General features: G+C 53.9%; 47 protein-coding genes and 1 pseudogene (1 of these 48 running past the window's edge). 31 read left to right on the forward strand and 17 right to left on the reverse strand.

Annotated elements, in window-relative coordinates:
- Positions 1–393: 393 nt before the first annotated feature.
- The 5 genes and pseudogenes from Q3A88_RS15130 to Q3A88_RS15150 all read left to right on the forward strand — a co-directional run.
- Positions 394–561, forward strand: a pseudogene (locus tag Q3A88_RS15130) (efflux RND transporter permease subunit); the annotation flags it as partial.
- A gap of 94 nt (positions 562–655) precedes the next feature.
- Entirely contained in the window at positions 656–2,401 is a 1,746-nt protein-coding gene (locus tag Q3A88_RS15135) for an alkaline phosphatase (protein ID WP_010277828.1), read from the forward strand.
- Positions 2,402–2,413: 12 nt separating this feature from the next.
- Complete coding sequence (locus Q3A88_RS15140) at positions 2,414–2,893, forward strand: hypothetical protein (protein WP_014916887.1); 480 nt, start codon at positions 2,414–2,416, stop codon at positions 2,891–2,893.
- 8 nt (positions 2,894–2,901) lie between these two features.
- Positions 2,902–3,594 carry an ABC transporter ATP-binding protein gene (locus Q3A88_RS15145; protein ID WP_317178209.1) on the forward strand — a complete coding sequence of 231 codons (693 nt, stop codon included), beginning with the start codon at positions 2,902–2,904 and terminating at the stop codon, positions 3,592–3,594.
- Positions 3,591–5,024, forward strand: coding sequence for an FtsX-like permease family protein (locus Q3A88_RS15150; RefSeq protein WP_317178210.1), 1,434 nt, complete (start codon positions 3,591–3,593; stop codon positions 5,022–5,024). The genes Q3A88_RS15145 and Q3A88_RS15150 overlap by 4 nt, the downstream gene beginning before the upstream one ends.
- A 139-nt stretch (positions 5,025–5,163) precedes the next feature.
- Here the strand turns inward: Q3A88_RS15150 and Q3A88_RS15155 are convergent, their stop codons facing one another.
- The 5 genes from Q3A88_RS15155 to Q3A88_RS15175 form a co-directional block, all read right to left on the reverse strand.
- Entirely contained in the window at positions 5,164–6,213 is a 1,050-nt protein-coding gene (locus Q3A88_RS15155) for an asparaginase (RefSeq protein ID WP_317178211.1), read from the reverse strand.
- Between the two features lie 302 nt (positions 6,214–6,515).
- A complete protein-coding gene (gene kduI / locus Q3A88_RS15160; RefSeq protein ID WP_010299379.1) occupies positions 6,516–7,352 on the reverse strand; it encodes a 5-dehydro-4-deoxy-D-glucuronate isomerase in 837 nt (278 codons plus the stop codon).
- A gap of 12 nt (positions 7,353–7,364) precedes the next feature.
- Positions 7,365–8,321 (reverse strand): 2-keto-3-deoxygluconate transporter, encoded by a 957-nt coding sequence (kdgT, locus tag Q3A88_RS15165; protein WP_039277169.1) that lies wholly within the window; start codon positions 8,319–8,321, stop codon positions 7,365–7,367.
- Positions 8,322–8,673: 352 nt separating this feature from the next.
- Complete coding sequence (locus Q3A88_RS15170; RefSeq protein ID WP_010308986.1) at positions 8,674–9,462, reverse strand: IclR family transcriptional regulator; 789 nt, start codon at positions 9,460–9,462, stop codon at positions 8,674–8,676.
- Between the two features lie 222 nt (positions 9,463–9,684).
- Complete coding sequence (locus Q3A88_RS15175; RefSeq protein ID WP_039498104.1) at positions 9,685–12,018, reverse strand: Tex family protein; 2,334 nt, start codon at positions 12,016–12,018, stop codon at positions 9,685–9,687.
- A gap of 345 nt (positions 12,019–12,363) precedes the next feature.
- On the opposite strand from Q3A88_RS15175, the gene Q3A88_RS15180 reads away from it, so the two are divergent.
- Positions 12,364–13,650, forward strand: coding sequence for a citrate synthase (locus tag Q3A88_RS15180; RefSeq protein ID WP_010277750.1), 1,287 nt, complete (start codon positions 12,364–12,366; stop codon positions 13,648–13,650).
- 59 nt (positions 13,651–13,709) lie between these two features.
- Here the strand turns inward: Q3A88_RS15180 and Q3A88_RS15185 are convergent, their stop codons facing one another.
- Both Q3A88_RS15185 and Q3A88_RS15190 read right to left on the reverse strand, forming a co-directional pair.
- Positions 13,710–15,377 (reverse strand): methyl-accepting chemotaxis protein, encoded by a 1,668-nt coding sequence (locus Q3A88_RS15185; protein ID WP_317178212.1) that lies wholly within the window; start codon positions 15,375–15,377, stop codon positions 13,710–13,712.
- 542 nt (positions 15,378–15,919) lie between these two features.
- A complete protein-coding gene (locus tag Q3A88_RS15190) occupies positions 15,920–17,623 on the reverse strand; it encodes a lysophospholipid acyltransferase family protein (protein WP_317178213.1) in 1,704 nt (567 codons plus the stop codon).
- A gap of 349 nt (positions 17,624–17,972) precedes the next feature.
- Between Q3A88_RS15190 and Q3A88_RS15195 the strand changes: the two genes are divergently transcribed.
- Genes Q3A88_RS15195 through greB form a run of 3 tightly spaced genes read left to right on the forward strand, consistent with a single transcriptional unit; the run spans position 17,973 to position 20,072 of the window.
- The gene (locus Q3A88_RS15195; RefSeq protein WP_039466253.1) at positions 17,973–18,311 is read left to right on the forward strand and encodes a helix-turn-helix transcriptional regulator; all 339 of its coding nucleotides are present in this window, start codon (positions 17,973–17,975) and stop codon (positions 18,309–18,311) included.
- A complete protein-coding gene (locus Q3A88_RS15200; protein ID WP_317178227.1) occupies positions 18,301–19,596 on the forward strand; it encodes a HipA domain-containing protein in 1,296 nt (431 codons plus the stop codon). Before Q3A88_RS15195 ends, Q3A88_RS15200 begins: the two co-directional genes overlap by 11 nt.
- Complete coding sequence (gene greB / locus Q3A88_RS15205; RefSeq protein WP_039288614.1) at positions 19,593–20,072, forward strand: transcription elongation factor GreB; 480 nt, start codon at positions 19,593–19,595, stop codon at positions 20,070–20,072. The genes Q3A88_RS15200 and greB overlap by 4 nt, the downstream gene beginning before the upstream one ends.
- A gap of 83 nt (positions 20,073–20,155) precedes the next feature.
- On the opposite strand, the gene Q3A88_RS15210 is transcribed toward greB, so the two are convergent.
- The gene (locus tag Q3A88_RS15210; protein ID WP_317178214.1) at positions 20,156–21,037 is read right to left on the reverse strand and encodes a CoA ester lyase; all 882 of its coding nucleotides are present in this window, start codon (positions 21,035–21,037) and stop codon (positions 20,156–20,158) included.
- A gap of 250 nt (positions 21,038–21,287) precedes the next feature.
- Between Q3A88_RS15210 and Q3A88_RS15215 the strand changes: the two genes are divergently transcribed.
- From Q3A88_RS15215 to envZ, 9 genes are all read left to right on the forward strand, one after another.
- Positions 21,288–23,189 (forward strand): IucA/IucC family protein, encoded by a 1,902-nt coding sequence (locus Q3A88_RS15215; protein WP_317178215.1) that lies wholly within the window; start codon positions 21,288–21,290, stop codon positions 23,187–23,189.
- An 81-nt stretch (positions 23,190–23,270) separates the two neighbouring features.
- Positions 23,271–25,475, forward strand: a complete 2,205-nt coding sequence (locus Q3A88_RS15220; protein WP_317178216.1) for a TonB-dependent siderophore receptor — start codon at positions 23,271–23,273, stop codon at positions 25,473–25,475.
- A gap of 41 nt (positions 25,476–25,516) precedes the next feature.
- The gene (locus Q3A88_RS15225) at positions 25,517–26,920 is read left to right on the forward strand and encodes a Y4yA family PLP-dependent enzyme (protein ID WP_317178217.1); all 1,404 of its coding nucleotides are present in this window, start codon (positions 25,517–25,519) and stop codon (positions 26,918–26,920) included.
- 13 nt (positions 26,921–26,933) lie between these two features.
- The gene (locus Q3A88_RS15230; RefSeq protein ID WP_010277727.1) at positions 26,934–27,950 is read left to right on the forward strand and encodes a PLP-dependent cysteine synthase family protein; all 1,017 of its coding nucleotides are present in this window, start codon (positions 26,934–26,936) and stop codon (positions 27,948–27,950) included.
- A gap of 10 nt (positions 27,951–27,960) precedes the next feature.
- Complete coding sequence (locus Q3A88_RS15235; RefSeq protein WP_317178218.1) at positions 27,961–29,130, forward strand: NAD/NADP-dependent octopine/nopaline dehydrogenase family protein; 1,170 nt, start codon at positions 27,961–27,963, stop codon at positions 29,128–29,130.
- A 60-nt stretch (positions 29,131–29,190) separates the two neighbouring features.
- On the forward strand, positions 29,191–30,441 hold the full coding sequence (locus Q3A88_RS15240; RefSeq protein ID WP_317178219.1) for an MFS transporter: 1,251 nt from the start codon (positions 29,191–29,193) through the stop codon (positions 30,439–30,441).
- Positions 30,434–31,594 (forward strand): ABC transporter substrate-binding protein, encoded by a 1,161-nt coding sequence (locus tag Q3A88_RS15245; RefSeq protein WP_317178220.1) that lies wholly within the window; start codon positions 30,434–30,436, stop codon positions 31,592–31,594. Before Q3A88_RS15240 ends, Q3A88_RS15245 begins: the two co-directional genes overlap by 8 nt.
- A 447-nt stretch (positions 31,595–32,041) precedes the next feature.
- The gene (gene ompR, locus Q3A88_RS15250) at positions 32,042–32,761 is read left to right on the forward strand and encodes a two-component system response regulator OmpR (RefSeq protein WP_005969424.1); all 720 of its coding nucleotides are present in this window, start codon (positions 32,042–32,044) and stop codon (positions 32,759–32,761) included.
- The gene (gene envZ / locus Q3A88_RS15255; protein ID WP_039277203.1) at positions 32,758–34,119 is read left to right on the forward strand and encodes a two-component system sensor histidine kinase EnvZ; all 1,362 of its coding nucleotides are present in this window, start codon (positions 32,758–32,760) and stop codon (positions 34,117–34,119) included. The genes ompR and envZ overlap by 4 nt, the downstream gene beginning before the upstream one ends.
- Before the next feature lie 263 nt (positions 34,120–34,382).
- Here the strand turns inward: envZ and pckA are convergent, their stop codons facing one another.
- The 5 genes from pckA to Q3A88_RS15280 all read right to left on the reverse strand — a co-directional run bounded on the left by pckA (position 34,383) and on the right by Q3A88_RS15280 (position 40,665).
- Entirely contained in the window at positions 34,383–36,002 is a 1,620-nt protein-coding gene (gene pckA, locus Q3A88_RS15260; RefSeq protein WP_317178221.1) for a phosphoenolpyruvate carboxykinase (ATP), read from the reverse strand.
- 197 nt (positions 36,003–36,199) lie between these two features.
- A complete protein-coding gene (gene hslO, locus Q3A88_RS15265; protein WP_110163345.1) occupies positions 36,200–37,069 on the reverse strand; it encodes an Hsp33 family molecular chaperone HslO in 870 nt (289 codons plus the stop codon).
- 115 nt (positions 37,070–37,184) lie between these two features.
- The gene (gene hslR, locus Q3A88_RS15270) at positions 37,185–37,595 is read right to left on the reverse strand and encodes a ribosome-associated heat shock protein Hsp15 (RefSeq protein WP_010277707.1); all 411 of its coding nucleotides are present in this window, start codon (positions 37,593–37,595) and stop codon (positions 37,185–37,187) included.
- Positions 37,596–37,713: 118 nt separating this feature from the next.
- Entirely contained in the window at positions 37,714–38,400 is a 687-nt protein-coding gene (yrfG, locus tag Q3A88_RS15275; RefSeq protein WP_317178222.1) for a GMP/IMP nucleotidase, read from the reverse strand.
- Positions 38,401–38,517: 117 nt separating this feature from the next.
- Positions 38,518–40,665 carry an intracellular growth attenuator family protein gene (locus Q3A88_RS15280; protein ID WP_110163344.1) on the reverse strand — a complete coding sequence of 716 codons (2,148 nt, stop codon included), beginning with the start codon at positions 40,663–40,665 and terminating at the stop codon, positions 38,518–38,520.
- 437 nt (positions 40,666–41,102) lie between these two features.
- Between Q3A88_RS15280 and nudE the strand changes: the two genes are divergently transcribed.
- Positions 41,103–41,660 carry an ADP compounds hydrolase NudE gene (gene nudE / locus Q3A88_RS15285; protein ID WP_014916864.1) on the forward strand — a complete coding sequence of 186 codons (558 nt, stop codon included), beginning with the start codon at positions 41,103–41,105 and terminating at the stop codon, positions 41,658–41,660.
- Between the two features lie 79 nt (positions 41,661–41,739).
- Here the strand turns inward: nudE and mrcA are convergent, their stop codons facing one another.
- Entirely contained in the window at positions 41,740–44,295 is a 2,556-nt protein-coding gene (mrcA, locus tag Q3A88_RS15290) for a peptidoglycan glycosyltransferase/peptidoglycan DD-transpeptidase MrcA (protein WP_317178223.1), read from the reverse strand.
- Positions 44,296–44,406: 111 nt separating this feature from the next.
- On the opposite strand from mrcA, the gene pilM reads away from it, so the two are divergent.
- The 12 genes from pilM to trpS all read left to right on the forward strand — a co-directional run bounded on the left by pilM (position 44,407) and on the right by trpS (position 54,711).
- The gene (gene pilM, locus Q3A88_RS15295; protein ID WP_233989568.1) at positions 44,407–45,258 is read left to right on the forward strand and encodes a type IV pilus biogenesis protein PilM; all 852 of its coding nucleotides are present in this window, start codon (positions 44,407–44,409) and stop codon (positions 45,256–45,258) included.
- A gap of 2 nt (positions 45,259–45,260) precedes the next feature.
- Positions 45,261–45,830, forward strand: coding sequence for a PilN domain-containing protein (locus tag Q3A88_RS15300; protein WP_233989569.1), 570 nt, complete (start codon positions 45,261–45,263; stop codon positions 45,828–45,830).
- Positions 45,823–46,407 carry a hypothetical protein gene (locus tag Q3A88_RS15305; protein WP_233989576.1) on the forward strand — a complete coding sequence of 195 codons (585 nt, stop codon included), beginning with the start codon at positions 45,823–45,825 and terminating at the stop codon, positions 46,405–46,407. The genes Q3A88_RS15300 and Q3A88_RS15305 overlap by 8 nt, the downstream gene beginning before the upstream one ends.
- Complete coding sequence (locus Q3A88_RS15310; RefSeq protein ID WP_180784873.1) at positions 46,404–46,781, forward strand: HofP DNA utilization family protein; 378 nt, start codon at positions 46,404–46,406, stop codon at positions 46,779–46,781. The genes Q3A88_RS15305 and Q3A88_RS15310 overlap by 4 nt, the downstream gene beginning before the upstream one ends.
- A 99-nt stretch (positions 46,782–46,880) precedes the next feature.
- The gene (hofQ, locus tag Q3A88_RS15315) at positions 46,881–48,155 is read left to right on the forward strand and encodes a DNA uptake porin HofQ (protein WP_233989570.1); all 1,275 of its coding nucleotides are present in this window, start codon (positions 46,881–46,883) and stop codon (positions 48,153–48,155) included.
- Between the two features lie 351 nt (positions 48,156–48,506).
- Positions 48,507–49,028, forward strand: a complete 522-nt coding sequence (gene aroK, locus Q3A88_RS15320; RefSeq protein ID WP_005969451.1) for a shikimate kinase AroK — start codon at positions 48,507–48,509, stop codon at positions 49,026–49,028.
- A gap of 51 nt (positions 49,029–49,079) precedes the next feature.
- On the forward strand, positions 49,080–50,165 hold the full coding sequence (aroB, locus tag Q3A88_RS15325) for a 3-dehydroquinate synthase (protein WP_010277670.1): 1,086 nt from the start codon (positions 49,080–49,082) through the stop codon (positions 50,163–50,165).
- 149 nt (positions 50,166–50,314) lie between these two features.
- Complete coding sequence (locus Q3A88_RS15330; RefSeq protein ID WP_317178224.1) at positions 50,315–51,331, forward strand: SPOR domain-containing protein; 1,017 nt, start codon at positions 50,315–50,317, stop codon at positions 51,329–51,331.
- A 79-nt stretch (positions 51,332–51,410) separates the two neighbouring features.
- Positions 51,411–52,223, forward strand: a complete 813-nt coding sequence (gene dam / locus Q3A88_RS15335) for an adenine-specific DNA-methyltransferase (protein WP_014916855.1) — start codon at positions 51,411–51,413, stop codon at positions 52,221–52,223.
- Between the two features lie 112 nt (positions 52,224–52,335).
- Positions 52,336–53,013, forward strand: coding sequence for a ribulose-phosphate 3-epimerase (rpe, locus tag Q3A88_RS15340; RefSeq protein ID WP_010297113.1), 678 nt, complete (start codon positions 52,336–52,338; stop codon positions 53,011–53,013).
- Entirely contained in the window at positions 53,006–53,710 is a 705-nt protein-coding gene (locus Q3A88_RS15345) for a phosphoglycolate phosphatase (RefSeq protein WP_014916854.1), read from the forward strand. Before rpe ends, Q3A88_RS15345 begins: the two co-directional genes overlap by 8 nt.
- Positions 53,707–54,711, forward strand: a complete 1,005-nt coding sequence (gene trpS / locus Q3A88_RS15350; RefSeq protein ID WP_119873304.1) for a tryptophan--tRNA ligase — start codon at positions 53,707–53,709, stop codon at positions 54,709–54,711. The genes Q3A88_RS15345 and trpS overlap by 4 nt, the downstream gene beginning before the upstream one ends.
- A gap of 75 nt (positions 54,712–54,786) precedes the next feature.
- Here the strand turns inward: trpS and Q3A88_RS15355 are convergent, their stop codons facing one another.
- From Q3A88_RS15355 to Q3A88_RS15365, 3 genes are all read right to left on the reverse strand, one after another.
- Positions 54,787–56,244, reverse strand: coding sequence for a M20 family metallopeptidase (locus Q3A88_RS15355; protein ID WP_039288667.1), 1,458 nt, complete (start codon positions 56,242–56,244; stop codon positions 54,787–54,789).
- 94 nt (positions 56,245–56,338) lie between these two features.
- The gene (locus tag Q3A88_RS15360) at positions 56,339–57,208 is read right to left on the reverse strand and encodes a transporter substrate-binding domain-containing protein (RefSeq protein WP_317178225.1); all 870 of its coding nucleotides are present in this window, start codon (positions 57,206–57,208) and stop codon (positions 56,339–56,341) included.
- Positions 57,209–57,287: 79 nt separating this feature from the next.
- Positions 57,288–57,671 carry the 3' portion of an ABC transporter ATP-binding protein gene (locus Q3A88_RS15365; protein WP_010277637.1) on the reverse strand. It continues 381 nt past the right edge of the window, so only the last 384 of its 765 coding nucleotides appear in the window; the start codon falls outside the window, past its right edge — the gene reads right to left on this strand; it ends in the stop codon at positions 57,288–57,290.

Below are 57,671 nucleotides of genomic sequence, written 5' to 3' on the forward strand. Positions count from 1 at the left end.
GGGTCTGTTTGCTCACAAAACGGGCATTTTACCTCAACCGTTGCCATCAGGCTCTTCTTCTAAATATTTAGGAAAACAGATGAACATTCTACCTGACGATCACCGAGTTGAATACGTGACCCAAAATTGGAAAGATATTTAATAGCTAAAGGGTTTATTCCTGAAAATATTGATGCTAATACTATCCACTGGCGTTCGCTGTCTTATAGTGAATATGACGTTTATCTGAGTGTCTACCCTGATAAAAATGAAATTATTATGGCGGCAATCACTCTTGATTAGGGGGAATATAACGACAGTGCTGGTTTTTGCTTTTATCTCCGTCATACTTGGAGTTGTAGGTTCTCTGAGTTTTCCTGCTTACCCTATATTCTAAATAATTTAAGTTGTGCGATGGCGACCAGCAGCGGCGCGGGCTCAGCCAGTCAGCATGCGGTGGGAACGGGCGTGATAGGCGGGATGCTGGCTGCCACCTTCCTTGCCATCTTCTTCGTGCCGCTGTTCTTTGTTGTCGTGCGCCGTCGCTTCCCGTTAAAGGAGAAGGCACCGCAACAGGATTAGATGTAGATGCAATAATTTATGGGGAAATTCATCAAATTGTAAAAAAAGGTAACTACGTTATGTCCTGCTAAACTACGCAACCAAGGACATAACAATGAAAGCTCGCTGGTTACTGCCTTTACTGATTTCTGCTGCGCTGCCAGGAATGGTGCAGGCTCAGGCCATTTATCCCATTGACCGCGCCACCATGTTGGCGGGCGGGAAATTCGATTTTAAAGTCGAGTTTGATGAAGTACTTAAGCCGGAAGATATTCGCATTCTGATCAATGGCAAGGATTACCAGCAGGTGCTGGGTAAAACGGCATCGTTTGTTGAGCGTGAAGACGGCGGCAACGCGTCCACGATCTGGCTGCGAGACGTGAATTTGCCGGAAGCAGGCAAGTATGTGGTAGAGGCGGAAGCCAAAGGCAAAAAGACGCAGGTGAACTGGGACGTTTATTCCGCGTCCGGCACGCGTAAAGCCAAAAACGTGATTCTGTTCATCGGCGATGGCCTGTCCGTTGCGCACCGTACTGGCGCGCGCATCCTGTCCAAAGGGGTGACGGAAGGGAAAGCGGACGGTCGTCTGGCGATTGATGACCTGCAATATATGGCGTTTGCCGGTACATCCAGTACCGACTCTATCGCGGCCGATAGCGCCAACACCATGAGCGCCTACATGACCGGTCACAAATCCGGTGTGAACGCGCTGGGTGTGTACGTCAGCCGTAGCAAAAATTCACTGGATCACCCGAAGCAGGAAACGCTGGGTGAGCTGTTAACCCGTTCTACCAAAATGTCTGTCGGCGTCGTCAGCGATGCTGAACTTCAGGATGCTACGCCAGCGGCGGTCGTCTCTCACACGCGTCGTCGTGCGGATAAAGCCGAAATCGTTGAGATGTTCTACAACGTGCAGCCTACGGTCATGCTGGGCGGTGGTTCTGCCTACTTCCTGCCGAAAAGCACGCCGGGTTCTAAGCGTAAAGACGAAACCAACTACGTTGAGAAATTCCAGCAGGCGGGCTATTCGCTGGTTACCGATGCGGATTCACTGAAGAAAAATGCTGCGCAGGCCACCAAGCTGCTGGGGCTGTTCCACACCGGTAACATGGATGGCGTGATGGATCGTCGCTTCCTGAAAAATGATGTCGCCAAGAAATTCCCGAACCAGCCAGACCTGACCGACATGACGCAGGCGGCGCTGGATGTGTTGTCCAAAAACCAGGATGGCTTCTTCCTGATGGTGGAATCCGCGCTGATCGACAAAGCGTCCCACCCACTGGATTGGGAACGTGCTTTCACGAACACCATCATGCTGGATCAGTCTGTCGCCATCGCCAAGAAATTTGCCGAGAAAAACCCAGATACGATGATTATCGTGACGGGTGACCATACGCATGGCCTGTCTATCATCGGTACTGTGGACGACAGCAAGCCGGGCACCGAAATGCGTGAGAAGGTTGGCGTGTATGAAGATGCGGGCTATCCGAACTATAAGGATGCCAACAAAGACGGCTACCCGGATGACCTGAACGTTTCTAAACGTCTGGCGGTATTCTTCAACAACTTCCCAGACTATTACGAGACGTTCCGTCCGAAGCTGGATAACCAGTTCGTTCCTGCTATCAAGAACGAAAAAGATGAATATGTCGCCAACAAAGCCTACGAGAAAGTGCCGGGCGCGGTATTCCGTGAAGGGATCCTGCCACGCTCTTCCGATACGGGTGTTCATGCCGTTGACGACATGGTGATTCAGGCGAGCGGCCCAGGTGCAGAACGTATCCGTGGTTACATGGAAAACACCGATCTGTTCCGGGTGATTGTTGATGCACTGGCGGTAAAACCGCAGGACAAAAAGTAATCCTACGACGCTATGAATAATGCGAAATGCAGCAAAGCGGGGGCGACCCCGCTTTTATTCTCTTGGCTGCGCGCGGTGCTGGTGATCTTCCTCCTCGGTGGTATCGCCCCGGTGAAAGCCGCGCAGTCTGAACTCTCCTTCGACAAGCTGTACGCCTCTTACGGCGTGCTGGGTCTGGAATTCTCCAATGACGTCAAAGCGCTCTCCGGTAAACGGGTGAAGATGCGCGGCTTCATGGCACCGCCCCTCAAGGCGGAGTCACAATTCTTTGTCTTAACCAAAATGCCGATGGCGCTGTGCCCCTTCTGTTCGTCTGATGCGGACTGGCCTGAAGACATCCTCGTTGTTTACCTCGCCAAACGTCAGACCTTCGTACAGAACAACACCATGATTGAGGTGGAAGGCGTGCTGGAACACGGATCGTGGACCGACCCTGAAACGGGTTTTGTCAGCCTGCTGCGACTGCGTGAAGCCACGTTCGATACCCTTTAGGAGCGCTGATGGCGGAGTTATTGATTCAACACCTGAGTGTGACCTTCCCCGATACGTCCGAGGCTGTGCTGGCTATTCCCACATTGTCGATTCGTTCTGGCGAGCGGGTCGCGGTGATGGGGCCTTCCGGCTCCGGTAAGACCACGCTGGTGAATGCTATTACCGGGATGGATCACAGCGGAACGGGCTGTGTGCAGTGGGAAAAGCAGGATATCTGGCAGATGAATGAAGCGGAACGCGACCGCTGGCGGGCGCAGCATATCGGGCTGGTGATGCAGGATTTCCACCTGTTCCCCGGCCTGAGTGCGATAGAGAACGTCTTACTGCCTGCGCAGTTTCACCACTGGCGGATCCCTGCGGCGCTCAGGCAGCGGGCGGCGGATTTGCTGGCACAGGTCGGGCTGGATACCGCGAAACGTCCGATTGAAGTGCTATCACGCGGCGAGAAGCAGCGGGTAGCGGTCGCAAGAGCGTTGCTCAGCAAGCCTGACATCATCATCGCCGATGAGCCCACGGCCAGTTTGGATGTACACAGCGGCGAGCAGATCGCCGACCTGCTGGTGACGCTGGCGCGCGAGAGTCGCGCGACGCTTATCGCGATTACGCACGATGCACGTCTGGCTTCACAGATGTCGCGCTGTATTCAACTGGAAAAAGGACGCCTCGTGGTGGACACGCTGTATCAGGAGGATCGCGCATGATTCCTTGGCGTCTTATCTGGGTTGACTGGCGTCGGCTCTGGCCGGGTGTGCTGGTCGTAGTGTTGCTGATCGCCGTGGCGACGGCGTTAAGTATTTCGGTGAGTTTGCAGGAAAGAGCGCTACGTATGGGCAGCGCCAAAGCGGCTGACCGTTTCGATCTGGTGATCGGCGCGCCGGGGAGCGAAACCCAACTGGTGCTGTCATCCGTGTTCCTGCAACCGTCGGCGCTGACGCTGGTTCCTGCGCAGGTGCTGACCGATCTGGAGAAGAACCCACTGGTCGCCTGGGCGGCACCGGTCGCGTTTGGTGATTTCTATCAGGGGATGCCGATTGTTGGCACCACGCCGCCGCTGGTCACCGATAACGGTAAGCGGCAGCTCACCGCCGGACGCGTGTTCAACGACGGCTTTGAGGCCGTGGTAGGGGCGCAAACGGGGCTGACGGTGGGGAGTACCTTTAGCCCGATTCATGGTCAGGTGGGAACGGAAGGGGCGCACGCGCACGATGACGTCACCTACACCGTTGTTGGTGTTTTACCTGCTGACGGCAGCGCGTGGGATAAAGCGATTCTGGTGCCGGTGAACGCGGTGTGGCGGGTACACGGCATCCATCCACCGCATGCTGCGGACGATGAACACCACGATGATCACGATCATAACGAGCATGCCGATCATGATCATGGCGCACATGAGCACGAAGGTGAACATGACGGTCATTCTCATGATGAAACCACGCAGGCGGCAGGTGAGCCGCATGCCGATGAGCATCACAACGAAGCCCATCCTGCGGAAGGTGCTGCAAGTGATGATCATCATGCGGATGCCGCTCAACCGGTAACAACGCCACATGATGACGAGCACGGCGAGGAAGAAGCGCACGGCCATGCGCATCAGGCGGGGTTGCCCGCTATTGTCGTTAAACCAAAAACGATCGCGGGTGCTTATCAACTGCGTTCGCTGTATCGCAGCAACACGACGCTGGCGGTGTTCCCCGGCGAAGTGCTGGTGAAGCTCTACTCGATGCTGGGCGACATTCGTGAACTGCTGACCTATATCTCGCTGGGAACGCAGGGATTAGTCGGCATCGCGGTGGCGATGGTGGCGGTTATCCACCTGCGGCAGCGGCAGAAACAGATCGGCGCACTGCGTGCCTTTGGCGCGCCGCGCTACGGCATTTTCACGCTGATTTGGAGCGGGTTGATGTCGCTGGTGAGTGTCGGCGTGTTGTTGGGGGTCGGTCTGGGCTACCTTGCCGCCCGCGCGATTGCTGTGGTCATGAGCGAGAAAAGCGGCTTCGTCTTGCCGGTGACGCTGGAATGGGAAGACATCCACTTCGTCCTGCTCCTGTTGCTGGTCGCCGCCGTGGTGCTCACCATTCCCGCGATGTTGTCTTACCGCCAATCTCCTGCTACGGCGCTGCGTGGGGAATAAATGCGGTGAATAACGGTGTGCGCCGTCGGAAATGACGGCACACATTGACATCCATAGTGGAAATAATTCGTTGTTTTGAAAAGGTATCCCGGCAGATTCACACTGCGGGATACCTCATTATTACCGTCTAGCCCTGTGATTACTGCTCGAAATAGCTGCGGATTTTCTCGATATCGTCGCCGTTAGACAGCGCCAGAGAGAGCAGAATGCGGGCTTTCTGCGGGTTGTAGAATCCACTGCCTATCGCACCGTCTTTCTTCTTATCCGTTACATAACCGCTGCCAGTACGTGTGCTGATCACCACCGGAATGCCTTTCGCTACCGCTTTTTTGATGTCTTCTTTGATTCGCGTAGGCGTCGCGCCGTTGCCGCTACCCGCGATGATAATGCCTTTTGCGCCCTGTTCAATGGCGGCATTCAGCAGACCACTGTCTTGATCCTGATAGCCGTAGAGAATGTCGACCTTCGCCAGCGTGTCCTTATTGCTTACGTCAAAGAACGGTTTGTTTTCGGGGGCAGCAGGCTGGTAAAAGAAGCGCGGAACGCCGCCGTAGAAGGCGCCCAGATAGCCTTGTTCATTGGCTTTGAACGTGTCCAGCGCCGTGGCATTGGTTTTTGTGGTGTAGAAGGCGGAGCCGATGCGATCGTTCAGCAACACCAGTGCGCCGCGTTTTTCCGCGTTCTTGCTGGTTGCCAGCGTGACGGCTTCCAGCAGGTTCATAGGGCCATCTGCACTGATGGCAGTGGCGGGACGCATCGCGCCAACGATAACCACCGGTTTCTCACTTTTTACCGTCAGATCCAAAAAGAACGCTGTCTCTTCCAACGTATCGGTGCCGTGAGTCACAACGACGCCGTGCGTGTTTGCATCGCTTAACTGTTTGTTAATCGCTTTGGATAGCTTTAACAGAATCGCTTGATCGATATTTCCGCTGGCGGTATTGGCGATCTGCTCGCCTGTCACCGTAGCGACATCGCCAATAGCTGGTACAGCGTTCAATAATTCCTGGATGCCGATAGCGCCTGCTTTATAACCTGTCGTCGCTGTATTGGATTCTGCCTTCCCGGCAATGGTGCCACCGGTAGCGTAGATAGTGACGCCAGGTTTGACGTCATCGGCCAGCAGCGCATGAGATGACAGCATCAGACAAGCGGCAGTGATGGTGCGGGCGATAAATGAGAGTTGCATTGGCAGGTCCTTGTTTTTTGGTATGGGAATACAAGAACAAAAGCAACTTCTGTACCAATGCTTATTTATCTATTACCCTGCTAATTAATCACGGAGAGTCTTTGCTTTGGTGCACGGCGTGGGGCGCTGGCGGCTGTATTGCACTGCAATGGTGAGCACGGTGGCAGTGAATGGGATGAGGGATACCTGTGCCGATAATCTTGAATGACGCCATTCGAGGTCTTACCGACTCGGTATAAAAAACAGGGTGAACGTGGTTCACCCTGCTGTATTTTACTGTCTTGGCATGACGCCAGAGGGAATTAGCGTAAATCCAGCATTGCGATATGATCCATATCGTCAAACGTCAGGTTTTCGCCGATCATGCCCCAGATAAAGGCGTAGTTTTTGGTGCCGACACCGGTGTGAATCGACCAACTCGGGGAGATCACGGCCTGCTCGTTATGCATCACCAGATGGCGCGTTTCATGCGGTTCACCCATCATATGGAAAATAATGGTGTCTTCCGCCATATCAAAATAGAAGTACACTTCCATTCTGCGCTCATGGGTATGCGTCGGCATTGAATTCCAGTTGCTGCCTTCTGCCAGACGCGTTAACCCCATGCTCAGCTGGCAAGTTTCCACCACTTCCGGCACCAGATATTTGCAAATCGTCCGCTTGTTGCAGGTTTTGACGTCGCCCAGTGGTGCTTTGATCGCGTCATCCTGTGTAATGATGCGTGTCGGGAAAACGGCATGTGCTGGTGCGCTGTTGTAATACAGTTTCGCAGGCTTGGCGCTGTCCAGGCTGCTGAACGCTAAGGCTTTCGCCCCCTTGCCGACATAGAGCGCTTCCTCATTGCCAACTTCATAGCTTGTGCCGTCGATGACGATTTTTGCCGGGCCGCCAATATTGATCAGCCCCAGCTCGCGACGCTCAAGAAAATAGTTCACGCCAAATTGTTTGCCGATGCCGTCATCAAACGTTATCTCGCCATCCACCGGCATGATCCCGCCTACCACGATACGGTCGATGTGGCTGTAGGTCATGGTGTATTGGTTTGGCGTAAATATCTGCTCAATAAGAAATTTCTTTCTCAGCTCAGTGGTATCAAGCGTTTTCGCATGTTCACTGTGTACACTTTGTCGTACGTCCATTTTGCTACCTTCTTATGCGTGTTTAGGTGAAAAGCGTTTTGCCCATAATGCCGTGATGATGGGCACCAATACTGATGTCACGATCACACTGGTGGCGACTAACGCTGTTGCCTGTTGAGCGACCGGAGCGAATTCCGGAGCCATATTCGCGATCAACAGAGGAGTGGCGACGGCGGCACCCGCGCTGCTGGATGCGGCCACGCCTGCGGTTCCATTACCACCGCCGATAAATTTATCCGCCAGAATCAATGGGATACCTGTAACAACAATCACGAGCAGGCCGAGGAAGATACCGGCGAAGCCCGTCTGGAGGATCACTGATAAATTAATGGTGTTACCTAACGCAAAGGCAAAGAAAGGAATCAGCGTTTGTACTGAATTACCGAACAACTTTCTCAAGTCCGGGTCCAGGTTGCCCAATGCAAAACCAATCAGGAAAGGCAGAACGGCACCGACAAATAACTGAGGTTCAAAGGTAGCGATACCGCTAGCACCCAAAATGACCATGGTCATCAACGGGCCGGATTCCAGAGACATCAGTACGAAGGCACCCGCTTCTTCTTTCGAACCGTATTGGTTCATCAGTGCAGCGTACAAACCGCCGTTAGTCATGTCCATTGCCGCGACCAGCGCCAGCACGGAGATCCCAGCCAGCATGCCATTTTGGATGCCGTCACCCGGCAGGAACGTGCCCGCGATCAGCGCCACAACCCAGGCGGTGGCGATTTTGGTGACCACCAGAACGCCTGATTTTCTCAGCATCGTTCCCGTTGCTTTAAATTCAATGGACGCGCCCATGCAGAAAAACCATACCGCCAGAATAGGGATTGTGCCAGTAATCAGGCCGTTACTGAAAGAACCTAAGTATTTCCCCGCGCCTGGCGTAAAGGTATTACAGAGTGCGCCCAAAAAGAGCGGCACCAGCATTAATCCCCCAGGGATTTTATCAATAGCTTGTTTGATTTTCATAAAAGACCTCATTAAAAGATAAAAGCATGTTCAGCCCGCTTTCAGTGAAAGCAGATGGAGTATTGGTATAAAGTCATAAATAGGGTGGAATAAAACCCAGGGGGTTATTACCCGATTTCATTAATTAGTGAAGATGGTTGTCCCCATTATAAAATTGATAATTAATATTTTTCGTCATCATTAATAATGACTTATGTCATGTTTTTTTAGTTATAGATGGCCTTCCCGTAATGCGTATTAGCATTTACAGGTAATTATGTCATACGTGTCCGTCACGCTTTTTGCGTGTCATTATTTCTGGGTTGTTTTAATAAGCCAGAATTTTTAATTATGTAAAGCGACGGTAAATGTTTTATCTACTATCAATATTCCGGCTGTTAATATGAGCGGTAATTGCTTTGCTGGTTTTAATCAGGCTTGCCAGATGCTTTTCTTTTTTTCCATTCGCATATTGCGACTGCATACCGTTAACGCCAATGGCGGCGATGACTTCACCATTTTGGTTAAAGATTGGCGCGGCCATACAGCAGATCTCTTCTATATCTTCGCCGTCGTCTATGGCCCAGCCCTGTTCCTTGACGATTTTCAGGTGCTGCAGGAAATCTTCTTTATTGGTAATCGTCCGGGGCGTCAAATACTCAAAGGTGCAATCGGCAATCAGTGATTCAATTCTTTCCTGTGGTAGCCAGGCGACGAGTACTTTCCCCAGAGACATGCGGTTAAATACAATTTTCTTACCTTCCCAGGATGTTTTTACAATAGCCTTGGGGGATTCGACTTTACTCAGGAAGAAACCATTATCGCCATCCATAATACCAAGATGGCAGGTCAGTTCTGTCTCTTTGACTAATTCATGCATAAAGTTAATCGTGTCTTTACGCAGATCAATATTCTTTATTACCAAACCACCAAGCTCAAACAGTCTTAATCCCAAAACATAACGACCGTCAGCACGTTGACGTAACAATTGCGTCACCACCAGCACTTCCAGTAGATGATGTACGCTGCTTTTGGGTATAGACAAATCAGTGCAAATCTCAGTGAAGCTGGCTTCGTCATGTTTGGCGATGTAGTCAATAATCATCACTAAACGGACGGCTGCTGGCGCTTTACTGTGTTCGAGCTGTTGGAATATATTCATTTTGTTCTATATATAAAACTATGGTTTCCTATATAGAACAATAATAACGCAACGGTAATTTATTTACCTAGATGCAGATCACAAAATAATCGCGAAGTGGTTGAATATTTCAATATAAATGAAACGTAGTTTTATTAGGGAAACAAAATGGCGGTATTTTGGCAGGAAAGATGCCTGACCCCGTAAATAAGGTCAGGCATGATTTAAATGACAGAACGGCGGTTAGCGCTTTTTAAAGGCGGCGGCCAGAGCATCGCCCATCGCGCTGTTGCCAGCGACAGGGGCGCTAGCGGGGCGAGGACGTGATTTACCGGCTGGCTGACGCGATGAAGTATTACTATCGCCACGCGCATTGCCACCGCCACGGCGTGATGCGGTGTCGCCCGGCTGTTCATCAAGGCGCATGGTCAGCGCGATACGCTTACGTTGCAGATCCACTTCCATCACTTTCACTTTGACGATATCGCCAGCTTTCACGACCTTGTGCGGATCGTCGACGAAATGGTCGGCCAGTGATGAAATGTGTACCAAACCGTCCTGATGGACGCCGATATCCACAAACGCACCAAAGTTGGTGACGTTGGTGACGGCACCTTCCAGAATCATGCCCGGCAGGAGATCGTTTAAGGTTTCCACGCCGTCGGCGAAGCTGGCGGTTTTGAACTCAGGACGTGGATCGCGACCCGGTTTTTCCAGCTCTTTGATGATGTCGGTTACCGTCGGCACGCCGAAACGCTCATCGGTGAAATCCGACGGTTTCAGGTTACGCAGCGCGTTGGGGTTCCCCATTAGCTCCTGCAACGCCTGCTCGGTCGCGGCCAGAATACGTTCCACGATCGGATAGGCTTCCGGGTGAACGGTAGAGGCATCCAGCGGGTTGTTGCCGTTGTTGATGCGCAGGAAGCCCGCACACTGTTCAAAGGCTTTTGGCCCCAGACGGCTGACTTTCAGCAGCTGTTCGCGATTGTGGAAGCGGCCATTCTCATCACGCCAGGTCACAATATTTTGCGCCATCATGCGCGTGAGTCCGGCGACACGCGTTAACAGCGCCACGGATGCGGTATTCAGATCAACACCGACGGCGTTTACGCAGTCTTCGACCACCGCATCCAGTTTCTTCGCCAGCAGACTTTGGCTTACGTCATGCTGATACTGACCCACGCCGATGGATTTCGGGTCGATCTTCACCAGCTCCGCCAGCGGATCCTGCAAACGACGGGCGATAGAGACTGCACCGCGCAGCGAGACATCCAGATCGGGGAATTCCAGCGCCGCCAGCTCGGACGCGGAGTACACCGATGCGCCGGCTTCGCTGACGATCACTTTCTGTGCTTTGATATCCGGGAACTGTTTCTGCGTGTCGAGGAAGAAGCGTTCGGTTTCACGCGATGCAGTACCGTTACCAATCGCCACCAGCTCAACCTGATGTTTGAGGCACAGTGCGGCGATGATCGGCGCGGCTTTCGCTGCCTGACCGGTATGCGGATAAATCGTATCGGTCGCGACCAGCTTGCCGGTGGCATCCACCACCGCGACTTTTACACCAGTACGCAGGCCGGGATCGAGACCCATAGTGGCGCGCATGCCAGCCGGGGCGGCCATCAGCAGATCGTGCATGTTGCGGGCGAAGACGTTGATTGCTTCGTCTTCCGCTTTCTCACGCACGCTGCCCATCAGTTCGGTTTCAAGGTGCAGCAGCACTTTAATGCGCCACGTCCAGCTAATGACGGCGCGCCGCCAGCTGTCCGCTGCCGCATTCCCCAAACGCAGGTTCAGGTGGTCGATAATAATCTGTTCGCAGTAGCTCTCACGCGGCGCTTCTTCGTGCTGCGGATCGGCGTTCAGAGCCAGTTGCAACACGCCTTCGTTACGGCCACGGAACATGGCCAGTGCGCGGTGTGAAGGCACCTGAGCAATCGGTTCGTGATGATCGAAATAGTCGCGGAACTTCGCGCCTTCTTCCTCTTTCCCTTCCACAACGCGGGAAACCAGATGGGCATTTTTCCACAGATAGTGACGCACTTTCGCCAGCAGCGTGGCGTCTTCGGCAAAGCGTTCCATCAGGATGTAACGTGCGCCGTCCAATGCGGCTTTCACGTCCGCCACGCCTTTCTCAGCATCGACATAAGCCTGTGCCGTCAGCTCCGGCTCCTGGCTCGGGTCTTGCCACAGGCCGTCGGCCAGCGGTTCCAGACCGGCTTCAATCGCGATCTGCCCGCGCGTGCGGCGCTTCGGTTTATACGGCAGATAGAGATCTTCCAGCTCGGTTTTGCTCAGCGTGCCGTTAATGGCGGTGGCGAGCTGCGGGGTTAGTTTCCCCTGTTCGTCGATGGATTTCAGAATAGTCTGGCGTCGGTCTTCCAGTTCACGCAGGTAACCGAGGCGCGTTTCGAGCTGGCGCAACTGGGTGTCATCCAGCCCGCCGGTCACTTCTTTACGGTAACGGGCGATAAAAGGGACGGTGTTTCCTTCGTCCAGCAGGCGGACGGCGGCGTCTACCTGCTCCGTACGCGCCTGCAATTCGCTGGCGATAATGTGGCTTAATGAATCATTCATAGGTCTGATATCAATCGTCATCAAGTGAGTAGGTGAAATAAGTGAGGACAGTTATACGGATTGAGCGTGCAAAATGCCAGCTGCCGCCGTCTGGAATACGGGGACGATGATGGCGCTGTTCGCCGGATTACGATCGGAGAAGGGGAAAGAGGCGCGGCAAAATTTACCTACATCAATATTCAGTCAGATTCTTGCAACCCACTCACGATTTTAGCGTATGACATACGTTGGCCTTGTGTAGCTATAAATCGAGCGCGTTAAATTGAGTGCCGCACGGGATGACCGATCCAGAAGCCCGTAAGAGCGGACGAGAACAACATCATTATTCGGGCAGGAGAAAGGTTCATGACAGTCAGAACGTCCACGTTGACGGCAGAAGGGCAGGCGGATATCACGTTGAACATGCGTTCCGGCGTGCTGGGGAAAACAGCGGTGGATATTCGCCCACTCGGTGAACACGGGCTGTGCAGCTATGACCCCGGTTTTGCCAATACGGCAGGGTGCGAGTCGGCGATTACCTACATAGATGCGGTGAATAGCGTGCTGCTGCATCGGGGCTTCCCTGTCGAACAGCTCGCCGAGCAGTGTGACTTTACTGAGGTCTGTTACATCCTGCTGCATGGTGAAGCGCCTTCGGCGGAAGCGTATGCGAAATTTGCTGACAACATCACCCGCCATACGCTGGTTCATGAGCAAATTACCCGGATGTTCAGCGGCTTTCGTCGCGATTCCCACCCGATGGCGCTGATGTGCGCGGTGGTGGGCGCGCTGGCCGCGTTCTATCACGATGTATTGGATATCCATAACGCGGAGCATCGCGAGCTGGCGGCCGTGCGGCTGCTGTCGAAAATGCCGACGTTGGCGGCGATGTGCTACAAATATTCCATCGAACAACCGTCCGTGTATCCCCGTAATTCGCTCTCCTATACCGGCAACTTCCTGCATATGCTGTTTTCGATTCCGGCGGAGAAATATGAAGTGAATCCGGTGCTGGAACGAGCGATGAACCGCATCCTGATTCTGCATGCCGATCATGGTCAGTGCCCGTCTACGATGGCGGTCAGAGCGTCGGGTTCCTCCGGCGCTAACCCGTTTGCCTGCATTGCCGCCGGGCTGGCGTCGATGTGGGGGCCGCTGCACGGTGGTGCGAACGAAGCCTGTATGCGCATGCTGGAAGAGATCAAAACGGTCGATCGCGTTCCTGAATTTGTACGACGTGCGAAAGACCGCTGCGATTCATTCCGCCTGATGGGATTCGGTAACTCGGTCTATCAGCATTTCGACCCACGCGCGGCGATTCTGCGTAAAACCTGTTATGAAGTGCTCAATGAACTCGGCACGGAAGACAGCCTGTTGCAGGTGGCGATGGAGCTGGAACATATCGCCATGACCGACGCTTATTTCCTGGAGAATAAACTCTACCCGAGCGTCGATTTCTATACCTCGGTCATTCTCAAAGCGATGGGGCTGCCGCCGTCAATGTTTACGGTGATTTCTACCGTCGGCAGAACGATCGGCTGGATTGCGCATTGGGATGAGATGCATAAGCAGGATGAAATCAGCATCTACCGTCCGCGCCAGATTTATACCGGACAGCCGCGTCGGGACTATGTTTCCGCGCTGAAAGACTGATGTGATTTTCACCATGATGCCTATGTCGCGGCATCATGGTGATCACGGGCAGGATAAGCCTAGAATTTTTCCCAGTTATCTTGTGCGTTGCCGACTGGCGCGAGCGCTAAACGAGCGGGTTGGGCTTTTTTCGCCGTCGGCGCTGGGCGGACTGCTGGCGTGCCTCGCAGATGGAAATGGTTCATGAGCGTCACCAGATGAGAGGACTGTTCGCGCAGGCTGGTTGCCGCATTGGCGGATTCTTCCACCAGCGTCGCGTTCTGCTGGGTGACCTGATCGAGCTGGTTCACGGCATCATGAATTTGCGAAATACCGGATTCCTGCTCCTGCGTTGTTGTCCCGATCTCACTGATTAAATCCGCCACGCTGCGCGCCTGACTTACCAGCTCATCAATGGTGCTGCCGGTGTCTTCAACCAGACGATTTCCCGCTTCCACTTTTTCGACGCTGGTGTTAATCAGTACCGCGATCTCTTTAGCGGCGGAGGCGGAGCGCTGCGCCAGCGAGCGTACTTCCCCAGCCACCACGGCGAAGCCGCGACCTTGCTCACCTGCGCGTGCGGCTTCGACCGCTGCATTGAGCGCCAGAATATTGGTCTGGAAGGCGATGCCATCAATGACGCTAATAATGTCGCGGATTTTGTGTGAACTGGTGGAGATCTCTTTCATCGTAATAACCATATTGCTGATGGCCTCACCGCCCTTGGTCGCCGTTGTGCTGGCCTGGCTGGCAAGTTGAGTGACGCTACGCACGGTATGGGCATTCTGACGAATCGCCTGGCTCATCTGCTCCATTGAGGCGGCCGTTTGTTGCAGGCTGGCGGCCTGTTCTTCCGTTCGCTGGCTCAGGTTTTCGCTGCCTGCGGCGATTTGGCTGGAACCTGATGCGATGGCTTCGCTGCTCTGCCGCACCTGCTCGACGATATCGCCCAGGTTATGGCTCATATGACGCATGGTGGCTAACAGGCTGCTGTGGTCGTTCGGCTTGATATTGATATCGACGGCCAGATCGCCATCGGCGACCTGTCGGGCAACGTGGGTAGCGTAGAGCGGTTCTCCCCCCAGTTGATTTTTCAGCGTGCGGGTAATCAGCCAGGCCACGACCGCGGCCATCGCGGCGGCGGCAAGTGCGAGAATCAGCATGATAACGCTGCCCGACCGCGCATCCTGCCGCGCCCCGCTGACAATCTCGTTGGTATCCTGCTGCTGCGAGGCCATCATCGCGTCCAGCACTTTAAACAGTGCGTTTTGTGCCGTCTGCATCTCATTGAGAATAATGGTGTTACCTTGCAGACGCTGCTGTGGATCGGTGGACTGCACCAGCTCCATGGCTTTCAAAAAGGCCGCAAGGTAGGGCGGACGGGTGTCCTGAAACTGTTTCAGCAGCGCACTGGTGCCTTCGGTGTCGAGTTGTTGCCCCAGCTTTTTCAGGTTGGCGGTATTGCGGGCGATTTGCTCGTCGACGAACTGCTTCTCCTGCCTGATTTGTGCAGGGTCAGTACTAATTGCAATGTTGCGAATCAGGCGAGCATTGGCATCAAAACCAGCTTTAACTTCCTGAATCAACAACATGTTCGCCAACGTGGTACCGGAAAGTCGGTTGATGTCGTTACCCAGCCCAACCAGCTGGAGTCGTCCGAAGAATGCCACCATCAGGCTGATGATAATAACCAGAGAAAATCCCATACCCAGCATCTTGCCGAGTTTGATTCTGTTCAGCATATTCATAAACATCCTTAATTTTTTGACATGCTATGAAGGCATAACGGAGGGGGCTTGCTATCGTAATCGATGCAAGTAATGACAAGGCATTATAGCTATGTTTAATATTTTCGGGATACATCGGTCACTCCCGTCCTCAAAAACATATCGATAAGAATATCTGTAATATCGGCAAGAAAAGCGTTCTGTTGATCACGTAAATTACGGCGAATGGGATTTCGTATGAAATGTGTGATCTGAGAGACAAAATGCGTGCGGGTATGGCGTTGTCTAATGGGAATAATGAGAAAAACGTGGGAGAGTGGTGCGTTAACCCCTTTAGACGTTAACGCCCCCATCAATCAAGACGTTTTATCGCTGATATACCCGTCATACTTCAAGTTGCATGTGCGTTGGCTGCGTTCAGTCACCCGAATCACTTACTCAAGTAAGCTCATCGGGATTCCTTCACTTGCCGCGTTACGATGCTCATGGCTGAGCATCGCCCTAAAGGGCTAACGCTTTGCGTTGTTCAAAACGTTAACGTTTTGTCCTGAAACTCGAATTATTTAGGGTTTAAAAGGGGCGATATAGCGCTGATAGCGTGATTCTTTCAGCTGTTGTAGGTCGACCAGTACCAGACCGTCGATGCAGTTATTGAAATCAGGGTCGATACCGAAGTCGATAAACCGCACGCCGCCCGGCTCACACAGCTCCGAATACTGCTTGTAGAGCGTGGGGATTGCGCAACCCATGTTGCTGAGCATGCTTTTCAATCGCGTGAGATCCTGCTGGTAGTCCGTTCCTTCAAACTGTTTCAGCACGTCAGGCAGCGAGGCCGGATAAGGGCGACGCGACGTAGCCAGCGGCTGATCGGGCGTGAAGTGCAGGCGATAAAACGCCACCAGCAAATCGCGCGCATGCGGCGGCAACGTACCAGAAAGCGACACCGGGCCGAACAGATAGCGATGTTCTGGATAGCGCGCCAGATAGGCACCAATACCCAGCCAGAGATAATCCAGCCCGCGTTTACCCCAGTATTTGGGCTGAATGAAACTGCGTCCCAGCTCAATGCCTGATGCCAGTATCGGATCCATTTCGTCGCCGTACTGGAACAGACTGTGGCTGTAGAGGCCGCTTTTCCCTTTTTCTGCGATCAAACTGGCCGTCGAGACAAAGCGATAGGCACCGACAATCTCCAGCTCGCGGTCATCCCACAGGATCAGATGCAAATAGTCATCATCATAGCTGTCCAGATCGCGACGTTGGCCGGATCCTTCGCCCACGGCGCGGAAGGCGATTTCGCGCAGGCGTCCAAGTTCACGTAATAACGGCACGTAATCTTCTTCACCGCGACGGTACAGATAGACCACTTTGCCATCCGGCGTGGTGCCCAGCGTTTCACATACTGACAGCGCGCGCTTCAGCAGCACGCGATCTTCGGCCAGCGCAATGGGCTTTTCACCGGAAAAGCAGCCGGGCTTTCCTTGTCCCAACCGATAAACGTGACGCCGGAAACGAGCTGCCAGATCGTTGGGGTTCGACTCTCCCTGACTCCAGGATGCATAGGGAATTCTGGCACCGATACGCAGCTTGAGGGTTTGATCGCGTTGGCCGAACATCTCTCTCACCAGCAGGAGCGTGGAGAGCGGGCGATAAACGATGGAAGAGAGATAAAACAGCGCACTGTTGCGTCCGCCGATATGAATAGGAACCACGGGCGCACGGGCTTTGCTCGCCATGCGGATAAATCCGTTGTGCCAGTGACCGTCGCGAATACCTTGCAGGCTGGCGCGTGAAACCTCACCCGCGGGGAAGACAATGATCGCGCCGTCGCCTTCCAGATGCTGCTGGATGGCGCTGATTTGCTGGCGTTTGGTGCGGTTATTGAAGTTATCGACGGAAAAAAACAGATTTTTGAGCGGGGCGACATAAGAGAGTAGCTGGCTGGCGACGATGCGGACGTCGGGCCTGACGCTGGCGACGGTACGCAGTAGCGCCAGGCCGTCCAGTGAGCCAATGGGGTGGTTGGCAACCAACACCACTGGCCCCTGACTGGGGATATTTTCTAAATCCCCTTCGACCATTTCACAATTGAAGTTGAAGTAGTCAAGAATCTGTTCGACCAGATCTAAGCCTTTCAAATGCGGGTAACGCCGCGCAAATTGGTGCATTTCATTTTCAAATAGCAGAGAACGCAAAACCGTTTTCTGCCAGGGTGGCGTATGGCGATGCGGGGCAAGATCTTGCAGAATGGCGTCTAAGCTAAACATAAATCGTTCTCCGTAGCTCTCCGTGGCTAAAAGTACGGGATAGAAATGACATATTTATGTCTATTGGTAGATTATTAGCCAAAACTGTAAATCTGTGTAATGAACGCGCGATTTTTGCGTGTTATTACCAACCCAGCCTGCCGATTAGCTGTGGAAAAAGTTCGCTAGGACAGGTTTTTTGCCGCTGTGATTCAATGCAGGGGTCGTGTTTCATTAATAAGGCATAGCTTAAAAATATGACCTATTAATAGAACAGCAGTCTTGTGTTTCCTTCATTACAGACGCATCATGTTCTATAAATAGGTGTTAGGTATGTGTTATGCCCCATTAATGGAACAGGAATATAGCGATGGCGAAACCTTCTGCTCGAACATATTCTCGCTACAGCCGTGACGCAGCTCGTTTACTCGGGTTGATGCTTCGCAGCGCGAGGATCGAACGTAATATGACAGTGGAAGAATTAGCTGAACGGGCAGGCGTATCACGAGGCTTGGTCTATCGTGCAGAGGAAGGAGACATGGGATGCTCAATTGGCGCAGTTTTCGAGCTGGCTACTCTTGTTGGTGTCCCTCTTTTTACCGCAGACCAATCCGCAATGGCACTTCATATTGCCAGCACGGAGAAAACACTTTCTCTTCTACCGCGTGCTGTACATCCTTCCAAGAAGGTCGTGAATGATGACTTCTGATAACGCTGTCGACAAAGCCTATGTATGGATCTGGTTGCCTGATGCGACGAAGCCCGTTGTGGCCGGTTTATTGAGCTGGGACGGCGACCGACTCATTTTCAATTATGGCCGTCACTATCTGGAGCGAAAAGACGCGATCCCTATCTATGAACCTGAACTGCCGTTAATGCGTGGTGCTATCCCGCCAGCAGCGGGCCTATGGCAGGCGAGTGCATTACGCGATGCCGAACCTGACGCATGGGGACGCAGGGTCATCCTTAATCGACTTATGGGTGTCAGAGGCAGAGGGGCGGATAGCAGTACGCTGGATGAATTGACATACCTGCTTGAGTCCGGTTCAGACAGAATTGGCGGGCTCGATTTTCAGGCATCGCCGACAGAGTATGTTCCGCGTTCAGCTCAAAATGCGTCTATTGAAGAGTTGATGCTTGCGGCAACCATGGTAGAAAACGGTGTCTTGTTGACGCCTGAGCTTGATCAAGCACTTTTTCATGGGAGTTCGTTGGGTGGCGCTCGGCCGAAAGCAATGATTGAAGATGAGAGCCATAAGTTTATCGCAAAATTTTCATCCTCAACGGATACCTACAACGTCGTTAAGGCTGAATACATTGCGATGCGGCTGGCTGCGAGTGTTGGTTTAAATGTGGCTCCGGTGCACTTTCGGCAGACGGCGGGGAAGGACGTGATTCTGATAGAACGTTTTGACCGTATAAAAGTAGAAGGTGGCTGGAAACGTAGGCTGATGGTCTCTGCACTGACGCTTTTCGGCCTTGATGAAATGATGGCGAGATATGCGAGCTACGAAGAATTCTCGGACATCATTCGGCAACGTTTCGACGAACCGAAAGCGACGCTGCGTGAGCTGTTTGGCCGTCTGAGCTTCAATATCATTTGCGGAAACACCGACGATCATGCCCGAAACCACGCAGCATTCTGGGATGGCCGCGCACTAAAGCTGACACCAGCCTATGATATCTGCCCGCAGAACCGGGCGGGTAACGAGGCGACTCAGGCAATGTTGATCGCTGGCGAAAACAGGATGAGCAATTTCACTGTCTGTCTGGCAGTTGCACCTAAATTTCTGCTGGGTGAAGCTGAAGCCATTGAGATCATCATGCATCAAATAGAAACGGTGCGAGTATGCTGGGAAAGCATCTGCGATGAAGTCGAATTGAGTGAAGTGGATCGTAAGCTGTTTTGGGGCCGGATGTTTCTCAACCCTTTTATTTTTGAAGGTACGCCGGACAGCTTACGCACTAAGAACCTAACGGGGTTACTGACTTGAAAACCAATCTGATTACCCGCGAGGGGTATGACAAACTGCGGGCAGAGCATGACCATCTCTGGAATGTAAAGCGCCCGGAAATTACGAAAATTGTCTCCTGGGCTGCGAGCTTGGGGGATCGTTCAGAAAATGCGGACTACACCTATAACAAGCGTTTATTGCGCCAGATCGACAGGCGTGTGCGCTACCTCAGAAAATGCCTGACGGAATTGAAAATCGTTGATTATTCGCCGCAGCAGGATGGCAGCGTATTCTTTGGCGCCTGGGTAGAGATCGAGAATGAACAAGGTGAGGTGAAGCGTTTTCGGATTGTCGGCCCGGACGAGATCTACGGTGACAATAAAGACTATATTTCGATCGATTCCCCGATGGCGCGCGCCATGCTGAAAAAAGCGGTTGATGAGGAGTTCACCGTGAACACGCCAGACGGCCCGCGTGAGTGGTTTGTTAATTCGATTGAGTACGTTAAGTCATAAGCGGCCCGGCTGCGACACGCAGGGGAAACACTCCGCAAGCCGGGCGAGCGTATCCCCCTTCGTGTCCTATTCGCGCAAGAGGTTTAGTCATCTACATTTTGCGCCCGCAATAGCTGTCTGGCCTGCTCAATGACGGGTAAATCCACCATCTCACCGTTTATCTGGAAAGCGTAGCTGTGTTCGGCTGCTTTCAGAATCTGCTTTGCCCAGTCTATTTTGCTGCGATCCGTAGCGAATGCCTGCTGAACGGCATCGATCTGCGAGGGATGAATACAGAGTTTGGCCGAGAAGCCGAGCGAGCGCGCATGTAATGCGTCAGCTAACACCCGGTCGTGATGCGTGAAGTCAGGATTGACGCAATCTATCGGTGGTGGCAAGTCGGCCAGTCTGGAGGCTAATACAATGCGGCTTCTGGCATACAGCAAGGCATACAAGGATTGATCGCAATGAATATCGAGTGAGAAATCCAATGAGCCAAATGCGACTCTTTCTACCCCTGCTGCACAAATCTCTTCTGCATGATGCAACCCCTGCGCGGTTTCAATTATCGCAATAATATGAACCGCTTCCGATCTATTACGATTTATCATTTCCCGCGCATCATGCAGCATTTCTGCGGATTCTATTTTAGGTAAAACAATTTCCCATTTGGCTGTTTTATGTTTGGATGGGGCGTTATTTCTTAATTTTTCTTTATTATTAAGCCTATTCAGAAACTCGATATCTTCACTGAATTCCACTGAACCAAATTTGTTTAAACGTATATATCTTTTGCAATTTATTTCAGAGACGGGAGTATCGTTTTTATCCCATTGGATAATATTTTCTCTAGCCTGGTTTTTTTCATCAGGATGAACAGCATCTTCTAAATCAAATATCACGGCATCGGCACCGCAGCAGACGGCTTGTTGAAAGCGGTGGGGCGCATTACCAGGCACAAAGAGATAGGTTTTAGCGTGTTCCATGCTGCTCTCCTTCTGTTAATTAATTGATTAAATGCATTTTTATTAAAATGTAACTCATTAATTGCGAATAAGAATGATAGCTATTTACATTGCAGTGGTTAATATGCTAGCTTTCCGTTCATTATTTTTCAATCCATCTATCACGACATTTTTATTAAGTTTCGGGACGTGTTAACCCGAGATTTAACGACACCCTTTTATACGTTACTGCAATCGGTTTTTACTTGTTTTATCGGTATGAGGAGTGGTTATGAATATCAAGGTTGACGAAATTAAACACAGGGATATACATCAGGATGTAGATGGTTTTCTCTCTGATTACTCAAATAAAAACGCGTTAAGGCGATTGATTCGCTGCTTTTTCGCAGAAGGGATTTTGAATAAAAATGACCTGATATTTATTGAGGGTAATTCCAGAGCTGCAACGCTGGCTTTGCAGGGTGGCAAAGGTATATTGAAATTTGATGATATTTCGCCATCACCGGCAAACACGTATATTAATAATGGAAATATTTATCTCATTCATTCAGATGGCACATCTTTTCCCGTTACCAGCCACGAGCGATTGATTGATTTACTTCGCGACAATTTCGATTTTCATCCTGACGAGAGCGGCATCCGTGGCCTGAAAAAAGACGTCGGTAACAGCATTCGTAATGATACCAACGCCCGGCGCTATCGTTGCCAGTGGCGTGCTGAGGTGGCCGATGCTATGCAGCAGGACGGGCAGAACGCTTTCACGCCGTGGCTGCGTCGGCAGCTCAGCATTCGCGATGCCGCCATGTTTCTCGATCAGTGGGGAGCGCTGGAAGGCCACCCTTACTACCCGACCTGGAAATCTCGCCCCGGACTGAGTGACGAAGACGTCCAGCAGCTGTCACCCGAATTTAACGCCCGCGTGCCGCTGCGTATTACCGCGCTGCGCCGCGATATGGCGTATGTCGAATCCATGCCGCACGTCGATGATTTTCATTCGTGGTTTGCTCAGGCATTCCCCGCGCTCTGGCAGGACTGGAAGCAGCGCCTGAATCAACAAGGGCTGGATGAGACGCAGTGGCTCCCGCTGCCCATCCACAGTTGGCATTTGGAAAACTGGGTGAAATCCCACTATGCGGATGAAATTGCCGAAGGGATTCTGCTTACCGACGGCCCCGATCTCATCACGCTACCGGGTATGTCGTTCCGTACTGTTTTGCCCGTTGAACCGCCTTCTTCCCCTTTCATCAAACTGCCCGTCGCCATCTGGATGACCAGCGAAATGCGCAGCCTACAGGCGAAATCCATCCACATGGGGCCACGTATCAGCACCATTATCGAAGCGATTCTGGCGCAGGAAGGCGGGTTTGAGCAGAGGCTGGCGTTTTTCCGCGAAGAGACGGCGTTCCACTACAAGCACGCAGTTCATCAGGATGACGCGCCGGGCAAACATCTCTCCGTCGTTTTCCGCGATGCTCGAATTTATGAACGCACCGACGGCGCGCTGCCCGTGACCGTCGCCACGCTGTTTACGGCACTGCCTCACCGCGAGCAGCCGCTGTTCACCGAGCTGGTGACGCTGTCCGGGCTTGGCCCCGAAGCGTGGTTCCGCCAATACGTCCGCGCCGTAACCCGGCCAGTCATCGCTATCTATCTGCTGTACGGCATCGGGCTGGAAGCGCATCAGCAGAACAGCCAGATCCTCTTTTCACCGGAAGGTGTCGCGCAGGGATTATTAATCCGTGATTTCGGCGACGGGCGCACCTATGCGCCGCTGCTGCGTCAGCGCGGTCATCACCTGCAACCCTACGTCTGGCCCGGCATTCTGCCCACGGTCTTTGAAGACGACATCGAACCCGTGCGGATGTTTGTCGTCGATGCCTGCTTTGTCAGCCACCTGCACGAATTGGCGCTGGCGCTCAGCGCGGAATACGGCTTTGCCGATGCCCGGCTGTGGCAGGTGATGAAAGAAGAAACCGCCGCGGCGTTTGACGCCGTGAAGTCGCGCGTTGATGACGAGCTGTGGCAGACCGAACGCGACATGTTTATGACCCAGCCCTGGTATACGCGTTCGCTGCTGCGCATGCACATCCAGGAATATCGCGACTATCGGATTCAGCACGGTCTGAGCAATCCCTTCCTCATTGAAGAGGAAGAAACCCGCATCGGATCGTGATGTATGGCGATGCTCCCGCCTCACAGGCTGAAAACGGGAGCATCTTTTTCACTCCTCATTTTGAGATGGATAACTTTGTTGATGAACGCCAGGAAGAACTTCACTCCACCTACCGGGAAGACTCGTTTTCCTATTCCTTCCGCGTTGGCCATCGCCGTAACGGCGGTGCTAAGCGGCATCGCGATACCCGCGCAGTCTGCAACGGGCGAGCGCGATGATTCCACTATCGTGGTGGAAGCTAGAGACGCGGATGCCGTGCAGGGGCTGGTCGCGGGCGGCATGTCGGCGCGGTCGTCCAGCACCGGGCTGCTGGGCAAAAAGGACGTGATGGATACGCCGTTTAACGTCAGCAACATGACCTCATCGTTTATTGAAAATAAACAGGCACAGACGCTGGGGCAGGTGGTCGCGCATGACGCATCGGTGCGGGTGAGCAGTTCTCAGGGCGGTCTGCTGGATTCCTACTACATTCGCGGTTTTCCACTCAATGAAGGAAACCTGAGCGACATCGCCATGAACGGCGTCTACGGTGTTGCGCCTAACTATCAGTTGATGACCGACTACATCGAGCGGGTAGAAGTGCTGAAAGGGCCGTCGGCACTGCTGTATGGGCTGTCGCCTAACAGCAGCGTGGGCGGTGTGATTAATGCCGTCACCAAACGCCCGACCACCGTCGGCAATCTGACCCGCCTCACGACCAGCTGGCAGTCTGATTCCCAACTCACACAGCATGCGGATATTTCCCGCGTCTATGCGCTGGACAATAACAATCTGCTCGGCGTGCGTTTTAACGGGAATTACGGCTACGGCGACACGGTGTGGGACGGCAGCGACAAGCGCACGCAGGTCGGCTCGCTTGGGCTGGATTTCTCCTCAGAACGCTTCCGCGCCACGTTGGATCTCATCACTCAGCACCTGAAAACCCGTGCGCCGTCTCGCCCTTATTCGTTCGCGCAGGGCGTGACCGTGCCTGACGCACCGGATGGCAATAACAATATCTCTCAGCCGTGGGGATTCTGGCACTCCAAAGATCAGTCGGTGTTGCTGCATACCGAATACGATCTGGCGGATAACGTTACCTGGTTTACCGATCTAGGCGGTTCTGGTGCACATGTCAGTCGTTTATCAGAGCAAGTACCGCAAGTAACCAACAATAATGGCGATGTGAGTAGAACGAGTAGTAATGCCTCCTATCTCGTAAATTACCGCGCCGCCGTTAGTCGTTATAATCTAGCTACGGGTATTAGAGCTGACGTTGAAACGGGCTCGGTGACACACAAACTATCAGCCCAAACCAGTTATTACCGGGATCGTCATGCAACAACGAGTGTAATTGGTCCAGACCTCAATACTAATATCTACAACCCCGTATATATGTCTTCCGTTGACATTCCCGCACCTGCAACGATTAGCAAACGCTCTTCCACTGCGCTGTCAGGTATCGCGCTGGCGGATACGCTCGGCTTCTGGAACGATGCGCTGCAAGTGACGGGCGGGCTGCGTTATCAGCAGATCAAGTCGGATAACTTTGTTCCTGGTAATAGCGCGCCATCATCGTCCTACGACAAAAATGCAATCACGCCGATGGTCGGTGTGGTGGTGAAACCCTGGCAGCACGTCTCGCTCTACGCCAATTATATTGAAGGGCTGAGCAAAGGAGATATTGCGCCTGCGAATGCGAGCAACGCCGGTCAAGTGCTGTCACCGTATAAGAGCAAACAGTATGAAGCCGGGGCAAAAGTGGATGCGCTGGGAACGATCTCCACGCTAAGCGTTTTCCAGATCACCAAGCCGAGCGGCGCGTTGGTTAACGGCACGTTTGTCGATGCCAACGAGCAGCGCAATCGGGGTATCGAGCTGGATGTCGTCGGTTCACCGCTGGAGGATTTGCGCCTGACCGGTGGCGTGATGCTGCTGGATGCCGAGCTGACCAAAAGCGTGACGCCGGGTGCACAGGGCAAGCGTGCGCCGGGCACGTCGCGTTTTCAGGCGAACGCAGGCGTGGAATATGACCTGCCGTTCCTGCGCGATCTGACGCTGAACGCCAACGTTACTCATAACGGGAAGCAGAACGTCAACACCATCAATACCCAGTCTATTCCTTCCTGGACCACCGTTGATTTCGGCGCGCGTTACAAGACGCGAATCTACAATGCGCCCACCACATTCCGTGCGGATGTCCTGAACGCCTTTGACCGCAATTACTGGTCTGGCGTGACGTCGTTCAGCACGGTATCGCAAGGAACGCCGCGGACGCTGATGCTGTCCGTCGCGGTTGATTTCTAAGGATAGGTATTTTTCAGGAACCGAACGTTAAGGAGATAACGATGAGCAACCTGTTTAGCTTTGCCGCAGTGTCTTCCCTCCCTGTCGCGCAGGCCCACTGGCCTGAGAGACTGACGCCTTATCTGGATAGTGAGATTGAGCAGTTTCTTTTCAACTCGCCGCAAAGGCTGTCGTGGCTGGTTGAGCAGTATGGGTCGCCGCTGAATATTGTCTGGCCGCACACCGTGGCCGACAATATCGCGGCATTGCGGACAGTGTTGCAGCATCACGACGTGGATTGCCGCCTGTACTACGGCGCGAAGGTGAACAAATCGCCGGGGCTGGTACAGGCGGCGGTTAACGCGGGCGTCGGCGTGGATGTTTCCAGCTTACAGGAACTAAAAGATGCGCTGCGGGCAGGCTGCGACGGCGCACGGCTGTGCGCCACCGGCCCGGCCAAAACGCGTGAGTTCCTGACGGCGCTGGTTCATCATCGCGCTCTTATCGTGCTGGATTCACCGGAAGAGTTCGACGAGGTGCTCGCGCTGGCGGATTTACTACGCGTGACGGAGCCCGTGCGGGTTCTGCTGCGCTATCGCCCGTCGTTCGCGCAGGCCAGTCGGTTTGGCATGCTGGCCGATGAGGTTGCAATCTGTCTGGAGGCGTTGAGCACCAGACAGGCTGTGCTTCATCTGGAAGGCTTCCATTTCCATCTCGGCGGCTATGATCCCGATACTCGAGTGGCGGCATTTGCTGAGGTACTGCCATTACTGGAGCGGGCACGCTCAAAGGGATTGCAGCCCGCGATTATTGATATCGGCGGGGGATTGCCGATTCAATATCTTTCGGCTTCACGCTATCAGGATTATTTAGCGAAGCAGAATGCGGCGGATTACCGCCACGGTCAGGTGCCAACCTCGTTTTACCCGTATGGCGGTGAGCGCTCGGCTGTCGACTATCTTGAGACATTCCTGTCCGCCTCAATCGGACAGGATCGCGTAGCGGACGTGCTCAAGCGGCACGGCCTGATTCTGGCGATAGAGCCGGGACGCAGCCTCGCTGACCAAAGTGCGATTACCGTGTTTCGCGTCACGCGCACGCGCCGCCAGCCGGATGGCAACCACGTCGTGTTTGTGGAAGGCAGCAGCTTCAGCGCGTGTGAAACCTGGTTTAACTCTGAGTTTTTGATTGATCCTCTGCATGTTTTTTCCGTCAAAAAAGACACGCCTCTGGCACCGGGCAAAGCCTGGATCGCCGGACACAGCTGTCTGGACGACGATGTCATTACGAACCGATTGATTCATTTTCGAACCGTGCCGCAGTCAGGCGATTTACTGATTTACGCGAATACGGCGGGATACCAGATGGACCTGCTGGAAAACGCGTTTCATCGGCATCCGCTGCCTGCGCGCCTGTGTGCGTTCAAAGGTAAGAAAGGTGAGCTGATTTTTTCCAGTGATAACTGAATGGAGCAGAACCATGATCCTGAATAAAGTAACTGATTTGATTGGTAATACGCCCGTTATACAAATTCCGGTTCCCTATGGGGATACGCGTTTGTTTTTAAAAGTGGAGAAGAACAACCCCGGCGGCAGCATGAAGGATCGCATGGCGAGAAACATGATTGTCGCCGGGCTGAAGTCAGGCAAAATCCGCCCCGGTGGCACCATTGTCGAGTCGTCATCGGGGAATACCGGTATCGGGTTGGCGCTGGCGTCAATTGAATACGGCCTGCGCTTTATCGCTGTGGTCGATCATCACGCGGCACAGGATAAAATCGCCATCATGCGCGCGCTCGGCGCGGAAATTCGCTACGTCTCCGGCGACTACGGCGAAGATGAAGTGGCGGTGGTGGAACGCCAGCGCATGGCGGCACAGCTGGCGCAGGAAATACCCGGCGCGGTGTTTATGAACCAGTCGGATAACGCGGCGAACGCGGGCGGCTATGCCGATTTTGTCCGCGAGCTGTTCAGCCAGATTGGCAAGATCGACGCGTTTGTCGGTTGCGTGGGCACCGGCGGTTCGATGACGGGCATTTCGCACGGTCTGAAAGTCCATAACCCGGATATCACGACCATTGCCGTTGAACCGGTGGGTTCTATCGTCTTCGGCCACCCCGGCAAGCCTTACTATCAATCCGGCACCGGTACGCCAGCGGGTGATACCGTAGGGCTGGTACTGGATTACAGCTGCATCGACTGTGGTGAGCAGGTTTCGGATGCGCAGGCGTTTGAAACGGCACGCTATATCGCACGACACTACGGTTTGCTGGTCGGCGGTTCGACGGGCGGGGTGATCTATAAAGCGCTGGAGCTGATCTATCAGGATCGCATCGGCGGCAACGTCGTGCTGGCGATTGCCGACGGCGGGGAGAAATATCTGCACACGGTGTTTAACGAAGAGTGGCTCGCGGCGCGTAACCTGATCGATAGCGGCGTGTGGCACGATCTGGATCGCTGGCTGGGCAATGCGATTTCTCTGGAGCAGGCAAGCTAAGGAGTCAAGGATGATCGAAACGCTAAGCGGGCAGCCGCTTAACGTGGTGATTTGCGGGGCCGGCAAGACCGGCCATCTCGCCACGGTGCTGTTTAAACAACGGCCAGACGTTAAGGTGACGCTGTTGGGCAGCCATCCGCGTCTGCCGGAAGCCTATCAGCAGCACGGTAAACGGCTACACGCGCTGCTGCCGGATGGCGAGACGCTGACGGCGACGCCGGACTGCGTGACCTGCGATCCGGCGGAAGCCTGCCGCGATGCGGATATCGTTATCATCACCGTTCCCGCCAACTTCCGCGCCGATCTTCTGGCGCGGATCGTTCCCCATCTTCCCCGCGATAAACCGGTGTACGTCGGGGCGATCCCCGGCTTTTGCGGCTTTGACTGGCTGGCCGAACGTGAGCTGGCCGCGCGCCCAAACGTGGTAATTTGGGGCATGAAGGACGTCGCACACATTGCGTTTGATTTGCTGCCGGGCCAGTCGATCAAAATGGGCGGTGAAAAGGCCACGCTGTATGTCGCCACGCATCGGCGCGAAACGGCTGCGAGCCAGCAGGCGCTGATAGCGCTGCTGCAACGGCTTTATGCCGCGCCGGTGGTGCTCTTGCCGGATTATCTGGAGATCACGCTGACGCCGGGTAACCCGATTATGCACAGTGCGGTGATTTATGGCCTGATCGGTCCTTACGGGCAGTGGCATGCCCGACCGCTCTTGCAGCCGCTATGCTGGTGGAATGATTGCCCGGAACTCGGTGCCTATTATCTGGAACGCATGGACGAGGAGAACCAGCGGCTGTGTGCGGCGCTGGAGACGCGGCTTGGCGTGCGGCTGGATTCGGTGCTGCCGCTCAAGCAGGAGATTATCGATGCCTATGGCGATCAGATTGCCGATGCGCACACGATGCTTTCCGTGCTGCGTACCAATCAGGCTTATCACGGCATCGGTCTGCCGCTGCGAAAACATGACGCTGGTGGGTACGTGTTTGATACTCAGCATCGGGTGTTTCAGGAGGATATTGCCTACGGCCTGAGCCTGCTGGTGGCGATTGCGGAGAATTTGGCCGTTAGCGTGCCGTACATTGAGGAAGTCTACCGGTGGTGCAGCGATTACATGGGAATATCTACGCAGGATCGTCCCGACTATTTCCCGCCGCACTGGCTGACGGATGAGATGAATTGACGTGATGACCGTAGCGGGAATGAGGCCGGATGACGCCGTGGAACCAGAAGGGGCTGGCGCATGCGCTTGAGCGGACAGGTCGCGTTCATCATCCACTTTATGTTTGTTGTACAGCTGGTGGCGATGGGGGCGATGGAGATGAGCGGGCCGTTTTGGCCGCTGCATCTGGAAAGTATGTCGTCCGGTGCGGAACTGAGTATCGCGGGGATTGCCGTGTACGTCGGGCCGATGCTGGGCATTATGCTGACCAGCGCCTTCTGGGGACGGATGGGCGACCGGCTGGGCAACAAAGCCATGATGATCCGCGCGCTGTTTGGGCTGGCGCTAACCCAGCTCGGGCTGGCGTGGGCAAACGACATCTGGACGATAGTCGCGCTGCGTTTTATTCAGGGTGCCTGTGCGGGCTATATTGCGCCCGCGCAGGCGTATGGCGTCGCGGTAGTCAGTCCGCTACAGCGCACGCGACTGTTTGCCTGGCTTCAGGTATCCACCAATGTGGGATCGCTGCTGGGAGCGATTGTCGGTGGGCTGATCCTCGATTATCTGAACTTCTTCTGGATCAACCTGAGTGCGGCGATCCTCTGCGCGCTGTGCGGCATCACCGTGGCACTTTTCCTGCCGCATGTCGCCCCTGAGGCTCCCGTTGTTCCGCCAGCGGATGCGCAGGCGAAAATCATTCCCAGCAGGCGGCTTTGGGCGCTGTCGCCGATTCCCGGTCTGCTGCTGATTTCTGGCCTACTGCTGACCAGCCGTATGATCCCGCAAACGCCGTTTTCCCTCTATCTGGATGGCTTCTTTCAGGTGGATAAGTGGGTTATCGGGCTGTGTTATGGCTTGCAGGCGACCGGCGTGATTGTCTCCGCGTCGCTGTGGGCGCGCTATTTTGAAAATCTCTCGCTGTCGCAGACGTTGAGCCGCCTGTGTGTGGTCATGCTGGCCTGCGCCATCGTGACGTTGACGGCTGCTACGATCCTGAATATTACGATTTTCATCCCGCTGTACTTCCTGTGGGGCGTGCTGTTGGGGGCGACGACGCCCGTGCTGATGGCGCTGATTTCCCGCGCGGCTGGGGCCGGACAGCAGGGTTACATACTCGGCGTGGCGCAAAGCGTCAGCCAGTTTGCCTCGATTCTGGGCATTGCTTTGGGCGGATTGGTTCTCTACTCCCCCGGATTACGTTCGCTGTTCTTCTGCGTTGGTGCCGCGTATCTGGTGACCTTCCTGGTCGCGCTGATGCTGCTACGACGCCTGCGGATACAGGCGGAAAAACATGACTCTCTCTCGACGAAGGGAAATATCGAAAATGTGTAATCGTTGGACGCGGCAATGTTGCCGTCGGTTATTGCTGAGCGCGCTGTTGATGGTCGGCCTGTCGCCGCTGGCGGGGCAGGCTGAACAAACCGCACAAACCTCCACTGTCATCAAGGACGTGCTGGGGCGCGAGGTGAGAGTCAAGACGCCGGTGCAGCGTGTCATGCTGGGGGAGGGGCGTCAGCTTTATCTGGTTGCGATGCTCGACAGGGAAGACCCGGCGAAAAGGATTGTCGCCTGGAAGCGCGATCTGATTCAGTCCGATCCTGCCACGTGGCACCAGTATCGTGACCGCTTCCCTCAACTGGCAAAAATCCCGACGTTTGATGGCACGGAAAAGGGCACGTTTGACGTGGAGCAGGCGGTGTCGCTGAAGCCTGACGTCATCATTATGAACATTGAGGCGCAGCGGTCGATTGTCGATGCGGGTTATGACCGGATACTGGACAGCGTCGGCATTCCGATTGTGTATGTCGATTTTCGCTATCACCCGCTGGAAAACACGGCGCCTACCATGCGTCTGTTCGGCAAGCTGTTTAATCAGGAAGCACGTGCCGAAGCCTTTCTCGCATTCCGTGAGGCGCAGCTAAAACGCGTTTCCGATGTGCTGGCGGCGAAAAAACCGCGTTCCCCGCGCGTTTTTATTGAGCGACTGGGGGGCTATACCGATGAATGCTGCCTGACGTTCGGCCCGGATAACTTCGGTAAATTCGTGCAATTGGCCGGTGGCGATAACGTTGCTGCGAAGAATGCGCCGAGCACCTTTATGCAGATGCACCCTGAACAGGTGATTGTGGAAAACCCGGAAATTGTAGTGATCACCAGCGGCAACTTTGAAGCCTTCGTGCCCGGCGGACGCTGGATTGGTCTGGGGCCGGGGCAGGATATGACGGAAGGACGTAAGCGTCTCGAATGGTTTCTGGGACGTCCGGCCTACACCAACAGCATCGCCAAGCAGCAGCGTGCATTTCATGCCATCTGGCATCAGTTTTACAACGGCCCGTATGACTTTATCGCCATTCAGCAACTGGCCGAGTGGTTCCACCCAGACTTATTCCGCGATCTCAACGCGGATGACACCTTCCGCCAGCTTCACCAGCAGTTCCTGCCGGTTGATTACCAACCGGGCTATTTCGTCAGTCTTGCGCAGTAAGTCACTCACCGTCGGCTCCGGTGCACTGGCCGGAGCGATACGAGAGTGTTTATGTCAGGAGGTTGAGCGTGTTTGAAAGTATGACCTACCAGATTGCTCTTACGCCCGTGCAGTTCCTGCTTCCCTCTGAAAATGTCGATATGTCGATATGTCGAACGTGGAATGTCTGATGGAGGATATTCGCCGCTACCGCGCCTTTTTATTGGCGGCTGCGTTACTATAATCTTCGTAAACGACAATCTTCGTAAACGACAATCTTCGCTAACCGCAATCGTCATTAATCGCCGATTATTTCATGCCTAAGAGCACAGGAAATGATTGATTACACGAATTTTAATATGCTTTGTAACAATTTTGCCTAGAATGTATACCAGAAACGACTGTCAGTAATTCGTATGTTTCTGAACAATAGCATCGTCGGCGCTATTACGCCTTTGGAGAAAGAGAATGCAAGAAAACTATAAAATTCTGGTTGTAGATGACGACATGCGTTTGCGGGCGCTGTTAGAGCGTTATCTGACTGAGCAGGGTTTTCAGGTACGTAGCGTAGCCAATGCTGAACAGATGGACCGTTTACTGACCCGTGAATCCTTTCACCTTATGGTGCTGGATCTGATGCTGCCGGGCGAAGATGGGCTGTCCATCTGCCGTCGCTTGCGTAGCCAGAGCAATCCGATGCCGATCATTATGGTGACGGCAAAAGGGGAAGAAGTCGATCGTATCGTCGGGCTGGAAATCGGCGCGGATGATTATATTCCTAAACCTTTCAACCCGCGTGAACTGCTGGCTCGCATCCGTGCGGTGCTGCGTCGTCAGGCGAACGAACTGCCGGGCGCGCCATCGCAGGAAGAAGCCATTATCGCGTTTGGTAAATTCAAGCTGAATCTGGGTACGCGCGAAATGTTCCGCGATGATGAACCGATGCCGTTAACCAGCGGCGAGTTTGCCGTGCTTAAGGCGTTGGTGAGCCATCCGCGCGAGCCGCTGTCTCGCGATAAGCTGATGAACCTGGCCCGTGGTCGTGAATACAGCGCGATGGAGCGTTCCATCGACGTACAAATTTCTCGTCTGCGCCGCATGGTGGAAGAGGATCCGGCGCACCCGCGCTATATCCAGACCGTGTGGGGTCTTGGCTACGTGTTTGTCCCGGACGGCAGTAAGGCATGATGCAATGGCGTTTTTCTCCGCGCAGCTCATTTGCACGGACGTTGCTACTGATTGTCACGTTATTGTTTGTCAGTTTGGTCACCACCTATCTGGTGGTGCTCAACTTCGCGATTCTGCCGAGTTTGCAGCAGTTCAATAAAGTGCTGGCATACGAAGTAAGAATGCTGATGACGGACAGTCTGCAACTGGAAGATGGCTCCACGCTTGAGGTGCCGCCTGCGTTCCGGCGTGAGATTTACCGCGAATTGGGTATATCGCTGTACACCAATGCGGCGGCGGAGGAAAGCGGCCTGCGTTGGGCCCAGCACTACAAGTTTCTGAGTGACCAGATGGCGCAACAGCTGGGCGGCCCGACGGATGTGCGGGTTGAAGTCAGCAAGAATACGCCGGTGGTGTGGCTGAAAACCTGGCTGTCACCGGATATCTGGGTGCGCGTTCCCCTCACCGAAATTCATCAGGGCGATTTCTCGCCGCTCTTCCGCTATACGCTGGCGATAATGCTGTTGGTGATTGGCGGCGCGTGGCTATTTATTCGGGTGCAGAACCGACCCTTGGTTGAGCTGGAGCATGCGGCTTTGCAGGTCGGTAAAGGCATTATTCCGCCGCCGCTGCGTGAATATGGCGCTTCCGAAGTGCGTTCCGTGACGCGTGCCTTTAACCAGATGGCCTCCGGCGTGAAGCTGCTGGCCGATGACCGCACGCTGCTGATGGCGGGCGTCAGCCACGATCTGCGTACGCCGCTGACGCGAATTCGTCTGGCGACCGAAATGATGGGCAAGGAAGATGACTATCTGGCGGAGTCGATCAATAAGGACATTGAAGAGTGTAATGCGATTATTGAGCAGTTCCTCGACTACCTGCGTACCGGTCAGGAAATGCAGACGGAAGTGGCCGACCTGAACGCCATTATGGGCGAAGTGGTGGCATCGGAAAGCGGTTATGAACGCCAGATCGACAGCGATTTTGCTACCGGCGAACTGCTGGTGCGCATTAGCTCCCTTTCGATCAAACGCGCGGCGCTGAATCTGGTCGTGAATGCGGCGCGTTACGGGAACGGCTGGATAAAAGTCAGTACTGGACGTGAGCTACAGCGCGTTTGGTTTCAGGTAGAAGACGACGGAGAAGGCATCGCGCCCGATCAGTTACAGCACCTGTTCCAGCCGTTTGTGCGTGGCGATAGCGCACGAACCACTAGCGGTACAGGGCTTGGGCTGGCGATTGTGCAGCGTATTATCGATGCGCACAATGGCGTGCTGGATGTTGGCAGAAGCGAACGCGGTGGGCTCTGCGTCCGCGCGTATCTGCCGCTTCTATCGGACGTCGCGGTAGCAGATGCGGGTGCCGTGAAAGAGTCATAAGCATTTTGTGCAGCACCGGCATGAATAAGAAAGGCGCGGAATCCGCGCCTTTCTTAGATTACGCCAAAGACCGTCGAGCGGTAGTAACGGATAGATCGTAAAGACGCTGTGAATACGTCCATGTACGCTCGGCTTGCGCCATCCATGGCGCAAACGCTTTACTCTTCTATTCCGTTACTCCCGTTTTCATTCGGCAAATAGGTTGTCAACGATCTGAAGGCGCGGATTCCGCGCCTTTTTCGTAATGGTTTTCTTACCTGTCGTTACCGCTTCGGCCCTGCCTTCACCAGCGCAGCACCCGCTGGTGCATCGGTGTACTTATCGAAGTTGGTGATAAAGCGCTGCGCCAAATCGTCCGCTTTTTCCTGCCACTGTTCGACGCTGGCGTAGGTATCACGCGGGTCGAGAATGTCAGGATTGACACCGGGCAGCGAGGTTGGAATCGCCAAATCGAAGACAGGCAGCGTCTGCATTTCTGCATCATCAATACTGCCGTTCAGAATGGCGTCAATAATCCCGCGCGTATCCTTAATGGAAATACGTTTGCCGCTGCCGTTCCAGCCGGTGTTCACCAGATAGGCCTGTGCGCCAGCCGCCTTCATGCGTTTCACCAGCACTTCAGCGTACTGCGTCGGGTGCAGCATTAGGAATGCCGCGCCGAAGCAAGCGGAGAAGGTCGGTGTCGGTTCCGTCACGCCGCGCTCGGTTCCTGCCAGTTTGGCGGTAAAGCCGGACAGGAAGTGATACTGCGTTTGATCGGACGTTAGGCGGGAAACTGGTGGCAGCACGCCGAACGCGTCCGCCGTCAGGAAGATCACTTTCGTGGCATGGCCCGCTTTGGAGACCGGTTTAACGATATTCTGAATGTGGTAGATCGGGTAAGAGACGCGGGTGTTCTCGGTTTTGGAACCGTCGTTGAAGTCCACGGTGCCGTCTGCCAGCACGGTGACGTTCTCCAGCAGCGCATCGCGTTTGATGGCACCGTAGATATCCGGCTCTGCTTCCTTAGACAGCTTGATGGTTTTGGCATAGCAGCCGCCTTCAAAGTTGAAGACGCCGTCGTCGTCCCAGCCGTGCTCGTCATCGCCAATCAGCTGGCGTTTCGGATCGGTGGACAGCGTGGTTTTACCCGTGCCGGACAGGCCAAAGAAGACCGCCACATCGCCTTTTTCGTCGACGTTTGCCGAACAGTGCATGGAAGCGATGCCTTTCAGCGGCAGCAGGTAGTTCATGATGGAGAACATCCCTTTCTTCATTTCGCCGCCGTACCAGGTGCCGCCAATCAGCTGGATGCGTTCTGTCAGGTTGAACGCGACAAAGTTTTCGGAGTTCAGCCCCTGTTCCTGCCAGTTCGGGTTGGTGCATTTTGCACCGTTCATCACGATGAAATCTGGTTCAAAGCCTTCCAGTTCTTCATCGCTCGGGCGGATAAACATGTTTTTGACGAAATGCGCCTGCCACGCCACTTCCGTGACGAAACGTACGCTGAGGCGGCTGTCTGGGTTAGCACCGCAGAAGGCATCGATGATGAACAACCGCTTGCCGGACAGCTGTGTGGTGACCAGCTGCTTCAGGTGCGTCCAGGTTTCCTGGCTCAAGGGGTGGTTATCGTTCTTACCTTTGCCTTGATCGGACCACCACACGGTGTCGCGGGTGACGTCATCGCGCACGATGTATTTATCTTTCGGGGAACGGCCGGTAAAGATGCCGGTATCGACGGCTACCGCACCCAGTTGGGTTTCGATGCCGCGTTCATAGCCTTGTAGGGTAGGGGAGCGTTCTTCTTCAAAAAGCAGGTCATAGCTGGGATTGTAGACAATATCGCGGACATCGTGGATTCCATAAGCCGTCAGGGCTTGCGGGGTAAGACCGTTGATCAGCATGTTGCTACTCCTCAAGTTATAGTCGTACTACTAAACATTGTAGGGAGTGAGCTTATTTTAACCGCGATAGCAATCATAAAATTAAATAAATTCATTAATAACTTTGCTTATTTAGGGTGTTTGAAAAATAATCACGGCGGTTTACAGATGGGAAAATAAGCAAAATAAAACGGGTACTTTCGTACCCGTTAAAAAGATTAATGCAACAGGTTTCCTGATGAGTCCTGCCGTATGGCGCGGATGTCCAGCGAATTAAACAGGTAGTGCGTACCGCAATAGTCACAGTGCATATCGATTTCACCGTCCTGCTCGATCATCTCATTCACTTCCTGATCGGACAGCGTCATTAATGCATCTGCGCAACGATCGCGCGAACAGTGGCAGCGGAACTCGACATCCTGCGGCTCATACACGGTGACTTCTTCCTGATGATAAAGGCGGTACAGCACCTCGGTGGCAGGCAGGGTAAACAGCTCGTCGGCTTTAACCGTTGTGGTGAGCTGTGCCAGATGATCAAAATCATTACGATCGGCATCCTGTGCGGGCAACACCTGGAGCAGCATGCCTGCGGCTGCCTGCTTCCCGTCGTGTGGACCAGTGCGGATAAACAGCCGTGTCGGCAACTGTTCGGACTGCTGGAAATAGCTCTCCAGACATTCGGCCACGGTTTCACCTTCTAAACCGACGACGCCCTGATAACGCTCGCCGTCAGTCGGCGTAATGGTAATGACCAGATAGCCATTGCCGACCATTTCTTTCAGCGAACTCCCCGGTGCGATATCCCCTTGCAGACGGGCAACGCCGCGCATCTGCTGCTGGTGGTTACCGTTAATCACCGCCAGTTTCAGTGGGCCATCGCCCTGAAGCTGAACGGTAATATCGCCGCTGAATTTCAGCGTGGCCGTTAGCAGGCTGGTGGCAACCAGCATTTCGCCCAGCAGCGTTTGTACCGCAGCTGGGTAGTCGTGGTTGGTCAAAATACGTTGATACGTTTCGTTAACTGTCACCAACTCGCCACGAACGGCATAATTTTCAAACAGATAACGATGTAGTTGGTCATGAGCCATAATATTTTCTCGTCGTTGTGCGGAGATGAGTAGTGCGGCGATGAGTGGTGCGGCAATCGCTGGGTCTTCTCTCTATTGTCAGCAGTTTGATGACCAACAAATGAAGAGCGGAGCGTTATTCCTGATCGCTGTATTTAAATTTAATCAGATCGCGTCGCTCTTTTTTATCAGGGCGGCGATCGGGGTGTGGCATCGTCAGCGCATTCATTTTCCGCGCCTGTGCCAGCTTTTCTCGTTTCTCAATGCTTGCGGCTGTTTCCTGATACAGCGCCTGCGCCTCTGTCGCGCTTCTGCGCTGGCCGCTGACGGCTAAAATGACTACGGTGCGTTCATCATTGCCCTGACGCAGTTTGATCTCGGCATTCAGTTCGACCTGTTTGCTCGGCTTACCGCGTTGCCCGTTATAGTGCACTTTGCCGCCGTCGATCATTTCGCGAGCTATCGCCCGGGTTTTATAGAAACGGGCGGCCCAAAGCCATTTGTCCAGACGAACGGCGTCGTCGGCCTGTTCGGTAGCTTTCACCATAAATCCCCCTGATTACCCTAATGCCGATCGTTTAAGGATCGCGTTACTGGGGGCGACCACGGCGCGAGGCATCCCTGCGGGAACCTCATCTCCGTGTTTCCCCCTCAGGCCACCTGCATTACCCTGCGTTAACGGAGTGGCGCAGGGCTGGTAGCAGCGCAAGGTAGTCGTTCATTGACGGATGTTGCAGGAATGCCTTTTCCTGCTGGCCGGAATCGGGATTACGCACGCCCAGACAGTAATGGATACCGAACGTTTTCGCGGCATCCAGAATCGGTTCGCTGTCATCCACGAATAACGTTCTGGCGGGGTTGAAGCCAGTCTGCTGCTGTACGGCCTGCCACAAGCGCTGATTCTCTTTCGGATACCCATAAGTATGGGTGGAAAGTAATAAATCAAGGTGCTGATCCAGCCCAGTGTGTTCGATTTTTACCGCCAGACTGTGTGGATGGGCATTGGTCAGCAGAATCGTCTCTTTACCGCATTCGCGCAGCGCCGCTAAAAACGGCGTCGTGTCATCGCGCAATCGGGCTCGCGTGCCGATATCCGTCGTCATTTGATAGATATCCAGATCGAGACGTTCTGACCAGTAATCGAAACAGTACCAGTTTAGCGTGTGCTGAACGGCCCGGTACTCCTGTTCGATAAGCTGGTGCGCCTGTTCAAGGCTGATGCGACGTTTTTCACTGAGCGACTGCGGCACCAGTTGAAGCCAGAAATAGCTGTCAAACGCCAGATCGAGCAGCGTGCCATCCATATCCAGTATCACGGTGTCGATGCCGTGCCAGTTAACGTGGGGATTCATAACGACTCCAGATGTCGCGTCGTGCTATAGGGGTGATGCAGCAGAAGACGCGCAATGCAATTGTGACAAGAGTGACGGCCGCTAGGTTAGCATAACCACAGAGCGGGCACGATGCCGTTAGCGGGGGAGCTGTGGGCGATTATCCGGGAACGCATTCGTCATCATATTGAACCGTGAGGCGTAATAGCGCTGAATATCGGTCACTCGCTTCTGGCTTTTACGCATCTTAATACCGGTCAAAACCGCATTAACGATAAACGTTGCAGAAAAGAGCAGCAGCAGCAGACACGTGCCGAGATAGCGCCAAACGGTAATCACGTCAGGTTCGCTGTGCAGGCTGATGTGCTGGGTTCCGTTGGCATCGGTATTCAGCTGCGTGATCACGCCCGTGGCATTAAACGGTGTATGCAACAGCATCGCGGAAAGCCGCTGGAGTTCCTGCCACTGGTCCGATGGACGATATTCATTCAGCGGCATCGGAGGAAGAGGATGGCTAACGAACTGTCGGCCTTCGTCGCTGCGAATCAGGAATCCACCGGGCGGCGGGCTGTTCAGCGAATCTGCCGCGTTATTGATTTCCTGATAGAAGAATTGATCGGTAGAACTGTTGACCAAGGATTCCAGCGTTTCTGCGCTGACGGCAGGCAGCACCACATTCATACCTTTCAGCGTGCCAGAATTGGCGTCTTTTACCAGTGTATTCCAGTTCTTGACGTCGCTTAGATTCACCAGCGCATTTTTCAGGCGAGAGCAATCGTTTTCCTGCCGACACAAATCTTGTGTTCTCAGGACAACTTCAGCGAAGTTTTTCATCAGGATCAGACCTGATTTCTGGATCGTAGACGCTAACTGAGAGTTAACCTGACCTTCTTTTTCCGCTTGCGGATGGAGCTGGCTGTTGACGGATTTCAGCAGTGCAGAGGCTTTTTCAATCGTCTCGGATTCCGGTAATGGCAGCGGCGCAGCTTTATTCCAGTAAATGGCGGAACAGTCAAAAGGGCTGAACGCATAGGACGACGGTGCGGAAACGGGATGAATGCCTGCGGACACGTAGCACATGCCGTTGCCACGGACAGCCAGCGTGTCGCCAATGCGGAGCTGAGCGGTTTCCAGATCGCTAACCTGCGTGACCTGAATGCGCTGTGCGCCTTGAAGCCAGGCCAGGCTTAGCTTGAGCGGCAGTTCAAGCTGTACGTTAGTGACGAGCAAAATCAGGCTGAGCAGAGAACCAGCGGCCAGCAGTAGATTTCTGCCCCAGCGCTGTAGCGGGAAATGTTTCACTTCATCATGCAGCGACAGGTGCTCTCCCTGACGGATCACCTGTCGGTTGAGATAGATATCGACATCTGTTTTTCGCCCGAGATCCTGCGTGATATAAGGCTGCCAGTGAGGCGGGTAAATCAGATCGATATTACCGAGTGAGATATTGCCGAGCGGCCCCTGATTGGATTCGCCAAACAGACCCAAGCCTTGCGGCGTGCCGTGAAGGCAGTGCACATCGCGTAATTCCTGAGCGGACGGCGAGCGGAAAAGTTGCCACAGGCTCCAGCCTGCTAATAATGATGCGGTACCGATCAGCCAGGGGAGTAGGGCGATAGGGCTATTCAGACTGATGAACAAAAGCAAGAAAGACACGCAGAGCACGGCGGTTTCCTTCAAGCCCCCAGAGTGGTGCATGGCGTGTTCTTCACGTGTTTCCTTACGGATAGTGACCAACTCGGCATGCTCACTCCCTTCCTGACGGATGGAGGCGTTCGGGACAGGGACTTCGCTCGGCAGTGGGGCGAGTGGACGATCGTCGAGACATTCGGTTAGCGAGTGTCCATTCAAGGAAATGACCAGCGGGATCGAGCGCGTCTTAATCAGTTCGACGGTGTTATTTTCGGTAATGAATGGTTCCCAACTGGGCGGCAGATGGACTTCCTGCGTATCAATATAGTAGCGCCACTTATTCTGAGTATCAGTGCTCAGACCATAGCGTGTAATCGTATGGGTGATGGGGTAAACCCGATTACTTTGCAGGGAACGCGGCAGTTTTGGCTGCTCGTTGGGGGTATCAAGCGGCGTGGTTTGCTGGCTGTTTTCCTGAGCCAGATAACGCTCAATCGCGATCCGTTCGTCTTCAGTTAACCGTCGGGGAAGCGATTGCGAAACGGGTAACGGCGGAGCGGAGAAGAAACGGTGTCGCATACGGTAGGCGATAACACCTCCGACAGCGATCAGACAGGCAAGCAATATCGCCAATAGGGTAAATATTGTGCTCATCTCATCTCCATTCCAAAACGCGATGCTCCTTGTTCTCGTCGGAGTTTAACAAAATTATACAATCGATGATAACCCGTATGGCATTGTTTTCTTAGATTAATAACGTAATTGTGAATGGAATTAATCGCATAAGGTGATGATAGTAACAAGCAAAAAACGCCTCTTGAATGAGGATATTCCTATTTTTTTTAAGTTATTGACTTTTTCTGGTGATTTCTCATACAGGATGTATCCTTCATGTTGCCCACACGTAAATTCATCGTCACGATAGTTGCAGCGAAGGTGACTGTTAACGCACAATGTGAACAGAATCAAAAAAGCATATTTACGATCTCTTCTTATTCAACAGCATGGCATATTCAGGCTGCGATAAACGCAGTCTCTCATGCGCGTTGGGCTAAGGTGCCGTTCTGGTCGTAACTCTCTGGGGGGCATCAATGAGTCATAACCTGAAAAAACCTAAAATCCTCAAGGTAGAAACGGTAGCGCATTCGCGCCTGTTCAATGTGGAATCCGTCGATCTTGAATTTAGCAACGGGGTACGTCGGGTTTATGAACGGATGCGCCCAAGCGGCCGACAGGCGGTGATGATTGTCCCGATCATTGATGATGAACTGTTGTTGATCCGTGAATACGCCGTCGGCATTGAAGAGTACGAACTGGGCTTTCCCAAAGGGCTGATCGATCCCGGCGAAACGGTTTTCGAAGCCGCTAACCGCGAGCTAATGGAAGAAGTCGGTTTTGGGGCGGAAAAGCTGGAGTTGCTGGCGACGTTAACGATGGCTCCCTCCTATTTTTCCAGCCAGATGAATATCGTTGTGGCGCGTGGGCTGTATCCGCAGAGTCTGGAAGGCGATGAGCCGGAGCCGATGCCGCAAGTCCGCTGGCCGATAGATAACATGATGTCGTTGCTGCAAGAGCCTGATTTCCGAGAAGCGCGTAATGTCAGCGCGCTGTTTCTGGCCCACGACTGGCTGCGCCGCACACCTCGCTAATTTCCTGATTCATCATAGCCAAAAAAGAAGGCACCGTTTCTGGTGCCCTCTTTGTCAGTGTAACGCTATCGAACGTTGGCTAGAATAATTCTTCGCTTTGTCCGTTATCCATCAGCGTGGTGCCGACTTCATGTACTTCATATTCTTTCGGCTGTGTACCGTCAATGAAGTATTCGGAGCGGCTATTCCCGCCACCGTTGGACAGTTTGCCGCTGCTGCGGTCAATGACCACACTGACAATGCCAGGCGGCGGCGTCAGCGGTTGTTCCGGTACGCCATCCAGCGCGGCTTTCATGAAATCATCCCACGCAGGCTGCGCTGATTTCGCACCGCCTTCATAACCGGAGATCTGATCTTTGATGACGCCAGATGCGCTGCTGGCACCCAGATCGCGACGGTGATCGTCGAAGCCGATCCAGACTGAAGTCACCAGATTCGGGCCATAGCCGGAGAACCAGGCATCCTTGGAACTGTTCGTTGTACCGGTTTTACCGCCGATATCACGACGTTTCAACTCACGGCCCGCACGCCAGCCCGTTCCCATCCAGCCCGGTTCGCCAAAGACGTTGCTGTTCAGCGCATCTTTAATCAGGAACGCCAACGGTGTGTTGATCACGTGCGGTGCATAAGGCTGTGCAGCGCTTTGCTGTGCGGCTTCTGGCGTAACAGGTTCCAGTTCTGGCTGCGGCAGGCCTACCGGCGGCGCTTCGTTTGACGTGGCAACATCTTCAACGTTAGTGGTCGCTAACACCGGAGATCGTGGCGTTTCACCGTAAACCAGCGGTAGATTACAGGTATCACAGACCACTTTCGGCGTCGCGGTAAACACCGTCCCACTCACTTCGTTCTCTATCTTGCTAATCAGATAGGGGTCTACCAGATAGCCGCCGTTTGCCATGACGGCATAACCACGTACGACCTGTAGCGGGGTAAATGAGGCCGCGCCCAGCGCCAGCGATTCGGTATGGACGATATTCTGTGCCGGGAAACCGAAGCGTTGCAGGTAATCCGCGGCATAGTCCACGCCCATCGCACGCATGGCACGTACCATCACTACGTTTTTGGATTGACCCAGCCCCTGACGCAAACGGATCGGACCATCGTAGGTTGCCGGTGAGTTTTTCGGCCGCCAGTCAGAGCCTGCACCAGCATCCCAACGGGTGATCGGTACGTCGTTCAGAATCGTTGCCAGCGTTAAACCTTTGTCCATCGCAGCGGTATACAGGAACGGTTTGATGTTGGAACCAATCTGACGCAGTGCCTGCGTCGCACGGTTGAATTTGCTTTGGTTAAAGTCAAAACCGCCAACCAGCGCTTCTATCGCACCATTTTTCGGGTTAAGCGAGACAATGGCAGAGTTGACGTCCGGCACCTGTGCCAGCCACCAGTCATCGTTCACTTTACGGACCCAGACCTGCTGACCGGCCTGTACCACGTCCGTGACGCGCTTCGGTGTTGGCCCTTGCTGCGTATCGGAACGGTAGGCACGTGCCCAGCGCATGCCCGCCATCGGCAGGGCAATGTTGCTGCCGTCAGACAGGATCGCAATCGCGTTGTCAGCCGTAGTGCTGGTGACGATGGCCGGATAGAGCGGGCCGTAGACCGGCAACGCTTTCAGGGCGGCAATCATCTTCGCCTGATCCCAGACGCCTTCGCCTACCTTCCAGAGCACTTTGCTCGGGCCGCGGTAACCGTGGCGCATGTCATAGGCGAGGATGTTATTACGCAGCGCATCCTGTGCGGCGGTTTGCAATTTTTTGGTGACCGTCGTGTAGACCTTATAACCGTCGTTATAAGCATCTTCGCCGTAGCGTTTGACCATCTCCTGTCGTGCCATTTCTGCGACATACGGGGCGGAGAACGAAATATCCGGTGCGTGATAATTTGCGACCAGCTTTTCGTTACGTGCCGCATCGTATTGCGACTGGGTGATGTAGTTTTCATCCTTCATACGTGCAAGGACGACGTTGCGGCGGGCAACGGCACGGTCGTAGGAATAGAGCGGGTTGAACGTCGATGGTGCCTTCGGCAGACCGGCGATCATCGCCATTTCGCTCAGCGTCAACTGGTCAACAGGGCGGCCAAAGTAAACCTGTGCCGCTGCGCCAACGCCATAAGCGCGATAGCCGAGGTAAATCTTGTTCAGATAAAGCTCAAGGATTTCATCCTTGGTCAGCAACTGCTCAATACGGATAGCCAGAAACACTTCCTTGATCTTACGAATCAGGGTGCGTTCCGGGCTCAGGAAGAAGTTCCTGGCGAGCTGCTGCGTAATGGTACTCGCCCCTTGAGAGGCGTGACCCGATGTGAGCGCGATAGACGCGGCGCGGATGATCCCGACGGGATCGACACCGTGGTGATCATAGAAGCGGCTGTCTTCGGTCGCGATAAAAGCGTGTACCAACTCAGGGGGAACCTGATCCAGCTTGAGTGGGATACGGCGTTTTTCACCAAACTGAGCGATCAGTTCGCCATCGGCGCTGTAAACCTGCATAGGCGTTTGCAGCCGAACGTCTTTCAGCGTGGCGACATCGGGCAGTTGGGGTTCGATATAACGGTACAAACCGTATATCGAGGCAGCTCCCAGCAGAATGCAAGAGACTGCAAGGATGAGTAGATACTTTACGAACTTCACCTGGGATTTTCCATTCAGTAGCGTTTGGACAGTTTATAAACAACCGGGCGCTAGTATAAAGGTAAGCCAGCACTGTGGATATGTTTATTGGATAAGGAAATCGGGTTGAACATGGGTTATCACATCTGGCGGGTTGGCGTTGATATACAAAACGGCTTCATGCGTGCGCTGGCGGTTCAGCGCCGCCGCGATGGCTGGCAGCTTCGTCACTGGTGGCAATATCCGCTACCAGACGACACCTTGCGCACGGGTAGTCTACACCATACTGAGGCACTTTGTGAGGCCTTGCGAACATGGCGTCGTTTACTGCCTGGACATATTTCGCTACGGGTAGGGTTCCCTGCTCAGTTGATTTTACAGCACCATTTACCGATGCCCGACCCGCGTTTACAGGAGCCGGAGCGTAGCCTCTACATCGAAACCCTGGCGGCTCGTAAGCTACCGATCAGCAGCGAATCGCTGGCGATAGACTATCGGGAAGATCCGCAGATGCGGGGTTCGCTGCTGGTGACGGCCGCGCGCCGACAGGAGGTCGATCACTGGCTGGCATGCCTGAATAGCGCGGGGCTACACCCCGATGTGCTTGAGGTTTCAACCTGTGCGCTTCGGGCGATGGCGCAGCGGGCTGGGCTTGAAACTCACCGTCTGTTGCTGCATCGCTTGTTGGATGGCTGGCTGTGGGTTTCCCCGTTGAACCATGCTTTTCACTCGGGCGTGATACACCTTGATGAGCTGAATGGCGAGGCCGATATCTTATCGGTTGTAAGCACTCGCTATCAGCATGATGTCGATAACATAGCCTATTACTCTAGCGTCTCGCCCGATTTACCCAGCCAGCAGACCGACGTATTGCAGCCGTGGTCGCCGTTAACGGTGTTTAACCATATGCAGCCGCCGCTGCCGAGTTTCCCCTCGGCTTTTGCGATTGCGGGTGGATTGGCATTGCGTCCTGAGGATGCCTGACTATGTTGCTGATTAATCTTTTACCCTGGCGCAACACTCGGATGCGTCAGCGGGCACGCCGTTGGCTAGGGCTGCTGTGGCTACAGACGGGGTTGATGCTATGCCTTATTGCGGCGAGCTATCTGCTTTGGCAAAACAGGCAGCAACGCGCGCAGGATGAACTCAATGCGGTGCTGGCCCAGCAACAGCAACTGACGGTGCAGTATCAACAAACGCATCAGGCACGAGAAGCGCTGCGTCGCTATCTGGAACAGGAACGCGCCGAGGCGAGAGTCCAGCACGACAATCGTCGTAACCTCCATCTGTTAGATCAGCTTGCTGGCATGGTGCCCGCGCGTCTGTGGCTGACGGAAATTGCTGACCGCGGATCGCATCTGCTGCTGTCCGGTGTAAGTGAAAACTATCACGATATCATTACGCTACAGCACGCGTTATCACGTCATGTTTCCGTCGAGCGTGTGCAGTTGCTGCATACGTCCCGAGAGCGTGGTGTGAATACCCCGTTGCGCTTTTCCTTTCAGGCCAACTGGCGCGATACGGGTGTTTCCTTACCGGGGAAAGACCATCATTAATCAAGCGATCGTGACTGCCGTTGTACTGAACCGGCCTGAGTTAGTGAATAAACCGCTCTGGCAGCAGCTAGCGCTTCAATTGGCGTTTGTCGCCGTTGCTGGGCTGTTAGCAGGCTGGTTCCTCATCGGTGAAGTACGGCAGGCGGTGATTGGCATAGAAGAGCAAACCGTTCAGGCGCGTCTGGATGTAGGGGAACTTCAGCAAAAGCTCGATGCGATGCCGCTGCTCTCGGTGCTACGCACGCAATTAGCGGAGAAAACCGCGCAAGACGATCCCTTTCAGCCTGACAGACTGGCACAGCTTATCGTTGAACCTCTATCGCTGGCGGGGGCGTCGCTTCTATCCTGGCAGCCCGCTCCTCCTCATGCGGGAGCTCCTCATCAGGAACGTTGGCAATTGGCATTTAGCGCGAATTACACGGGCGTATTGCAGGTGCTTCGTGCGCTGATGGCATTACCTTATGTGCTGCGAATAACGCAACTGACCGTAAAGCCTGATGCCGCTCCAGCGGCGGCGTCGGAAAAACCGCAGCTTCTGGTTGAGCTATCGCTAATCAGGCCGGAGGTATCGCCATGAGCCACATAACACGTTGTATCGCATTGATACTGCTCTTTGCGCCACATAGCGTACAGGCGGAAAAGCTCGCAGAACGTATCGACCCTTTTCAGCCTCTGGCTGCTTCACGCTGTCTGCCCCCAGCGACACTGCCAGCGTGGCAGCTAAAAGGCGTGATAGGTTCTGGCGACCGTTGGACTGGCTGGTTAGCGCAGCCGGAGGCTGGTTGGCTCAGGCTGACACGCGGCGAGACGATCCCTCCGGGGAATTGGGTGGTCAGTCAAATGGATAAATCAGGGGCCAAACTTGTCCCGACAGCGCATGAGGCAAGCTGTGACGGTCTGCCAGAGAATCTGCTGCTGATTTCTCCGTTTATCACTAAGCCAGCGAAATAGATGCAGTCTGCCTGACGCACGTATTTTGAACGCCGTCTTTGGACAACCGTTTTTTGAAAACAACGCTGGCAACAGCGTATCTCGATAACAAGGAAGGTTATGAATATGAGGATGTTATGTCGGGTGCTGGCGTGGAGTGGGTTACTTCTTCTCGCCGCGCCGTTTCAGGCCAGTGCGGAAAGTTCGGTATCGATGGCGTTTGAAGATTCACCGATACCTCGGGTGCTACAGGCGTTAGCCGATCACCAACAGCTCAATGTGGTGATCGCTCCGGGCGTGACGGGGAACCTTAGCCTGAGGCTGGCTGATATTCCCTGGCAGCAGGCATTGGATATTGTTTTACGCATGGGGAAGCTCAGCGTCGAGCGGAACGGCAATGTGCTGATGGTTTTCCCTGCCGGGCACCTTGAATCCTTACAGAAAGAACGAGACGAACAGGCGGCGGAGCAGGCGCAGAAATTGCCGCTGCATAATATCTCTATTGCATTGCAATATGCTGATGCGACGGAAGTGGCGGCCAGCGTTCAGGCTCAGCGTGGAACGCTACTCTCTACGCGGGGCAGCGTAACCGTGGATAAGCGGACGAATACCCTATTGATTCGCGATACGGAAGAGGCTCTGGCACAGCTCGAACCGTGGGTGAAAGAGCTCGATCTGCCACTAGCGCAGGTACAACTGGCGGCACATATCGTCACCATCAGTAGCGAGCACCTGCAGGCGCTGGGCGTGAATTGGGGACTGGGTGAAGGGGATGCGGCTAACAAGGCACTCAGGCTGAATAATTTTAACGTTGGCCTGCCAGTCGATACGCCCGCGATCAATGCCGGATTCCATTTGGCGCGCTTGAATGGTCGCCTGCTGGACCTGGAATTAATGGCGCTGGAACAGGAAAGTCAGGTCGAGATTATCGCCAGCCCTCGCTTGTTTACCGCGCACCAGCAGACCGCCAGTATTAAACAAGGCACGGAAATTCCGTATCAGGTCTCCAGCGGTGCCAGCGGATCGACGTCTATCGAGTTCAAAGAGGCGGTATTAGGGATGGAAGTTACACCCGACATTCTGCGTGCCGGACGGATTACGCTGAACCTGAAAATCAGCCAAAACATGCCGGGGCAGACGATTAAGCAGGGCGATAATGGCGAAGCGTTAGCGATCGATAAACAGGAAATCCAAACCCAGGTGACGGTCGCTGATGGAGAAACCATCGTTTTAGGCGGTATTTTCCAGCAGCAAAAAAAGAACAGCGACAGACAGGTCCCTATATTGGGCGAGGTTCCCGTATTTGGTCATCTGTTCAGAAACCATACTCAGCAGCATACGCGCCGAGAATTGGTCATTTTCATTACGCCGACGCTGATACCCGCATCATCGTGAGTAAACTCAGGCGGGCTCTGATGTCATACGGTGTTTTTCTTTCGGATTGGGCGCAATATTTTGTCACGTTCGTCGCTTATGAGTTTGACGCTGCGGCGGATTTAGCTTACAAGGGTTAGCGAATTGAGCACTGAAGTGTTGTTCCACCGAAAATGTCGATAAAACATACTGCATTGACCCCCTGTGGTCGGTGTGACATTTTATTCGGTTGCCAAACTACCCTGAGTCTTGAGATAATTTTTTGTCTGATTCTCGCACTATCGCTCATGAGGTTTCAGTTTAGGTCCCGCCGCTGGGTTGATTGGCGGGGCGGGTTATCATTAACGAATTGTCTTAGTAATACCAAAAAACATGGCAGAGAAACGCAATATCTTTCTGGTTGGGCCTATGGGTGCCGGCAAAAGCACTATTGGCCGTCAGTTAGCTCAGCAACTCAATATGGAGTTTTTCGACTCCGATCAAGAAATTGAGCGACGCACTGGGGCTGATGTGGGCTGGGTATTCGATGTGGAAGGCGAAGAAGGCTTCCGCGATCGTGAAGAGAAAGTCATTAATGAATTGACGGAAAAGCAAGGCATCGTACTGGCGACAGGCGGTGGCTCAGTCAAATCACGTGAGACGCGTAATCGTCTTTCCGCGCGCGGCGTTGTCGTTTATTTGGAAACGACAATCGAGAAACAGCTTGCCCGCACGCAGCGTGACAAGAAGCGTCCGTTACTTCAGGTTGAAACCCCTCCACGTGAAGTATTGGAAGCGTTGGCGAAAGAGCGGAACCCGCTTTATGAAGAAATCGCTGACGTTACCATTCGGACTGACGAGCAAAGTGCCAAGGTCGTTGCTAACCAGATTATCAATATGCTGGAAAGTAACTAAGAGCATACCTTATCCGCATTGAGCGGATCCTGAACGGGTTGTTTAACGCGCATGGAAAGAATTACCGTAACACTAGGGGAACGTAGTTATCCCATTACGATAGCCGCTGGATTATTTGATGATTCGGCTTCTTTTATGCCGTTGAAAGCGGGGGAGCAGGCCATGCTGGTGACGAACCAGACGTTGGCTCCTCTGTACCTTGACCGCGTTCGTGGCGTGTTGGAAAACAGTGGCGTGCATGTCGATCAGGTTATCTTACCTGACGGCGAGCAGCACAAATCGCTGACCGTATTGGATCAGGTTTTTACCGCGCTGTTGGCGAAACCGCATGGTCGTGATACGACGATTGTTGCCTTGGGTGGCGGTGTCATCGGCGATTTAGCCGGTTTTGCCGCGGCCAGTTATCAGCGTGGCGTCCGGTTTATTCAGGTGCCGACAACGCTGCTATCGCAGGTAGATTCTTCCGTCGGTGGTAAAACCGCCGTCAATCACCCGTTGGGTAAAAACATGATCGGGGCGTTCTACCAGCCCGTATCGGTTGTGATCGATCTGGACTGCCTGAAATCTTTACCGGCACGGGAATTGTCATCCGGGCTGGCGGAAGTCATCAAGTACGGCATTATTCTGGATCGCGATTTCTTTCTTTGGCTTGAAGAAAACATTGAAGCCGTGCGTGCGCTACAGCATGACGCGCTGGCTTACTGCATTCGACGCTGCTGTGAAATCAAAGCGGCGGTGGTTGCAGCAGATGAACGCGAAAGCGGTATGCGTGCGCTGCTCAACTTGGGCCATACTTACGGGCATGCCATTGAAGCAGAAATGGGCTACGGTAACTGGCTTCACGGCGAAGCGGTTGCGGCAGGCATGGTGATGGCTGCACATACGGCACGTCGCCTTGGGCAGTTCTCCGTTGAGGATGTCGAGCGAGTCAAGTCTCTGCTGATTCGCGCTGGCTTACCTGTAAACGGCCCAACGCAAATGACACCTGAATCCTATCTTCCTCATATGATGCGCGACAAGAAAGTGCTGGCGGGCGAGTTACGTCTGGTGCTGCCAACGGCAATCGGTCAATCTGAAGTTCGTGGCGGCGTTGCGCATGACATGGTGTTGGCTTCGATAGCTGATTGTCTTGCCTGATGCGTAATGCTATCGGGTTATGAAAGATAAGTATTAACGACAGACACGCCCTGATGGGTTATGGTTAATAAAATACAATGCGTTACGATTCAATGATTCGCCTTGGCGACCGCGTGGTGAATTTGAGCTTTTTAGTGGGGAGATGTTAAATGGATGAGTTCAAGCCGGAAGATGAGCTGAAGCCTGATACCAGTGACCGTCGACCTACTCGTCAGCAGAAAAGCAGCAATTTCGCGGTACCTAAAATCGCGCTTTCCAGACAGCACCTGATGATTGGCATCGGGATTGTGGTGCTGGTGTTGCTGATCGTGGGTATTGGATCTGCCTTGCAGGCACCTTCTCAGCCACAAACCTCACAGACGCAGAATCAAGCGAGTGGCGAGCGAAATATCGATCTCTCTTCCTCGCCCTCCATGACCCAGAGCACGCAGCCTTCCTCTCCGAGTGAAAGCCCTGCGGCCGTTTCCGGCGAGGCCAGTCATGGTCAAATGCCAGGACAGGCGTCTTCTCAAACGCCGACGTCGCCTCAGACATTGAGTGCTCCACCGATTTCCGGTACGCCGACAGATGCACAGATTCAACCGCCGGTGGCAGGCCAGCAGCGTATTGAGCTGCCGGGCAATATCACCGATGCGCTGTCACAACAACAAGGGCGCGTGAGCGAATTCTCTCAGGGCGCAGCAGGAAACTCGACGCTGCCAACGGCGCCTGCGACGGTTGCTCCGGCGGGGAAAACGCCTGCGACCTCATCTGCTAAAAATACGCACAACACGACGCCTGCACACGCTAGCAACGCTAAGCCTGCTGCGAACAGCGCGCCAAAAGCGCCAGCAGCAAGCAAACCCGCAGCTAATGCAAAAGCGGCTCCTGCAGCGGCTGGGCAGAACGTTTCCGTACAGAATGCGCCTGCCAGCAGTTTTACGTTGCAACTGAGCAGCGCATCACGCTCGGATACGCTGAAAGCCTACGCAAAACAGCATAATCTCGCCCATTCTTGGGTGTATGAAACGAAACGAGACGGAAAATCCTGGTATGTGTTAGTGACCGGAGTCTATGCTTCTTCTGCGGAAGCGAAACAGGCAATTGCCGCGTTGCCCGCAGAGGTACAAGCGAAAAAACCATGGGTTAAGCCGATCCGCCAGGTGAAGCAGGACTTGAATAAGTAACACCAATTTTAGCCCTGATGTGCTGTCTGACACAGAGTACAATCCGCGGCTCTGAAACGTATGAGTAACTAACGACGGCATGAAGAAGAACCGCGCTTTTTTAAAATGGGCTGGTGGTAAATATCCGCTGGTAGAAGAAATTCGTCGCTATTTACCCGCAGGAGACTGTCTCATTGAGCCCTTTGTTGGCGCGGGTTCCGTGTTTCTGAATACGGAATACGATCGCTACATACTGGCTGATATTAATAGCGACCTGATTAATCTCTACAATATCGTTAAATCGAATGCAGATGAGTTTGTTACCGACGCCCGTAAACTTTTTACGGATGAGGTCAACACGTCGGAGACGTTTTATCTGCTGCGTGACGAATTTAACCTTTGCAGCGATGCCTATCGGCGCGCGCTGCTGTTTCTCTATTTGAATCGCCACTGCTATAACGGCCTGTGCCGTTACAACATGCGCGGTGAATTCAATGTTCCTTTCGGGCGTTACAAGAAGCCCTATTTCCCTGAAGAAGAAATTCGCTGGTTCGCCTTCAAAGCGCAAAATGCCACTTTCGTCTGTGAGCATTATCAGGACACATTGGAAAAAGCAGAGAAGGGATCGGTGATTTATTGCGATCCGCCTTATGCGCCACTGTCTGCGACCGCGAATTTTACGGCCTATCACACCAATAATTTCAGTCGTGCCGACCAGCAGAGTTTGGCGCAATTGGCGCGCCGTTTATCAGCAGAAAGCCAGATTCCGGTACTGATTTCCAATCATGACACGTTACTGACTCGTGAGTGGTATCAGGAAGCGGTGCTTTATGTTGTTAAAGCACGCAGAACGATTAGCCGCAATATTTTAGGGCGTAGTAAAGTAAACGAGTTATTGGCCCTATATCGGTAATACCGTTTGGGGTAAACAGAGCGCGGTGAATCGGTTAATGCCGTCTGAGAGGCGTCATTAGCCGGGAATAGGTTACCCGCAGGCATTCAGACTTTACCGTTTGGAGAAATGAATGAAACCGTTTTTAATCGCGCCGTCCATTCTGTCGGCTGATTTTGCCCGTCTTGGTGAAGATACCGCTAACGTATTGGCTGCCGGAGCGGATGTGGTCCATTTTGATGTCATGGATAACCACTATGTGCCAAATTTGACGATTGGCCCGCTGGTCCTGAAATCCCTGCGCGATTACGGTATTACCGCGCCGATTGACGTCCACCTGATGGTGAAACCGGTCGATCGTATCATCCCGGATTTCGCCAATGCGGGAGCCAGCTTCATTACCTTTCATCCCGAAGCCACGGATCATCTCGATCGTTCACTGCAACTGATCAAAGATCACGGCTGCAAGGCTGGGCTGGTGTTTAACCCGGCGACGCCGCTGAGTTATCTCGATTACGTCATGGATAAGCTGGATATCATTCTGCTGATGTCGGTTAACCCTGGATTTGGCGGCCAGTCCTTTATTCCCAGCACGCTGGATAAACTGCGTCAGGTTCGTCGCTTGATCGACGACAGCGGTTACGACATTCGACTGGAAGTCGATGGCGGCGTAAAAGTAGAAAATATCGGCGCAATTGCTGAAGCGGGCGCGGATATGTTTGTGGCGGGATCGGCGATTTTTGGTCATCCAGATTACCGTGCCGTCATTGATCAAATGCGTAGTGAAATTTCAAGGACGACACATGACTGAATTAACCGCAGTTCGCGGATTAGCTTTTGATTTGGACGGGACGCTGATTCACAGCGCACCGGGTCTGGCGGCGGCGATCGATCAGGCCTTAGTGGCGCAGTCGTTGCCTGCTGCGGGCGAAGCGCGTGTCGCAACCTGGATTGGTAACGGTGCGGACGTGATGGTTGAACGGGCGCTGCGCTGGGCTGGCGTTGAGCCTACAGGTGCACGCTTGCAAGAAACCCGTGAGCGGTTCGATGTCTATTATGCGCAGACGGTGGATAGCGGTAGCACGCTGTTTCCACAGGTAAAAGAGACGCTGGCGCAGTTGGCGCAGCAGGGCATTCCTATGGCGGTGGTGACGAATAAACCCACGCCGTTCGTTGCCCCGCTCTTGGCAGGCCTGGGGATTGGCGACTATTTTTCGCTGATCATCGGTGGCGATGATGTCATTGTGAAAAAGCCGCATCCTGCGCCGCTCTATCTGGTGCTCGGTAAGCTGGGGCTGCGTGCCAGCGAGCTTCTGTTCGTCGGCGATTCCCGCAATGATATTCAGGCGGCACAGGCGGCGGGCTGTCGCAGTGTCGGCATGACGTATGGTTATAACTATGGTGAAGCGATCGAGCTGAGTCAGCCGGATGTCGTTCTGGATCGTTTTGCCGATATTTTGCCCCTGATCGGGCAGTCTTCTTCACACAATCAGGAACCCTTAGTATGAGCAAACCCATTGTATTTAGCGGTGCGCAGCCGTCTGGTGAATTGACCATTGGTAACTACATGGGGGCGTTACGTCAGTGGGTCAACATGCAGGACGATTACGACTGCATCTATTGCATTGTGGATTTGCATGCCATCACGGTACGTCAGGATCCGCAGGCGCTGAGAAAAGCGACGCTGGATACGCTGGCGCTGTATCTGGCCTGCGGCATCGATCCGAAAAAGAGCACCATTTTTGTTCAGTCGCACGTGCCTGAGCACAGCCAACTGAGCTGGATACTAAACTGCTACGCGTATTTCGGCGAACTGAGCCGCATGACGCAGTTCAAGGATAAATCCGCGCGTTATGAAGAGAACATCAACGCCGGTCTGTTTAGTTATCCGGTGCTGATGGCGGCGGATATCCTGCTGTACCAAACGAATCAGGTGCCAGTGGGTGAAGATCAGAAACAGCATCTGGAACTGAGCCGTGACGTCGGGCAGCGTTTCAACAGCCTGTATGGCGACATTTTCAAAGTGCCAGAGCCGTTCATTCCGAAATCTGGCGCGCGCGTGATGTCGCTGCTGGAGCCGACCAAGAAGATGTCCAAGTCCGACGATAACCGCAATAACGTTATCGGGCTGCTGGAAGATCCGAAAGCGGTGGTGAAGAAGATCAAACGCGCGATGACAGATTCCGATGAGCCGCCAGTCATTCGCTATGATGTGAAGAATAAAGCCGGGGTATCCAACCTGTTGGATATTCTGTCTGGCGTGACGGGAAAACCCATCCCTGAGCTGGAGCAGGAATTTGATGGCCAGATGTATGGTCACCTGAAAGGCGCGGTGGCGGATGCCGTATCCGGTATGCTGTCTGAGCTGCAAGAACGTTATCATCGCTACCGTAACGATGAGGCTTTCCTGCAACAGATCATGCGTGAAGGGGCTGATAAAGCGAGTGCTCGCGCACAGGAAACGCTGAAGAAAGTCTACGACGCTATCGGTTTTGTTGCCCGTCCGTAAGTCTTAATTACCGTCAGGAGGCTCTCTCCTGACGGTTTCCTGCTACTGCTTATCTATCCCTTTGAATCCGCTATCTTATCCTTGTGGGATAGGCGGAAACACGTCGTCTGGAATCGGGTTCTCAAACGGTGTCTGCTGCAATCTTTCCTGATGGTCGGCTTTTGCCTGTGCAACCAGTTCGGGCGTGACCAGCAGATCGATAGCCAGTGAGGCCATCGCTTTCGCCGCATACTCCGTGCCTTTGTGTGCGGCTCCTGTTTTCCCCTGTGCGACCAACTGCCACGAATGTGCTGGCGTGCCGATGGCATAGGTGGCGCTGCGAATCTGTACGGTTGGCACAACCCAGCTAACCGTTCCCACGTCCGTAGAACCGATGAAGGCATCATTCGGGCTATACAGCGGATAAATTCCGTCGTGCAGCGTTAAACCCGGCTGCGGTTTAACGCCGAAACGTGCGTAGGATTCGGCAATGTCTTCGGCGCTCAGCGCGGTCTGGAACATCGCTGCCATTTTGCGGTCTTCGTCATCGAACGGTATCGGGCCGAGCGCCAGCAGATGTTCGTGCATACGCGCTTCCAGCGGCGGGTTTGCCAGCAGATTGGCATCACCGCTAATCACTTCGCTGCTGACTTCGGTTTCTGTCATCAGCGCTGCGCCTTCGGCAATTTTCTTCACGCGTTTGACCAACTGGTGCAGTTCCGGCAACTGGCGAGCCCGTACGAGGTAACGCACGGTGGCATTGGCCTGAACGACGTTCGGAGCGTGGCCGCCGCTGTCGGTAATCGCATAGTGGATGCGGGCAGAGGACGGCATGTGTTCGCGCATGTAGTTCACGCCAACGTTCATCAGTTCCACCGCATCCAGCGCGCTGCGCCCCAGATGTGGGCTGCTGGCGGCATGAGCCGCGCGACCTTTGAAGTAAAAATTCAGTTCATTACAGGCCAGTGAGACCGGGCTGTTGACGCCGGTGAAGGTCGCCGGGTGCCAGCAGAGGGCGATATCGACGTCATCAAAAACGCCTTCCTTAACCATAAAACCTTTGGACGATCCGCCTTCTTCCGCAGGGCAGCCGTAAAAGCGCACGGTTCCAGATAATGCGTGCTTTTGCAGATAATCTTTCACTGCCGTCGCTGCCTGTAGTGCCGCGGTGCCGAGCAGGTTATGTCCGCAACCGTGGCCGTTGCCACCGTTTTCCAACGGCTTTGGCTCAGCGACATTCGCCTGCTGGCTCAGGCCCGGCAGCGCATCGTATTCACCCAGAATGGCGATAATCGGCAAACCTTCGCCGAATTCACCCAGCAGTGCGGTCGGCATGTCGGCGATGCCTTTCGTCAGACGGAAGCCTTCTGCTTTCAGGATGGCTTCGTGCTGTGCCGCCGAACGATGCTCTTCGTAGTTCAGCTCTGGCGTATCCCAGATGCCGTCGCTCAGCGTACAGAACTGCTGCCGCTTGGTGGCAATCAGATCGCAGATTTCTTCCACGTTCTGGCGATTAACGGCCGGCAGCGTTCCTTCATTGTGTGTTGCATTCATGCGTGGTGTGCTCGTTTGATTTCTCGGATGGCATTGGCGAGGAGCGTGTCACAGCCAATCGGCCATGACACGCGATTCTGCGATTGGGTAACGCTTAGAGCGGCGTGGTGTCCATGCCGAACCATTTTTCGCTCAGTTTCCGGATGGTGCCATCTTGTTTAGCCTGATCGATTGCCTTGTCGAACATGGCTTTCAGCTCAGGATCGCTTTTGCGCAGGCCAACGGAAGAACCGCTGCCCAGAATGCCGCCGATGAACTGTGGCCCTGGCATCACGATGTTGTCATTGCCCGGTTTGTCCGTCGTGCTTTTCAGGTAAGGTGCGGAAGCGATAACTAGATCCACACGGCCTGCTTTCAGATCCAGATCGTGTTCCTGGGTGGTTTTATATTCGCGCACTTTCATCACGCCTTTCATGTATTTATCCAAAAAGGCGCTGGCGATAGAGGCGGACTGTACGCCGATGGTTTTGCCTTCCAGCAGCGGTTTCAGCTTCTCAACTTCTGCCAGTGCTGTGGCTTCATCGGCGGGTTCAATAGAGAAACGCACGCCCGCGTCTGGGAAATCCTTGGCGAGCGAGCTGGATTTCAGTACGGCGAAAGTCTGTCCTGCCTGCGTGTACGGCTGGCTGAAGTCGATCACTTCACGACGTTTTGCCGTGGCGGACATACCCGCGATGATCGCGTCATATTTACCCGCGTTCAGCGCAGGAATCGCGCTGGCGAAGGGCTGAACCATGATCTCGCATTTCACCTGCATGTTGTTACACAGCACTTTGTACAGCTCGATCTCCATGCCATCCAGCGTACCGTCTGGTTTGGTGAAGTTATACGGGTGGTAAGCGCCTTCGGTCGCGATGCGGACGGTCGTCCATTTTTTCTCTTCCGCTGAGGCGGTGAATGAGGCGGCCAGCGTTCCCGCCATACACAGCGAGCAGGCGAGCAGTGTGAGTTTTGATTTGATCATATTATTTTTTCTCCTGGTATTTCATATAATTATATTTTGTTTATTTCCCACCACTGTAACGAGAGTGGCGAGGTTGTGTTTACCAACTGGCAATAAATTGCCGGAAGCGAGCCGACTGGCTGGCAGTGAAAACGTGCTCCGGCGTTCCCTGTTCTTCAATTTCCCCCTGATGGAGGAAGACGATGCGGTTGGAGACTTCGCGGGCAAAATCCATTTCGTGGGTCACGACCAGCATGGTCATCCCTTCGTCCGCCAGCGTGCGCATGACGCGCAGCACTTCGCCGACCAGCTCCGGGTCAAGCGCGGAGGTCGGCTCATCAAACAGCATCACTTTGGGTTCCATCGCGAGCGCACGGGCAATCGCAGCGCGCTGCTGCTGTCCACCGGACAAATGCGCAGGATAGTAGTGACGCTTATCCGCCAGACCGACTTTCTCTAACAGCTGCTCGGCGTGCTCCACGCA

Source organism: Pectobacterium sp. HCp5_1 (genome assembly GCF_032905925.1).
Classification (GTDB): domain Bacteria; phylum Pseudomonadota; class Gammaproteobacteria; order Enterobacterales; family Enterobacteriaceae; genus Pectobacterium; species Pectobacterium brasiliense_A.

Coding starts and splice junctions, on each gene's coding strand:
- kduI (WP_010299379.1), bottom strand. CDS start 7,352: ATGGACGTACGACAAAGTGTACACAGTGAACATGCGAAAACGCTTGAT.
- ompR (WP_005969424.1), top strand. CDS start 32,042: ATGCAAGAAAACTATAAAATTCTGGTTGTAGATGACGACATGCGTTTG.
- Q3A88_RS15245 (WP_317178220.1), top strand. CDS start 30,434: ATGTGTAATCGTTGGACGCGGCAATGTTGCCGTCGGTTATTGCTGAGC.
- Q3A88_RS15220 (WP_317178216.1), top strand. CDS start 23,271: ATGAACGCCAGGAAGAACTTCACTCCACCTACCGGGAAGACTCGTTTT.
- Q3A88_RS15310 (WP_180784873.1), top strand. CDS start 46,404: ATGAGCCACATAACACGTTGTATCGCATTGATACTGCTCTTTGCGCCA.
- Q3A88_RS15355 (WP_039288667.1), bottom strand. CDS start 56,244: ATGAATGCAACACACAATGAAGGAACGCTGCCGGCCGTTAATCGCCAG.
- rpe (WP_010297113.1), top strand. CDS start 52,336: ATGAAACCGTTTTTAATCGCGCCGTCCATTCTGTCGGCTGATTTTGCC.
- Q3A88_RS15330 (WP_317178224.1), top strand. CDS start 50,315: ATGGATGAGTTCAAGCCGGAAGATGAGCTGAAGCCTGATACCAGTGAC.
- yrfG (WP_317178222.1), bottom strand. CDS start 38,400: ATGAATCCCCACGTTAACTGGCACGGCATCGACACCGTGATACTGGAT.
- Q3A88_RS15140 (WP_014916887.1), top strand. CDS start 2,414: ATGAATAATGCGAAATGCAGCAAAGCGGGGGCGACCCCGCTTTTATTC.
- Q3A88_RS15175 (WP_039498104.1), bottom strand. CDS start 12,018: ATGAATGATTCATTAAGCCACATTATCGCCAGCGAATTGCAGGCGCGT.
- Q3A88_RS15345 (WP_014916854.1), top strand. CDS start 53,006: ATGACTGAATTAACCGCAGTTCGCGGATTAGCTTTTGATTTGGACGGG.
- Q3A88_RS15170 (WP_010308986.1), bottom strand. CDS start 9,462: ATGAATATATTCCAACAGCTCGAACACAGTAAAGCGCCAGCAGCCGTC.
- envZ (WP_039277203.1), top strand. CDS start 32,758: ATGATGCAATGGCGTTTTTCTCCGCGCAGCTCATTTGCACGGACGTTG.
- Q3A88_RS15210 (WP_317178214.1), bottom strand. CDS start 21,037: ATGGAACACGCTAAAACCTATCTCTTTGTGCCTGGTAATGCGCCCCAC.
- Q3A88_RS15215 (WP_317178215.1), top strand. CDS start 21,288: ATGAATATCAAGGTTGACGAAATTAAACACAGGGATATACATCAGGAT.
- Q3A88_RS15180 (WP_010277750.1), top strand. CDS start 12,364: ATGACAGTCAGAACGTCCACGTTGACGGCAGAAGGGCAGGCGGATATC.
- pckA (WP_317178221.1), bottom strand. CDS start 36,002: ATGCTGATCAACGGTCTTACCCCGCAAGCCCTGACGGCTTATGGAATC.
- Q3A88_RS15155 (WP_317178211.1), bottom strand. CDS start 6,213: ATGCAACTCTCATTTATCGCCCGCACCATCACTGCCGCTTGTCTGATG.
- Q3A88_RS15225 (WP_317178217.1), top strand. CDS start 25,517: ATGAGCAACCTGTTTAGCTTTGCCGCAGTGTCTTCCCTCCCTGTCGCG.
- aroK (WP_005969451.1), top strand. CDS start 48,507: ATGGCAGAGAAACGCAATATCTTTCTGGTTGGGCCTATGGGTGCCGGC.
- hofQ (WP_233989570.1), top strand. CDS start 46,881: ATGAATATGAGGATGTTATGTCGGGTGCTGGCGTGGAGTGGGTTACTT.
- Q3A88_RS15230 (WP_010277727.1), top strand. CDS start 26,934: ATGATCCTGAATAAAGTAACTGATTTGATTGGTAATACGCCCGTTATA.
- Q3A88_RS15185 (WP_317178212.1), bottom strand. CDS start 15,377: ATGAATATGCTGAACAGAATCAAACTCGGCAAGATGCTGGGTATGGGA.
- nudE (WP_014916864.1), top strand. CDS start 41,103: ATGAGTCATAACCTGAAAAAACCTAAAATCCTCAAGGTAGAAACGGTA.
- Q3A88_RS15195 (WP_039466253.1), top strand. CDS start 17,973: ATGGCGAAACCTTCTGCTCGAACATATTCTCGCTACAGCCGTGACGCA.
- hslO (WP_110163345.1), bottom strand. CDS start 37,069: ATGGCTCATGACCAACTACATCGTTATCTGTTTGAAAATTATGCCGTT.
- Q3A88_RS15280 (WP_110163344.1), bottom strand. CDS start 40,665: ATGAGCACAATATTTACCCTATTGGCGATATTGCTTGCCTGTCTGATC.
- pilM (WP_233989568.1), top strand. CDS start 44,407: ATGGGTTATCACATCTGGCGGGTTGGCGTTGATATACAAAACGGCTTC.
- kdgT (WP_039277169.1), bottom strand. CDS start 8,321: ATGAAAATCAAACAAGCTATTGATAAAATCCCTGGGGGATTAATGCTG.
- Q3A88_RS15300 (WP_233989569.1), top strand. CDS start 45,261: ATGTTGCTGATTAATCTTTTACCCTGGCGCAACACTCGGATGCGTCAG.
- Q3A88_RS15235 (WP_317178218.1), top strand. CDS start 27,961: ATGATCGAAACGCTAAGCGGGCAGCCGCTTAACGTGGTGATTTGCGGG.
- aroB (WP_010277670.1), top strand. CDS start 49,080: ATGGAAAGAATTACCGTAACACTAGGGGAACGTAGTTATCCCATTACG.
- trpS (WP_119873304.1), top strand. CDS start 53,707: ATGAGCAAACCCATTGTATTTAGCGGTGCGCAGCCGTCTGGTGAATTG.
- Q3A88_RS15360 (WP_317178225.1), bottom strand. CDS start 57,208: ATGATCAAATCAAAACTCACACTGCTCGCCTGCTCGCTGTGTATGGCG.
- hslR (WP_010277707.1), bottom strand. CDS start 37,595: ATGGTGAAAGCTACCGAACAGGCCGACGACGCCGTTCGTCTGGACAAA.
- Q3A88_RS15135 (WP_010277828.1), top strand. CDS start 656: ATGAAAGCTCGCTGGTTACTGCCTTTACTGATTTCTGCTGCGCTGCCA.
- Q3A88_RS15190 (WP_317178213.1), bottom strand. CDS start 17,623: ATGTTTAGCTTAGACGCCATTCTGCAAGATCTTGCCCCGCATCGCCAT.
- Q3A88_RS15240 (WP_317178219.1), top strand. CDS start 29,191: ATGCGCTTGAGCGGACAGGTCGCGTTCATCATCCACTTTATGTTTGTT.
- Q3A88_RS15145 (WP_317178209.1), top strand. CDS start 2,902: ATGGCGGAGTTATTGATTCAACACCTGAGTGTGACCTTCCCCGATACG.
- Q3A88_RS15200 (WP_317178227.1), top strand. CDS start 18,301: ATGACTTCTGATAACGCTGTCGACAAAGCCTATGTATGGATCTGGTTG.
- Q3A88_RS15150 (WP_317178210.1), top strand. CDS start 3,591: ATGATTCCTTGGCGTCTTATCTGGGTTGACTGGCGTCGGCTCTGGCCG.
- dam (WP_014916855.1), top strand. CDS start 51,411: ATGAAGAAGAACCGCGCTTTTTTAAAATGGGCTGGTGGTAAATATCCG.